Here is a 56685-nt window from a genome sequence, read left to right as displayed (position 1 = left end):
GACCACGGCGATCACGAGATTCTGTCCCGCCGAACTGGATACGCCCAGCAGCAGCGAGATCAGCACGCCCGCGCCCGCCATCTGGGCCAGCAGATAGAACAGACTCACCGCCAGCGTGGAGGTGGCCGCCGCCGCTCGCACCGGCCGCTGCCGCATCCGGAAGGCCAGCACGTCGCCCAGGGTGAATTTGCCGGTGTTGCGCAGCAATTCGGCGACCAGCAGCAAGGCCACCAGCCACGCCACCAGGAACCCGATGGAATAGAGGAAGCCGTCGTAGCCGTACACCGCGATGGCCCCGGCGATGCCCAGGAAGCTGGCCGCGGAGAGGTAGTCGCCGGAGATGGCGATGCCGTTCTGCGGTCCGGAGAACGCGCGCCCGGCGGCGTAATAGTCGGCGGCCGTGCGGTTGTCGCGGCTGGCCCACACCACGATGCCGAGGGTGATGACCACGAAGATGGCGAAGATGGTGATGTTGAGTCCGGGGCGGCTGCCCTCGACCCCGGCTGCCAGATAGAGGTTCACTGCGCCTCTCCTTCCAGTTCGGCGCGGATCGCCTCGGCGGCCGGATCGAGCTTGCGATCGGCGTACCAGACATAGAGGCCGGTGATGACGAAGGTCGAAAGGAACTGCAGCAGGCCGAAGATGAGGCCCACGGTGATGTTCCCGCCCACCTTGTGCGACATGAAGCCGTGCGCGTAGTCGGCCAGCAGCACGTAGAGCGCGTACCAGGCGAGGAACAGGGCGGTCATGGGGAAGACGAAGCGCCGGAAGCGCGAACGCAGACGCTGGAACTCGGGACTGTCGTAGACCTCGGACCAATCGGGAGACGGTCCACCGGTCTGGGTTTCAGTTGTCAACTGCGATACCTCCTGGTGATCCAGGTCACACTAGCAATCAATATCGTTGCGAGCGGGGCGAATAACCGCAGGTGAGATCGCAAATTCATGGATAAGTGAGCTGAAATTCATGGCCTCGGGTGGCCAGCTACCAACCGGTTGCCTTCCCGGAATCGGGGCCGCCGACGGATGCCCATCGGTTGCGGTGGCAGAGTTCCCAGTTATGCCGACGAACCAGACGACCACCTCGTCACTGCTCGCCGACCTCGCGCCCGACCTACGCGCGGCGCTGACCCGCGTCCGCTACGACGCGGACACCTTGCTCGAGGCGCTCGGCGACGACGCCCACGCCGCCCTCGGTCGCGGCGAACCCGTCCCCGTCCGCCGTGCCGCCGCCGATCTCGGCGAGCTCGGCACGCTCGTGCGTCTGCTGCTGCTCGGCGATCCCGTCACCGAAGCCGAAGCGGCAGCGGCCCTCTCACCCGTGAGCATCGACCGCGCCGTCGCCGCGGGCCTGCTGGAACACGACGGCAACGAGATTCGCGCGGCGTTGGACCTGCGGCCCCTCGATCTCGGTCACGGCACGCGCTGGGGGCTGTCCGACCTCGACGACTCCATGCGCCGCCGCGCCCTCGACACCGATCACGTGCTCGGCGTCGGTCAGGCGTCACTGTCGCTGCTGCGCGCCACCCCGACCCGCAAGACCGGCACCGTGCTGGATCTCGGCACCGGCTGCGGAGTTCAAGCCGTGCACGCCGCGTCCTACGGCAGCCGCATCACCGGCACCGACGTGAACCAGCGCGCGCTGTGGCTGGCCGAGGCCAGCGCGGCACTCAATGATCTGGATATCGAACTGCTGGAAGGCTCCTGGTTCGAACCGGTCGCCGGCCGCCGCTTCGACCAGATCGTGGCCAATCCCCCGTTCGTGGTCGGCCCGGCCCGCGTCGAGCACACCTACCGGGACTCCGGGCTGGCCCTCGACGGTGCGAGCGAACTCGTCATCTCCGGCATTCCGGAACTGCTGAACCCCGGCGGCACCGCCGCGCTGCTCGCCTCCTGGGTACACCTCGAGGGAGAGGACTGGCGCGCCCGCGTCGCGAGCTGGCTGCCCGACCACGGCATCGACGCCTGGATCGTGCAGCGCGACATCGCCGACCCCGCCCTCTATGTCGGAACCTGGTTGCGCGACGCCGGACTCGACCCGCGCGAAGGGGCCGCCCAGGCCCGCGCCGAACTCTGGCTCGACGCCTTCGACGAATCCGGGGTGGAGGGCATCGGATTCGGATTCGTCTATCTGCGCGCCATCGACGGCCCGACCGAACTGCTCGCCGAGGACCTGACGCACGGCTTCGACGACCCGCTGGGTCCCGAGGCGCTGGCCTACTTCGAGCGCTCGGCCTGGCTGCGCGCCGCGGCCGCCGATGCGGACCTCATCCTCGACGCCCGCTACGAGGTCGATCCGGCCACCGCGCTCGAGCGCGTCTCGCTTCCCGGCGCGGAAGGCTGGGAGCAGCGGGTGGTTCGGCTGCACCGCGGCGACGGCCCGCGCTGGCAGCACGAGGTCGACGACACCACCGCCGCGCTCCTGGCCGGGATGCGCCCGGACGGCCTGCCGCTGCGGGAGCTGGTGGAGCTGCTGGCCTTCGGCGAGACCGGCGATGCCGCCACCCCGGAGTTCGAGAGCGCTGTGATCGGCGTGGTGGCGGGACTGGTCCGCCACGGGCTCATCCATCCGCGCTGAGTCGAGGTTCCGCCGGAAATCCGGCGCTGACCGGCGGTGAGGTCCGTCACGATCACGTGTCGCCCGAGTATCGATGTGGCCCGGCCCGGGAATGCCCGGGCCGGGCCGATCGTTTTCATTCGTGCTCGAAGGAAGGCGTCCGGGCAAGGCCCATTCACCTACGAATGACACGTAATCGATTGGTACGTCGGCAAGTTGGACTCCGACGGTGGCAACTACCCGGACACCCAGGCCCGTCCGACGGCAGGCGCGAGTTCCACAGGATACGCGCTTCTCAGGAACTTCTCAGACGTGCGCCGTAAAAACCGCAGCTCAAGCGCGGTTTACCGGTTGTCGTCCGGGGAACTTTCCTGATGTCGGGTCCGTTGAACGGAACGAGACACCACCGACCAGGAGGCAAGTCATGACAAGCCCCGCCACCACTGACGTGCGCATCAGCGAACAAGACCTCGACGCCGCAAGCCCTGCCGCTGACCTGGTACGCGTGTACCTGAACGGGATCGGTAAGACGGCGCTGCTGACGGCGGCAGACGAGGTCGAGCTGGCCAAGCGCATCGAGGCGGGCCTCTACGCACAGCACCTGCTGGAGACGAGCAAACGACTGTCCGCCGCGAAGAAGAAGGATCTCGCGATCCTGGTTCGCGAGGGTCAGGCCGCTCGCCAGCACCTGCTGGAAGCCAACCTCCGCCTCGTGGTCTCCCTCGCCAAGCGCTACACCGGTCGCGGCATGCCGCTGCTGGATCTCATCCAGGAAGGCAACCTGGGTCTGATCCGTGCGATGGAGAAGTTCGATTACACCAAGGGCTTCAAGTTCTCGACCTACGCCACCTGGTGGATTCGCCAGGCGATCACCCGTGGCATGGCCGATCAGTCCCGCACCATTCGCCTCCCCGTCCATCTGGTCGAGCAGGTGAACAAGCTGGCCCGCATCAAGCGCGAACTGCACCAGCAGCTCGGGCGCGAGGCCACCGATGCGGAACTGTCCAACGAGTCCGGCATTCCGGTCGACAAGATCGCCGATCTGCTCGACCACAGCCGCGACCCGGTATCCCTGGACATGCCGGTCGGCAATGACGAAGAGGCTCCGCTGGGCGACTTCATCGAGGATTCCGAGGCCACCTCCGCCGAGTCCGCGGTCATCGCCGGACTGCTGCACCGCGATGTGCGTACCGTGCTGGCCACCCTCGACGAGCGTGAGCAGCAGGTCATCCGCCTGCGCTACGGCCTCGACGACGGCCAGCCGCGCACCCTCGACCAGATCGGCAAGCTCTTCGGCCTCTCGCGCGAGCGGGTCCGCCAGATCGAGCGCGAGGTCATGTCGAAGCTGCGCAAGGGCGAGCGCGCCGACCGCCTGCGGGCCTACGCCAGCTAGTTCGAACACCGCAAGCCAGTTCGCACCCGGGTGGAGCCGAAACCCCCTGCACGGCTCCACCCCCACTCTTCGGGCCATCTTCGAGGCGCTGGCCCGATCCACGCCGACCGACTCCTACCCGAACGTCCCCCTCCGGGTTTGCGAGTCGGTCGGCGTTTTCGTGCGCGGTATGTCCGACTTTCCGGGTCGCTGAACAGCACCGACACGCGGTAGCGAGTCAGGTTGCGGGCCAGTCGCTCTCAGGGGTGGGAGTCTGGCCGCTGTGACCGATTCGCTGACGATGATTGCCATCGACACCCTGTCGACGCTGGTGAACTCCTACGCCAGCGAGATCACCGGCGAACCGCTACCACCGGTGAGCTGGATGTGGGACTGCCGCGCACGCCTCGACGCCACCGGCACCGAAGCCGAATTCTGCGGCACCGTCCACCCCGATCTGGCCGCCGCCGAATCCAATACCCACCTGCTCGCCTGGGCCCGCGCCCTGCAGCTCACCGACGCCACCCAGGAGCGCGACGCCTCCGCGGGGCGCCGCGTCTTCACCGGCCGCCTCGGCGAATCCCGGATCCGGCTGACGGCCTTCATCGAATCCGTCTATCCCGCAAGCGAAACCCAGCCGCTCATCGCCCTGATGTGACCGCGGGGGTTGACCCTGACGCAGGGTCAACCGCGCACCATGCTCGGTATGTCAACGCACACCGAGCAATTCACGGTTCACTACGACGGCGTCAGCATCCCGGTATCGCGCGGCGGCGCGGGACGGCCGCTGGTCTTCTGTCCCGGTCTGACCTCGTCACAGGCCGAATTGCACGACCTGCTCGCCTTGCTGCGCGCCGACTTCGATGTGCTGAGCTTCGATCTGCGGGGACACGGGCTGTCCTCGGCGGGCGACCGGTACAGCTTCGCGGCGTTCCTCGGCGATCTCACCGCCGTGCTGGCGGAGGCGGACCGGCGCGGTCTGCGTGCCCCCATCCTCGCGGGCCACTCCTACGGTGCCGACCTGATCGTGCACTATGCGGCCGAAAATCCCGGCAGGGTCGGCGAACTCGTGGTCATCGACGGCGCGAACCCGATACCCGCGCCCTTCATCACCGCGACCGATCTGCCCGACTTCCGGGCTCTGTGGGAGAACCAGGCGACATTGCGGGAGTCCGTCGCGGGCACGCCGCGTCAGGTGCTCCTCGACGCGCGGCAAATCCTCGAACTCAATCTCGAACTCGATGTCCTGCGGTCCGGCCTCGAGCTTGATTTGGATGTGGCCGGGCCTGGAATCCTCGATTTGTACCGGCGGATCGACTGCCCGATCAGCATGATCATGGCGGCATCGATGGCCGGTGACAGCGGCGAAGGCCGTGTGCCACGGCACAATCGGCTCTGGCACGCGGGCATCGACCGGCTCACCCACGAGCGGCCGGATATCCCCGTGACCTGGCTCGACGCCACCCATGCACTGGTCGTCACCCACGCGCCGCAGGTCGCCGAGCTGGTGCGGCAGGCCACCGACCGATCTGTGAATCTCTCGAACCGCCTGCGGCTCTAGGAGACTGGTTCGATGCTCACCATCGGCGAACTGGCGGCGCACGCCGGAGTCACGGTGCGCGCGGTGCGGCACTACCACGCCAAAGGGCTGCTGCCGGAGCCCGACCGCGACCACGCCGGTTATCGGCGCTATGAGCCGAGCGCCGTGGTCGAGCTGATCAGGATCCGCACCCTCGCCGAGGCCGGGGTACCGCTCGCGCGCGTGCGCGACCTGCTGCGCGCCGACCCGGTGGAATTCGCCGCGGCGATCGCCGAGATCGATCAACGGTTGCGGGCCGAAATTCGGCAGCGGGAACGGCAGCGCGAGCGGATCGCCCGTCTCGCCGCGGGCGACAGCGTGGCCCTGCCCGCACCGGTGGTGGAGTTCCTCGACCGGCTGCGGGCGCTGGGCGTCGACGAGCGGATCGTCCAGGTCGAGCGCGACGGCTGGATTCCGCTGGCCGCCCACTCCCCCGACCGCATCCCGGAACTGATGGCGCGCAAGCGCGAACAGCTCGCCCACCCGCCGCTCATGAACTTCTACCTCGCCCTCGGCCGCGCCCTCGACCGCGGCGACAACGATCCAATGCTCACCGAACTCGTCGACGACATGGCCGACTACCTCACTCGGCTCGCCGAGGAGAACGGCGAGGAGTACGTCGGCGGTGACATCGAGCCGTCGCTGGCCGAACTGCTGGACACGCTCGCCTTCGCCAGCGCCCCGCCGGTTCGTCGGCTGAACGAGCTACTGCGCCAACGGGGTTGGACCGGTTGGACCAGGCTCGAGCGCGTGGACGGGAGCATCGGTCGCGCTCAGGCTCGCGAGCAGGCGTAGGCCGTCTGCGGCGGGGCTGCCGGGAGGGGCGGACAGGACGATCAGTTCGAGGCCGGAATCGTCGGGGAGAGCGAAGTTTTCCTGGTGGAGTTCCAGGAGGCCGACCAGCGGGTGGCGGTAGGCCTTGCGGCCGTGGGTGCGGGCACGGACATCCGCGCGGGCCCACAGACGGCGGAAACGGTCACTGCCCATGGACAATTCGCCGATGAGCGAGGCCAGGCGCGGGTCGTCGGGGTATTTTCCGGCGGCCAGGCGGAGATGGCCCACCACATCGAGGGTGCAGGCGTCCCAGCCCTCGTACAGCCCGCGGTCGGATTCCTCCAGGAAGATGTGGCGGGCAGTGTTGAGGCCCGCCGCCGGGCGGCCGTAGAGCAGGTCGGCGAGCTCGTTTCCGGCCAGGACGTCGAGGCGGTGGTCCATGATCAGCGCGGGTGCGCCGGCCACCAGGTCCAGGACTCGCAGTAGTTCCGGGCGGATCCGGCCGCCGGGGGTCTTCGTGCGGCGGCGGCGCTGGCGGGCGAGCCTGTCGAGGTGGTCGCGCTCGGTGTCGTCGAGGCCGAGGACGCGAGCCAGCGCGTCGAGAACTTGCTCGGAAGGCTGTGTCGCGCGGCCTTGTTCGAGGCGCACGTAATAGTCGACGCTAACCCCGGACAGGTGCGCGACCTCCTCGCGGCGCAAACCCTCGACCCGGCGGTAGCGGTCGACGGGGATGCCGACGGCGGCCGGGTCCACCCGGGAACGGCGGGTGCGCAGGAAGCCCGCGAGATCATCCATGACCCCAGTCTGCCGGGGACATAGACCACCAGGGTGGTCCTGTGATTACCAGGAACGCCGATCCGACGGAAACAGCGCCCCTGAACGGCGGCCGCCGCGCCGCCCAGGATCGAAGGCATCCGATCCGAAGGAGTTCCCATGAAGACGCTGATCGTCTACGCCCATCCCGAACCGCGGTCGCTAAACGGCTCTTTGAAGGACCTCGCCGTCGCCACCCTCGAGACCGCCGGGCACGAGGTGCGGGTGAGCGATCTGTACGCGATGGGCTGGAAGGCGACCGTGGACGCCGCGGACTACGGCCCCGACGCCTCCAGTCCGCTGCAGGTCGCGCGCGACTCGGGCCGGGCCTTCGATGCCGGGACGCTGTCGGCCGACGTGCGCGGCGAGCACGACAAGCTGTTGTGGGCCGACACCGTCATCTTCCAGTTCCCGCTGTGGTGGTACACGATGCCCGCCATCCTCAAGGGCTGGGTGGACCGGGTCTTCACCTACAACTTCGCCTACGGCGTCGGAGAGCACAACGACATGAAGTACGGCGAGCGCTTCGGCGAAGGCACCCTCGCGGGCCGTCGCGCCCTGCTGTCGGTGACCGTCGGCGGACCCGAATCGCATTACACCGCACGCGGAATCAACGGACCCATCGACGATCTGCTGTTCCCGATCCAGCACGGCATCCTCTACTACCCGGGCATCGAGGTGCTGCCGCCGTTCGTGCTCTACCGCACCGACCGGATGACGGCCGAGGACTTTCCCGATGTCGCCAAGGCTTGGGAGCAGCGCCTGCTCACCCTGGACTCGACCGAGCCGATCGCGTTCCGGCGGCAGAACTTCGGCGACTACGAGATCCCGTCACTACAGCTGAAGGACGGGCTCGAGCCCGTGGGCCGCACCGGATTCGGGCTCCACGTGCGCGGTTGACCTCGCCTCGGATCAGGACTCGAACGGCCGGGTGATCGTCTGGCAAGGGGTCGGGGCGGGCACCCGGCCCTTGAAGAAGCGGTCGGGCGTCACGCCCATCAGCGAACGAAAATCCGCCGTCATATGCGATTGGTCGTAATAGCCCGAGTCGGTGGCCAGGTGCGACCAGGGCGTGTTCCCGGCGGCCGCCAGCACCTGCCGGACCCGGGTGATGCGCGCATAGTGCTTGGGCGACACCCCGATTCCCGCGGTGAACAGGTTGCGCAATTGCCGTTCGCTCACGGCGAGGGAGCTGGCCAGCTCACCGACGGGCGTCGTGGACTCCATCGCGGCGACCGCATCGCTGACCAGGCGGCGGTGATCGCGGCGAGTCGAGTCCTCGAGGAGGCGTTGCGGGAGTTCGGCTTCCAGGAAGGCGGCCAGGTCCTCGGGATCGAGTTCGAGCAGCGCGTCGGCGAGGTCGGCGGCGGGGCCGGGCAGGTCCGACAGCAGGGCGACGCGGTCGGTGAGCGCGGCGGCGGGGAGACCCAGCAGAGCTTGGGAAGCGCCGGGGGCCAGGCGAATTCGGGTACAACCGGCCGGTTTGTTGGGGTTGGCGTAGGTGGCGCGGGTGCGTGGGCCCAGCACCAACGCGTCGCGGCGGCCCGATGCCTCGGTGCGCAGCACGATCGAGGTCACGGCCTGGGGAACATGGGTGAACGCCGTGGCTCTGGGCCGGACGGTCGGGATGTGTGCGATCTCGGTGATCCAGGGACGCAGCGCGTCCGGCCGTGGCAGGAGGCGCTCGAAATCCTCGGCGGTCACGACCAGCGCCGCGTCCGACCGCCGCGGCCCCGACGTGGTCGTGTGGGCACCGATGTGCACACGAGTCGACGCTGCATCGCCTGGAGCCGGGGCGGTCATGCCGCGAGTCGACGCGAACGGGGCCGGGATTTGCGCGGTGGTCACCACATCCACTCTAGGCAGTCGGGGCAGTCGCGGCTGTGCCGGTTTTTCCTATCGCCGCAGGCCGGTCGATCGGCAGGCTCATAGCCATGATCGTTATCACCGGTGCCACGGGCACCATCGGAAGTGAAATTGTCCGTCAGCTCGCCGAGCGCGGCGTGAAAGTACGTGCGGTGACCAGGAATCCGGAAGCCGCGCAGCTCCCCGACGGCGTGGAGGTGGTGCGGGGCGACTACCTCGACCCGGCGTCCATGGCCGCGGCCTTCGACGGCGCACAGGCGGCGTTCCTGAACGGACAGGTCTCGATCGAAGACGCCGACACCGATACCGCGCTGATCGCCGCCGCCCGCGCGGCGGGTGTCCCCCGCCTGGTGAAGCTCTCCGCTATCGGCACCGGCGACCCTCTGCTCGGGCCGTTCGCCACCTGGCACATGCCGGGTGAGAAGGCGATCAGCGAGAGCGGGGCGGCGTGGACGATCCTGCGCCCGAGCTCGTTCGCCTCGAACACGTTGAGCTGGGTCGGACCGGTCAAGGCCGGTCAACCGGTGCCCAACATGACCGGCACCGGAGTGCAGGGCGTCGTCGATCCGCGCGACATCGCGGCGGTGGCGGCCGCTGTGCTGCTCTCCGACGAGCACGCGGGCCGCATCTACACCCTCACCGGACCGCAGGCGCTGTCGGGGCCCGAACAGGCGGAGATCCTGGGCGCGGCGCTGGGCCGACAGCTCGAGGTCGCCGACATTCCGCTCGACCAGGTCAGTGCGGCAATGGTCGCGGCGGGCCGGACCGAGAAGTTCGCCGAGCGCGCGACAGCGGGCAACGCCTTCGTTCGCCGAGGCGGAAATTCCACCGTCACCCGCGATATCGAGCAGGTGACCGGCCGCGCACCGCGCACCTATGCCGACTGGGTGCGCGATCATGTGGACGCCTTCACGGCTTGAGGATTGTGCCCCAGCCGTTTTCGAGCAGCTCGAAGATGCGCGTGAGGTCGCCCGCCGGATCGTCGCCGCGGCGGGCGACATCGAGCGCGCCGAAGACGAAGTGCGCCAACGTGATCACGGCCACATCGTCGGGCGCGCGCCCCAGGTCCTCGGCGATGGCCTGGGCCAGCGCGCCCTCGTGGCGCTGCCACATCTTGCGGAAATAGCTCGACAGCGCGGGGGTTTCGTCGATCATCCGGGTGAAGGCCCGGAACTCCAGGCTCTCCGGCGGGCGCGGGAACGCCAGGAACGCGTCACGCAGGCCCTCGAGCACGGTCGATCCCGGCGCCCGGTCGCGGACCGCGGCCACGACCGCGGACTCGCGGTCGGCGTCCATATCGAAGACCAGCGATTCCTTCCCGTCCGGGAAGTGCGCGAAGAGGGTGGGCACCGAGACGTCGGCGGCCTCGGCCACCTCCTTGACACTGACCGCGTCGTAGCCGCGTTCCAGGAACAACCGCAGGGCCGCGTCGGCCAGGGCCTTGCGGGTCTGGACCTTCTTCCGTTCGCGCAGTCCGCTCATGGGAGACACCCTACCCACAGTAGCCTAAGTCATACAATTTTCTTACTGATTGAATTTCTTTAGTCGTTATGGTTTTCTGGGTTCATGACTTCGACAACCACAGCTCCCGCACCCCGCAACGTGCGCTGGATCCTGTTGGGCGTGATGCTGGCGATGCTGCTGGGCATGCTCGACAACATGATCGTGGGCACCGCCATGCCGACGATCGTGCGCGAACTCGGCGGCCTCGACCGGCTGTCCTGGGTGGTCTCCGCGTACACCCTCGCCACCGCCGCCTCCACCCCGATCTGGGCCAAACTCGGCGACCTGTTCGGCCGCAAACCCAACTTCCTGGCCTCGATCGCGATCTTCCTGCTCGGCTCCGGACTGTCCGGGGCGGCGCAGAACATGGATCAGCTCATCGGCTTCCGCGTGCTGCAGGGCATCGGCGCGGGCGGGCTGGCCGCGGGCGCGTTCGCCATCATCGGCGAACTCGTGCCGCCCCGGGAACGCGCCAAGTACATGGGCATGACCGCCTCGGTCATGGCACTGGCCACCATCGGCGGGCCGCTGGTCGGCGGCTTCGTCACCGATCACGCCGGGTGGCGGTGGGCGTTCTATCTGAACCTGCCGCTGGGACTGATCGCGCTGGTGTGGTGCCAGCTCGCACTGCATCTGACCGCGCGACGGCCCAACGCGAAGATCGACTATCTCGGTGCGGCGCTGCTGACCGTCACCATCTCCGCCATCGTGCTCGTCGCGACCTGGGGCGGCTCCCAATACGCTTGGGGCTCACCGCAGGTGCTCACCGTCATCGCCGTGGCACTGCTGGGCCTGCCCGCCTTCCTCTGGTCGCAGACCCGCGCGCCCGAGCCGATCATTCCGCTGAGTCTGTTCGGCAACCGCAACTTCGTACTCACTTCGGTGCTGTCGGTGGTGGTCGGTGTGGCCATGTTCGGCGCGGTCAGCTTCTTGCCGCTGTTCCAGCAGACCGTCCAGGGCGCCTCGGCGTCGAACTCCGGACTGTTGCTGCTGCCGATGATGGTGCCGATCATCGTGGTCTCGCAGATCGCGGGCAAGGTGATGAGCAAGACCGGCAAGTACAAGATGTTCCCGGTCGCGGGCGCCGCACTGCTCACGGCCGGCAGCATCGCGCTGGCCACCATGGGCACCGATACCAGCCGGTTCACCGCGGGCCTCTACATGGCGATGTTGGGCGCGGGCATGGGATTCCTCATGCAGATGACCGTGATGATCGCGCAGAACAGCGTGCAGATGAAGGACATCGGTGCGGCATCCGGGGTTTCGACCCTGTTCCGGACGCTGGGCGGTTCGTTCGGCGTGGCCCTGTTCGGCGCGCTGTTCAACCGGCAGGTCACCGGGCACGAGCATTTGGCCGGGGTGGCCGCGGGAATCGACAGCATCTTCACCTGGTCGGCGGTGCTGTGCGCGGTCGGGCTGATCGCGGCGCTGTTCATCGTGGAAGTGCCGCTGCGGCAGGCCGGGCCGCCCGCCGCGGCTCCGGCCCCCGCGAAAGAGCCGGTGTCGCAGACCTAATCGTTCCGATCGACCGGACCGGGCTGTGCCGCTTCCGCCAACGCCTTCAGGCGATACACGGAGCGGTACAGCCCGTCGAGCGCGAGATTGTCGCGCGGACGGCCGATCGGGCCCGACAGGCGCAGCAGGTGGAGAAGCGGTGCGCCATGGGACCATTCGCGATACTCGGTCACGGTCGTCCCGCCCTCGGCGGGCTCGAGCAGGTAACCCCAGCGGGTGCCGATGAGGTGCACCCGGAACTCGAAATGCCGGGCCGGTTCCACCACCGTCACCTCGCAGGGCGTGGCCCACGGCACCGGCCCGATCCGATTGAATCCGACGAACCAAGCGCCGACGACCGGCCGGGTGACGCGCCCCAGCCATTGCGCCCCAACGTTTTCCGGACTCCACCGCCCCATCTGGGTGACATCGGAGACCAGCGCCCACAGCGCCTCGGGCGGTGCCGCCACGAACAGCGACAGCTCGTCACGGATTCCGGTGTCGGTCCTCGTGTGCACGAGTTCGGCGGGACGTCGCGTCAGACGGGACAACATGGGACCACCTCGTTCGACAGGCTGTCTCAGACGATAACCCCGCCGAATGATCCGGTCAATCGGTCGCGAATTCCCTAGCCGGAGTTGCGCAGAGCAGTGGCCAGGCCGTTCATGGTGAGCAGGATGCCGCGCTCCACGAGCTCGGAGGTGTCACCCGCGCGGCGGCGGCGGAGTAGGTCGACCTGGAGCTGGTTGAGCGGTTCGAGGTAGGGGAACCGGTTGTGGATGGATTCGGCCAGGGCCGGGTTGTCGGCTAGCAGTTCGTCGGTGCCGGTGATGGCGGCGTGCATGCGGACGGTGCGGGAGAATTCGTCGCAGATCATGCCGAAGACCTTGTCGCGCAGGGCTTTGTCCGGGACCAGGTCGGCGTAGCTGGCGGCGATGTCCATGTCGGCCTTGGCCATCACCTGGGCCAGGTTGGACAGCACGGTCTGGAAGAACGGCCAGCGGCGGTAGAGATCCGACAGGGTGGCCAGCCGGGCCGGGTCGTCGCCGATCCACTGCTCGAAAGCCGTTCCGGTGCCGTACCACCCGGGCAGCATGACCCGGGATTGACTCCAGGCCATCACCCAGGGAATCGCACGCAGGTCGTAGACGGAGTTGGTGGGCTTGCGGGAGGCGGGACGACTGCCGAGGTTGAGGTCGGCGACCTCCGCGATCGGGGTCGAGGCCCGGAAGTAGTCGACGAAGCCGGGTGTCTCGTGCACCAGCCGGGCATACGCCGCACGCGCGGATTCGGCCAGCTCGTCGAGGATTTCGTAGGCCGGTTCGGCATCTGCGCCCAGGCCCTCCACGTCCAGCAGGGTGGATTCCAGCGTGCCCGCGACCAGCGCCTCCAGATTGCGGAAGGCGGTGCCGGAGTCGGCGTACTTGGTGGAGATGACCTCGCCCTGTTCGGTCAGCCGCAGCGCACCGCGCACCGCACCGGCGGGCTGGGCCAGGATGGCGTCGTAGCTGCGGCCACCGCCGCGGCCCACGGTGCCGCCGCGACCGTGGAAGAGCCGCAACCGGATTCCGGTCTTGCGGGCCACATCGACCAGGTTCAGCTCGGCGCGATACAACGCCCAGTTGGCCGCCAGGTAGCCGCCATCCTTGTTGGAGTCGGAGTAGCCGAGCATGACTTCCTGCCGCATGCCGCGCGCGGCCACCAGGCGCTGGTAGGCGGGCACTTCCAGGGCGGCGGAAAGGATCTCGGCACCGCTGCGGAGATCGTCGATGGTCTCGAACAGCGGCACCACCCCGGCCGGGCTGGACGGCGGGGTGTTCGCGTCGCCCGGATCGAGAATGCCCGCTTCCTTCAGCAGCAATGCCGCCTCGAGCATGTCGCTGACGGAGGTGCACATGCTGATGATGTAGTTGGGCACGGTATCCGGGCCCAGATCGTCGAGCGCGACCTTGGCGGCGCGGACCACCGCGAGCTCCTTGGTCGCCAGCTCACTGAGCTGGGCGGTGGGCCCGACCAGCGGGCGGCGGGTGGTCAATTCGGCCGACAGCAACTCCACCCGCGCGGCCTCGTCGAGCGAGGCGTAGTCGGAATGCACTCCGGCCCAGGCGAACAGCTCGGCCACCACCTGCTCGTGGGTTTCGGAGTTCTGGCGCATGTCCAGACCTTGCAGATGAAAACCGAAGGTCTCCACCGCTGCCCGCAGCGCGGCCAGTCCTTCGTCGGCCAGCAGCCCGTCGCCCGAGGCCCGCATGGAGCCGTCCACGACGTTCAGATCGGCCAGCAGCTCTTCGGGACCGGCGTACGGGTGCGCGTCGACATCGATTCCGTCCGCGGGGATCTCCCCCAGCGACCGCCGTGCCGTGGCGCTGAGCCGGGCTCGGATGCCGCGAATGGCACGCCGATACGGTTCGTCGGCCCGCTGCGGTGAATCGTCGTAGCCCGCATCGGCGAGCGCCGCGAGTTCCGGTGTCACCGGCACCAGCCGCGCCGACTGCGACAGCGTTTTCTCCAACTCCACCAGCGAGCTCAGGTAGCGCTCGAAGGCGACCGCGCCCGCCCGGTGCGTGGCGCGGTGCACCACCTCGGCGGTGACGAACGGATTGCCGTCCCGGTCACCACCGATCCAGGAACCGGGCCGCAGGATCGGCCGTGCCAGCAGATCGTGTCCCGGCCAGCGTTCCCGCAGCGCGGTCCGCACCTGATCGTTGATGCGCGGAATGACGTCGAACAGGGTCAGGTCGTAATAGCGCAGTCCGACCTCGATCTCGTCCTGAATCCGCAAGCGCGCCAGGCGGATCAGCGCCGCTCGCCACAGCTGCAACACCTGCCGCCGGATATCGACCTCGAGCTCGGCGAACTCCGGCTCGTATTTGTTGTAGCGCTGCCGCTGTCGCATCAGCTCGGTGATGTGGCCCTGCACGTCGAAGATGGTGCGCCGCCGCGTCTCGGTCGGATGCGCGGTGATGACCGGGGACACCAGGGCGTCGGCCAGCAGATCGGCGACCGCGTCACCGTCCGGGCCGGCGGCGTCGAGCTTGCGGTAGGTGGCGGCCAGGCTGGAGTCCTGGGGCGGCTCCCCCGCCGCGAGGTGCACCGCGCGGCGGCGATCGCGCTGCAGGTCTTCGGAGAGATTGGCCAGCAGCAGGAAATGACTGAAGGCGCGGATCACCGGAATGGCGGTGTGGATGTCGACATCGCGGAGCATGTCGGCCACCGCGCTGCGCTCCACCTCGGAGCGGCGGATCTTGAAGGCCTCCACTCGGACCCGCTCGATCAGGTCGAAGATCTCCGCGCCCTCGTGGTCGCGAATGGTGTCACCGAGGATCCCGCCGAGGAACCGGATGTCGTCGCGCAGTGGCGCGGTCGCTGTCTCGATCTGGTTTACCTGCACTACGTTCACCTCTCCGAAGCAGTGGCTTCTTTGTCCCGGGCCGCTTATGGCAGCCCGCTCAACCTGTGCTCTTGGCTTGGCTCAACCCATTCGGCGCGGACCGATGTCGAACCTGTTGGGTTCCGGTCCGATCCGCACTCGCCCGTACAGCACGGCCGCGCCCTCCGGCGAGGCCAGCACCGGTTCGCACTGCAACTCCCGCACCTCCGGCAGGTCGTCGCACAGCGCCGAGATCCGTTGCGCCAGCTCGGCCAGCGCACCCTTGTCCACCGGCTTGCCGATATCGCGGCCACCGACCGTGCCCGACAGCAGCGGGGCGGCGCGGGGCGCGTCGATGAGCTCGGCCGATTCCGCCTCGGTCAGCGGCAGCGCCCGGTACACGCGGTCGCCCAGCAGGTCGATGATGGTGCCCGACAGGCCGAAACTGATGACCGAGCCGAACGACGGGTCGTCCTGCACCCGGAACATACAGCCCACGCCCTTGGTGGCCATGCGCTGAATGTGCACCGGATTGCCGGAGATCTCGGTCAGATCGATGAAGGCGCGCCGCACCTCGTCGCCCCGCCACAGATCCAGCCGCACCCCCGTGAGATCCGGGCGGTTGCGCCACATTTCACCGGTGGCCTTGGCCGCCACCGGGAAACCCAGCTCCTCGGCGGCCACCAGGGCGGCGTCGGCGTCGCGGACCTCCCGGAACTCGACCACGCGAATCCCATAGCAGCCCAGCAGTTCCGCCGCCTGCAGATCGGTCAGCCAGTGCCCGGTGTCGTCGGACATCCACTCGGTCACCAGTTCTCGCGCCCGCGCGGTGTCGACCCCGTCGGGGCGCACGATCGGCGAGAGCGGCCGGGTGCGCCAGTCGGCATAGCGGCGCACCCGCGCCAGTGCCCGCGCCGCCCGCTCCGGATCGCCGTAGGAGGGGATCGAGCCGCGCTCGAGGATGCCGCCCAGCCCGCGGGTGGCGAGCAGGTTCGACATGCCCTGATCGGCCACGAAGGTGGTGAGAACCGGTGTCTCCGGATCGGATTGGGCACCCGAGCGGATAGCCTCGGCGAAGGAAGCGACGGCGGCGGGCACCGGCGGCGAATAGATGACGATGACCGCGTCCACCGCGGGATCGCTGACCGCCGCAGCCACCGCGGTCAGGTAGTCGGCCGGACCGGCCTGCGGGCCCAGGTCGATCGGCTCCCCCGCCTCGAGGCCCTCACCGCTGGCAGCGTCGACCGCCAGCCAGCTGAGTGCGGCGCTGTTGCCGATCACCGCCAGCCGCGGTCCGGCCGGCAGGGGCTGATAGGCCAGCAGCATGGCGCAGTCGAAAAGCTCGGTGATGGAATCGACCTGGATGATCCCGGCCTGCGCGAACAGATTGCGCACCAGCGAGCGGTCCAGGTCCCGATCCCGGTCCACCCGCGCGACATTGCGGCCACTGTTCACGGCCACAATGGGTTTGGTGTGCGCCACCCGCCGCGCGATGCGGGAGAACTTGCGCGGATTGCCGAAGGTCTCCAGATACAGCAGCACCACATCGGTGTCCGGGTCGCCGTCCCAGTACTGCAGCAGGTCGTTCCCGGACACGTCGGCGCGGTTACCGGCCGAGACGAAGGTGGACAGCCCGAGCTGCCGCGCGGCCGCCTCACCGAGAATGGCCGCGCCCAAAGGACCGGACTGGCAGAAGAATCCGATCCGCCCGCGCCCGGGCAGTATCGGGGCGAGGGTGGCATTGAGCCCGATCGCCGGATCGGTATTGGCGATGCCGAGCGCGCTGGGGCCGACCACCCGCATGCCGTGCGCGCGGGCCGCGTCGACCAGGTCGCGTTCGGCCTGGTAGCCGTGCGGCCCGGTCTCGGAGAACCCGGCGGTCAGCACCACCAGGCCCTTGACGCCCTTGGCCATGCAGTCGTCGAGCACCGACCCGATCTCGGTGGCGGGCACCGCGATCACCGCCAGATCGACCTCGTCGGGGATATCGCGCACCGTCGGATACGCACGCACCCCGCGCACCGCGGTGCGCCGCCGGTTCACCGGGAACACCGGGCCCTGGTAGGCACCCGACAGCAGGTTGGCCAGCACCACGCCGCCCACCCGGCTGGTCGAGGGCGTGGCCCCGATCACCGCGATCGACTTGGGCGACAACAGATTCCCGACGCTGCGCGCCTCCGAGGCGCGTTCGCGCGAATCCCGCACCGACTGCAGCGCCTCAGTGGGGTCGATGGCGAACTCCAGGTGCAGCACCGAGCCGTCGCGGCTGCGCTGCACCTGATATCCGGCATCCCGGAACACCTGCACCATGGCGTTGTTCTCGGCCAGCACCTCGGCCACGAAGGTCTCGATATCGTTCTCGGCCGCCGCGCCCGCCAGATGCTCGAGCAGGATCGAGCCCAGCCCGCGGCCCTGATGCGCATCGGACACCACGAACGCCACCTCCGCCGAACGCGGCCCGGGACGGTCGGCGAGGAACTCGTAGCGGCCGACGCCGATGATGGCCTCGCCCAGCTCGATCACCAGCCCGACCCGATCCCGGTAGTCCACGTGCGTGGTCCGGTACAGGTCCTTGGGCGTCATGCGCGGGTACGGCCCGAAGTACCGCAGGTACCGGGTTCGGTCGGAGAGCGCCTCGTGGAAGCGCTCCAGCTCCGGCGCGTCGGCGGGCGTGATCGGGCGCAGCCGCACCACGCCGCCGTCGGAGGCCAGCACATCGGCGAACCAATGTTCCGGTGGCGGCGGCGGATTCACCGGCGTACCCGGGGTGTCCGGCGGCAGCGGCGGAGCGGGGACGGCGGGGTCAGTCACGGGGATCCTCCGGATCCAGGCCGAGCAGGCCGAAACTCGCCCGGCGCGTTGCCAATACGGATGTGTCCAGGGCCCGGCGGGCGCGGTCGACGCGCTCGTCACCGGTATCGCGGCCGCCACCGGGGCCGTCCCAGCGGGCGAAGGCGAGGTCCGCGCCGTCACCCATGGTCTCGGGCGCGGCCACGGTGGGCGCGTACTGCCCGACCTGTTCACGCCAGGCCGCCGGGGTCGGGGTGGCCGGATCGATGTCGCGGTCCAGTGCCGTGGCCAGCAGATGTGTCCAGGCGCGCGGCACCACCCGGATCAGCCCGTAGCCACCGCCGCCGACGGCGAGCCAGCGGCCCTCGGCGTAGGTGTCAGCCAGGTCGCGCATGGCCAGGAAGGCCGCGCGCTGACCGTCGATGCTGAGGTCCAGATCCGCCAGCGGATCCTCACGATGGGTGTCCACACCGCACTGGCTGATGATGATCTGCGGCCGGAACGCCGCCACCGCGCCCGGCACCACGGCGTGAAAACCGCGCAGCCACAGCGGGTCCCGGGTGCCCGGCATGATCGGCAGGTTGACGGCGGTGCCCTCGGCGGCGCCCGCGCCGGTCTCCTCCGGCCAGCCGGTGTTGGGCCACAGGGTCGCCGGGTGCTGGTGGATCGAGACGGTCAGCACGCGCGGGTCGCCGTAGAACATGCGCTGCACACCGTCGCCGTGGTGCACGTCCACGTCGATATAGGCGATCCGGTCGAATCCGTTGTCCAGCAACCACGAAATGGCCACCGCTACATCGTTGTACACACAGAACCCCGCTGCCGAGGCCGGCATGGCGTGATGCATGCCACCACCGATGCTCACCGCCCGCCGGGTGCGCCCGGCCGCGATCTCCTGCGCCGCGGCCAGGGTGCCGCCCACGATCACCGACGCCGCCTCGTGCATGTGCGGGAAGACCGGGTTGTCGGCCGAGCCCAGGCCGTAGGGCGGGGCGGCCGGGAGCGGGCCGGGCGGTTGCTGAGCGTGCTTGACCGCCTCGACGTACTCGTGGGTGTGCACGCGCAGCAGATCCGATTCACCGGCCGCCTCGGGTGTGAGCCGTTCCACCCCGTCGAGCAGTCCGAGTCCCTCCGCGAGCGCCATGGTGAAGCGCAGCCGCGCGGGGCGCATGGGATGTTCCGGCGTCCAGGCGTAGTCGAGGAACCGATCGGTCCAGACGACGGTTCCGTCACCGCGTGCGAGGCCAGGCATACCTGCCACGCTAGTGCGTCGGGCGAGTTCGTAGGCTTTGGAGGCTTTCGACACCGCAAGGCTGTCGTACCGGGATGGCAAGCTGGGCCGCGAAGCCGGGCCACACCGGAAACCCGCAGGGAACACGCTGTCTGTCCTTGGTGTTGACTCTGCGTTCGCAAAATAAGCTGACGCCCGGTGATGCCGCCGTGCATGGGTAGAATTCGTGCCGACGAAGGGGTTTAACAGGTGAAGGATCTGGTCGACACCACGGAGATGTACCTCCGTACCATTTACGACCTCGAGGAGGAGGGTGTCACGCCGCTGCGCGCCCGCATTGCGGAGCGCCTCGAGCAGAGCGGCCCCACGGTGAGCCAGACGGTCGCGCGGATGGAGCGCGACGGCCTGCTGACCGTCGCCGGTGATCGCCACCTCGAACTGACCGACAAGGGCCGCGGCATGGCCGTGGCCGTGATGCGCAAGCACCGGCTGGCCGAGCGGTTGCTGGTCGACATCATCGGGCTCGCGTGGGAGGACGTGCACGCCGAGGCCTGCCGCTGGGAGCACGTGATGAGCGAGGAGGTGGAGCGCCGCCTGGTCGAGGTGCTCAACCACCCCACCACTTCCCCCTACGGCAATCCCATTCCGGGCCTGGACGAACTGGGCGTCAAGCCCGGCGCCGGCGGCGACGAGAAGCTGGTCCGGCTCAGCGATCTGCCGACCGGGCAGGCGCAGGCCGTCGTGGTGCGTCGGCTCTCGGAGCACATCCAGACCGATCCGGAGACGATCAATCAGCTCCGCGAGGCGGGCGTGGTGCCGGATGCCCGCGTCACCGTGGAGACCAAGCCGGGCGCGGTCATCATCTCGGTGCCCGGTCATGAGGGATTCGAACTGTCCGACGAGATGGCGCATGCCGTCCAGGTGAAGTTGGTCTGACACGTGAAGCTTCTGGTTACCGGAGGCGCGGGCTACGTCGGTGGCGTCTGCGCGCAGGTTCTGCTCGAAGACGGCCACGAGGTGGTCGTCGTCGATGATCTGTCCACCGGCAATGCCGACGGCGTCCCGGCGGGCGCGAAATTCGTCGAGGGCGATATCGCCACGGCGGGTGTCGAGCTCATCGCGGCCGAATCCTTCGACGGGGTGCTGCATTTCGCGGCCCAATCGCTGGTCGGCGAGTCGGTGGTGGCGCCGGAGAAGTACTGGCACGGCAATGTGGTGAAGACCTTCGCGCTGCTCGAGGCGATGCGCGCCGCGGGCACCCCGCGGCTGGTGTTCTCCTCCACGGCCGCGGTGTACGGCGAGCCCGAGCAGGTGCCGATCGTCGAGGACGCGGCCAAGCTGCCGACCAACCCGTACGGGGCGTCGAAGCTCTCGATCGACTACGCCATCACCTCGTACGCCGCCGCGCACGGGTTGGCGGCGACCAGCCTGCGGTACTTCAATGTGGCCGGCGCGTACGCCGGGCTCGGCGAGAACCGTGTGGTGGAAACCCATCTCATCCCCCTGGTGTTGCAGACCGCGCTGGGTCAGCGCGAGTCCATCTCGGTGTTCGGCACCGACTACCCGACGCCGGACGGCACCGCGGTGCGCGACTACATCCACATTCGCGATCTGGCGCAGGCGCATCTGCAGGCGCTGGCGCAGTCGCAGCCGGGTGTGCACCGCATCTTCAATCTGGGCAGCGGCACCGGTTTCTCGGTGCGCGAGGTCATCTCCGCGTGCGAGCGGGTGACCGGGCTGCCGATCAACCAGAGCGACGCACCGCGTCGTGCCGGTGATCCGGCCGTGCTGGTGGCTTCCAGCGCCAAGGCCGTCGCCGAGCTCGGCTGGCAGCCGGAGCACACCGATCTCGACGAGATCGTCTCCGACGCCTGGGATTTCCTGCGCTCCCTGGGTGACCGCGCGCACTCCGCGCGCCGCTGATCGTCCCTCACGAGTTCGGCCCGAGGTCGACGCCCAGCGCGGCGGCGGCCTCGCGGCCGGACTCGGCGAGCTCACTCAAACGCTCCGGCCGCATGCCGGTGCGCAGCCCGCACTCCAGCAGATTCGCCATCCGATGCTGTGGGTCCGCGCTCAGCGCGGCATCCAGCGCCACCCCCGCCAGCGGTCCGTCACCGCGCACATAGGCGCAATAGCCCAGCAGCGCGGCCGCTTCGGCACGATCGGGATCCGGCAGCGCCCGGGCCAACTGCAGCCACAACGCCTCGGCCCCCGGTGCGTGCGGGCCGATGACGAACGCGAACGTCATGTCGCGCAATTCCTTGTCGCGCAAGGCCACCGACACGTCGGCCACCTGCCCGGACGTGAGCCGCGCACCGGCCTCGACGAGTTCCAGATACCGCAGCACCCGGCACATCTGGCGCCGCAGCTCGAGTGCCGTGTCACCGTGCTCCGCCAGGCGAGCCGACCGGCGCGCCGAGGCCGCGAGGGCGATGGGTATGGCAGCGGCGGTCGCCTCGCGCATGACCGGATCCACGGCGAGCACCTCGGTCAGCTCACGGCGCGAGCCACGCAGTGGCCGCCCCTCCAGCACATGGCGCAGCGTCACCAGCGAGGTCGCCGGATCGGGTTGCAACCCCTGCGAGCCCGAGTCCGACAGACTCCACCAGGGCAGCTCCGCACCGATGGCCCGCACCGCCCACGCCCCGGTGAGCGGCACCTCGACGGCATCCAGCCGATGTTCCAGCGCCGCAACGAGATCGCGATGCTTGCGCCCGCGCACGCCCGGATGCCGACTCTCCGGCGGCGTCGCGCGGTCGTCCACGATGAGCGCCAACGCCGCCGTGGCCTGGTGCCGCACACAGACATTCGCGACCTCGTCGACCAGGACCCCGGTCGCCGCCCGCCCCGGATTGTCCACATCCATCCGCGTCACCACCTCGACCACGGCCAACTGCGGCGACTGCGGATCGGCTCCCAGCACGGTCACCACCAGCGACCGCTCCGGCATGAACCCGAGCATCGCCGGAACCGCCGCGATCAGATCACCGGGCGCACGCAGGCGCGGCTCCGGCTCGGGCAGCTCGACGAGATGCGGCGGTCCCAGCGGTGGCAGGGGTTCGAAGGGTGGGGTGGGTTCGGTGGGCGTTGTCATGTGGTCGAGCGTGCGCCGGGCCACGGACCGGGATGGGTCGGCGACCACGGGATTTGCTGGGGCTGTGGATGTTCGGAGCAGATCCGCGCGAGCCGTGGAGTACTCGGCGCGCCCCGGGGAAATGCAAGCCCCGAATGTCGGTGGGGGCTGTTATGGTGCGCCGCGGTGACCGGGCCCACAGATGAAATGGATTCATTTCATTTCGCCCGAATCGAGCGGTTCACGCTGTTACAGTCCGGCTCGGCACTCGTCATCCGAAGTGCCGGAAGGAGTATCGCGTGCAATGAAGAGCACGACATTCACCGCCGCGGCGGCCGCGCTGACCGCGGTAGCCGTGCCCGCGCTGCTGGCCCCGACCGCCTCGGCCGATACCAACCAGGTCCGAGTCGACAATGTCTCCGACAGCCAGCAGTGCGCGCCCAACAAGCCGTGCTACGTGCGGGTCCGGGTGTCCGGCGACAATCGCCTCGACCAGGTCTCGATCTCGGTGAACGGCAATGTGGTCGGCTATGCCGTCCCGGTCCAGGACCAGTGGGATGCCAATTCCGCGACCGCGCAGGTCACCTGGGTGCCGACGGACTACGGCAACTACACCGTCAGCGCCGCGCAGGACAGCTCGACCGCCTCGATCGGCTACGCCCTCAACGCTCCGCCCACCACCGGTGGCGGCGGCTCCTTCGGCGGCCTGCTGCCGACCGGTTCCGCCGGTTCCGCGGGCTGATCGGCGGCCCCGGGCTGGGCAGAGCCCGGGTTCACCGATCCGCCAGGGCTATTCGTCCCCGGTCCCGGCCAGGATCGCCAAGTAGTGCGGATTGGTCATGATGCCCAGGACATTGCCGAACGGGTCCACCACCGACGCCGTCACGAATCCGGTCCCCTCGCCGCGTTCGATGATCGGCTCGTACACGGTGGCCCCGAGTTCGAGCAGGCGTGCGAAGGTGGCGGCGACATCGTCGACGTGCCAGTTCACGATCTGACCGCCCGGCCGATCCGGATGGGCGGGCGCGAACTTCTTGTTGATGATCCCGAGCTCGGCCTGGTAGTCACCGATCCGGAACTCGTAGTACCCGCCCGGCACGGTGAAATACGGTGCAACACCGAGCAATTCGCTGTACCAGTCCTTGGCCGCCTCCAGATCGTCGGCGTAGTAGTTGACGGTCGCCATTCCGCGCAGCATCTCGGTCGTCTCCTTCATCAGGGGGTGGTGATCGGTATGTATTCATCATCGCGCTCAAAGTGCTCACCGAATGAGCACTTTTACGACGAAAATTCCGGGTATGCGCGCGGATCGATTGGTGGCCACCCTGTTGTTCATGCAGACCCGGGGCCGGGTCACCGCGGCCGCGGTCGCCGCCGAGCTCGAGGTGTCGGTGGCGACCGCGCGCCGGGACCTGGAAGCCCTGTCGGCGGCCGGGATTCCGGTCTATCCGCAACCGGGACGCGGCGGCGGCTGGGCACTGGTCGGCGGTGCGCGCACGGATCTGAGCGGCCTCACCGCCGACGAGGCCCAGGCACTGTTCCTGCTGCTGGGACCGGTGGCCACCGCCACCGGAGCCACCAAGTCGGCGTTGCGGAAGCTGTTGCGCGCCTTGCCACAGCCCTTCCGCAGCGAGGCCGAGGCGGCGGCGGGCGCGATCGTGGTGGACCCGGCACGCTGGGGCGAAGCCGAGGCCGAAGCACCGGAACGGGTGACCGAGCTGCAACGAGCGGTGGTGCGCCGCCGCCGGATCCGGCTCGACTACGACCGGGCCGGGCAGCGCACCTCGCGCCTGGTGGACCCCTGGGGTCTGGTGGACAAGGACGGCATCTGGTACCTGGTGGCGGGCACCGAGCGGGGACAGCGGACCTTCCGGGTGGATCGGATCGCGGCGATCGAGACGACCGACGAGATCGCCGACCGGCCCGAGGATTTCGACCTGTCGACGGCCTGGTCGGAGGTGGTGGAGGAGGTCGAACGGCATCGATCCACGCTCTCGGCGACCGTGCTGGTCCCGGAGTCGCTCGCGCCGGTGCTGCGCCACCAGCAAGGGCGGCACTGCGTCCTGGAGGGTCCGGCCGGAGACGGCCGGGTACGGGCCCGCATCACCGCGCCGACGGCGTTGATGATCGCGCAGCAGCTGGCCGGTTGGGGCGCGGCCGTGGAAGTGGTCGAGCCGGAGTCGGTGCGGGCCGAACTCGCCCGGCTCGGCGCGGAGCTCCTGCGGCGCTACGCGATTACCGGGCAGTAACCGCTGCCCGGTTATGCGATAACCGAATCATGTTGCAGCACTGGCGATTTCGCGAAAATCAGCGGTCCGTCACTGTTACAGTCCGCCCGGCGCGACCCCTTCAACGCGCCGAGAGGATTCCCGATGAGTAACCCGAACTATCGAATGCTTCGACGGCCCGCCGTCGGCGCCGGTGCGGCCGCCGCACTCGCCGTGCTGGCCGGACCGATGCTGGCCGGTCCGGCCGCCGCATCCATCGCCGGTGTCAGCGTCGCCGGCCTCACCAGCGACAAGGTCTGCTCGGTCGCCGACGGCTGCACCATCCAGGCCCAGCTCAGCGGCGCCGACCAGCTGAACCCGGTCGATTTCCTGGTCAACGGCACCGTGATCGGCACGCTCACCCCGACCTCCTTCGGGAACGGCGCCGCCGCGAATCTGCCGTGGCACCCGGACGCCGACGGCACATACACCGTGGGTGTCCGGCAGGGTCTCTCCTCGAGCTCCATCGTCTACGTGGTCGGCAAGGGCGGCGCGTGCCCGCCGATCTCCTCGCTGTTCCCGGGTTCGTCGAGCGGCGGCTCGTCGAACAGTGGCTCGGCAGGCAGTGGCTCCGCGGGCAGTGGTTCCGCCGGAAGCGGTTCCGCGGGCAGTGGTTCGGCCAGCGGTTCGGGCAACGGTTCGTCCTCGGGTTCGAATACCCCGCTGCCGGTCTGCTGATCGGGCCCGGGAGCCGAAAACATGGGCAGGGGTCGGCTCCCCTCCCCCGGGTCTAGCCCTTGCGGACCTTGCGCAGCGCGGTGGTGAACAGGGTGTCGAGGCCCTCACCGTCGGAGGTGGACCCGGATGTCATGTAGGTCACGTTGATTCGTACATCGCCGATCTGGCCGATCAGGCTCTGCAGCTTGCGGGTCAGCCCGGTCTGACCGTTCTCGGTGCCGATCGTGCGGGTGAGCGCGAGCGTGTCGTCGGCATTCGACGGCGGTGCCGGATCGGACTTGGTGGTCACCACCGTGGTCACCCCGGAGTGCCCCAGGCGCACGGTCCCGCACTGCTGCAACTGATCTCGCAGCGTGGACAGCGGCTTGTCGGATCGAGTGAGCACCACCGTCAGCGTCGCGCGCGCCTCGTCGTCGCTGCCGACCGCAACGGCCGGTCCGGCGCTCGGTGTCGCGGGCACACAGCCGCTCGGATCCACCTGCGCCCCCGGCAGATAGCCGTTCGTATCATCGGCCGCCTGCTTGGCGGTGTCCGCGGGTAGTGCCATCGCGGTGTAGCGCGACGGGAATTGCGAAGGGTCCGGGAGCAGTGTGGCCAGTCCGCCATCGGCACTCGCCAGGGGTGTGACGGGATTGCGCGCGGCGATCGGATGACCCGACACGGAGCTGGAGCATCCGGCCAGCAGGCCGCCCACTAACAAGAACCCCACGGCCGGTGCGGACCTGCGTTGCCAGCTGCGCATGGGGATTCGGTAGGGCGCGGTCACTCTGTCCACTATGCCGAAAATCGGCTGTTCACACCGATTGCCACGCCGCTCGGGGCCGGGTCGGGAATGCGTGTCCCGCTTCGGCGTGTTGCACCCCGAGTGCGGGTGGTGCACACCTGTCATGCCCATGAGGGACAATGAGAGTTGGTCGCGCAAGTGGGCCACGCAGGAAGGAGCACGCGATGGACTACGAGTCGCGAATGTACGAGCTGGAATTCCCGGCTCCGCAGTTGTCGTCCGACGACGGCTCGGGTCCCGTGCTGGTGCACGGCCTCGAGGGCTTCACCGATGCCGGACACGCGGTGCGCCTGGCCACCACGCACCTGAAGGAAAGCCTCGAGCACGAACTGGTCGCCTCGTTCGATATGGACGAGTTGCTCGACTACCGCTCGCGGCGGCCACTCATGACCTTCAAGACCGACCACTTCTCCGATTACACCGAGCCGGAACTGAGCCTGTGGGCGCTCAAGGACACCGCCGGTACCCCGTTCCTGCTGCTGGCCGGGCTCGAACCCGACCTGCGCTGGGAGAAGTTCGTCACCGCGGTGCGCCTGCTGTCCGAACAGCTGGGCGTGCGCCGGACCATCGGACTTTCCGCGATTCCCATGGCGATTCCGCACACCCGACCCCTCGGCGTCACCGCGCACGCCTCGGACTCGGATCTGATCGGTGACCATCAGCGCTGGCCGGGCGAGCTGCAGGTACCGGGCAGCGCGTCCTCGTTGCTCGAGTACCGGATGGCCCAGCACGGGCACGAGTCGGTCGGGTTCTCGGTGCACGTGCCGCACTACCTGACCCAAACCGCCTACCCCGAGGCCGCGCAGACGCTGCTGGAGAACGTGGCCGAGAACGCGGGCCTCGAACTACCGTTGGCCGCGCTCACCGACGCCGCCGCGCGGGTGCGCGAACAGGTCAACGAGCAGATCGCCGGCAACTCCGAGGTGGAGACCGTGGTGCAGGCGCTGGAACGCCAGTACGACAGCTTCGTCACCGCGCAGGAACGCCAGTCCAGCCTGCTGGCGAGCGAGACCGATCTGCCCACCGGCGACGAGCTGGGCGCGGAGTTCGAGCGCTTCCTGGCCGAGCAGTCGGGGTTCAGCGAGGGGCCGGCCGGGTTCACCGAGGGCGACGGGCCGGAGAACCCGCCGCTGCGGTAGAGGTCGTTAGCGGGTTTCGCGGCAACGCCCGGTAACGTGGGGCGACGTGCAGCTGTCCGAATTGGTTCCCGACCGTGCCGTATCCGACGTGGACCCGGATTGGTTGTACGAGACCTTCGCCGACTGGGCGAGTTCGCAGGGCCTGAACCTGTACCCGGCGCAGGAAGAAGCGCTGCTGGAACTGGTGACCGGGTCCAACGTCATCCTCAACACCCCGACCGGGTCCGGTAAGTCGCTGGTCGCCTTGGGCGCGCACTTCGCGGCGCTGAACAAGGGCGAGCGCAGCTACTACACCGCACCGATCAAGGCACTGGTGAGCGAGAAGTTCTTCGCGCTGTGCGAGGTCTTCGGGGCGGACCGGGTCGGCATGGTGACCGGTGACGCGGCGGTGAACCCGGACGCGCCCATCATCTGCGCGACCGCGGAGATCCTGGCCAATCTGGCGCTGCGCGAGGGCGCTTCGGCCAAGGTCGGCCAGGTCATCATGGACGAGTTCCACTACTACGCCGATCCGGATCGCGGCTGGGCGTGGCAGGTGCCGCTGATCGAGTTGCCCGGGGCGCAATTCCTGCTCATGTCGGCGACGCTCGGTGAGGTCGACTTCTTCGCCGAGGACCTGACCCGTCGAACGGGCCGCGAGACGGCCGTGGTGTCCGGCTCGGAACGGCCGGTGCCGCTGAGCTTCTCGTATGTGCGCACCCCCATCACCGAGACGCTCGAGGATCTGGTGACCACCAGCCTCGCGCCGGTGTACGTCGTGCACTTCACCCAGGCCGCCGCCATGGAGCGCGCGCAGGCGCTGATGAGCGTGAACATGTCGTCCAAGGCCGAGAAGGACGCCATCGCCACGGCCATCGGCGAATTCCGTTTCGCCACCGGCTTCGGCAAGACGCTGTCGCGATTCATCCGCCACGGCATCGGCGTGCACCACGCGGGCATGCTGCCCAAGTACCGGCGGCTGGTGGAGAAGCTCGCGCAGGACGGACTGCTGAAGGTGGTGTGCGGCACCGACACTCTCGGCGTCGGCATCAACGTGCCGATCCGCACCGTGCTGCTGACGGGCCTCACCAAATACGACGGCGTGCGCACGCGGCGACTCAATGCCCGTGAGTTCCACCAGATCTCGGGGCGGGCCGGGCGCGCGGGCTACGACACCCTGGGCACCGTCGTGGTGCAGGCGCCCGAGCACGAGGTGGAGAACGCGCGGCTGATCGCCAAGGCCGGTGACGATCCCAAGAAGCTCAAGAAGGTCGTCAAGCGCAAGCCGCCCGAGGGGTTCGTGTCCTGGTCGGAGGAGACCTTCGACCGGCTGGTCGGCGCGGCGCCCGAGCCGATGATGTCGCGGTTCAACGTCACCAACTCGATGCTGCTGAATGTGATCGCACGCAAGGGCAATTGCTTCTACGCCATGCGGCATCTGCTCGAGGAGAACCACGAGCCGCGCGCGGCGCAGCGCAAGCACATCCTCAAGGCGATCCGGCTGTATCGCGCGCTGCGGGACGCGGGCGTGGTGCAGCAGCTCGACGAGCCCGATCAGTACGGCCGCCACGCCCGGCTGATGGTCGATCTGCAGCGGGATTTCGCACTGGATCAACCGCTCTCGCCGTTCGCGCTGGCGGCGCTGGAGCTGCTGGACAAGGAGTCGCTGACCTACACCCTCGATGTGATCTCGCTCATAGAGTCCACTTTGGAGGATCCGCGCCAGTTGCTCATGGCGCAGCAGCACAAGGCGCGCGGCGAGGCGGTCGCGGAGATGAAGGCCGACGGCATCGAATACGAGGAGCGAATGGAGCTGCTCGAGGAGGTCACCTGGCCCAAGCCGCTGGCCGTCGAGCTGATCGAGCCCGCGTTCGAGACCTACAAGGCCGGGCATCCGTGGGTGTCGGAGTTCGAGCCGTCGCCGAAATCGGTGGTGCGCGAAATGGTCGAAAGGTCCATGACGTTCGCCGAATTGGTGTCCGGTTACGAGCTGGCCCGCTCCGAGGGCGTGGTGCTGCGCTATCTGGCCGACGCCTACCGGGCGCTGCGACGCACGGTGCCCGAGCAGGCGCGCACCGAGGAACTCGACGACATCACCGAGTGGCTCGGCGAGCTCATCCGGCAGGTCGACTCCAGCCTGCTCGACGAGTGGGAACAGCTCACCAATCCGGGCGCGGAAGCCGATGACCAGCAGGTTGCCTTCGGCGCGGAGACCGTGCGGCCGATTTCTGCCAACGAACGCGCGTTCCGAGTACTGGTGCGCAACGCCATGTTCCGACGTGTGGACCTGGTCTCGCTGCATCGCTGGGAGGCCCTCGCGGAACTCGGCGACGAGCTGGATTGGGAGGCCGAGATGAGCCCCTATTTCGACGAGTACGCCACGATCGGGACCGGTCCGAATGCTCGGGGCCCGAAGCTCTTCCAGGTGGAACAGCGGCCCGGCTTCTGGCATGTACGCCAGGTTCTCGACGATCCGAACGGCGACCACGGCTGGTCGATCGACGGTGTGGTCGATCTGTCCGAGTCCGATGCCGCGGGTGAAGTGGTGTTCGACGAGGTCTCGGTCCACGCGGGCTGAGCGCGGGCCGTCAAGGGCCGATTCACAGTCTGTTAAGGACTCGTTCACATACCTGCCGGGCGGCTGTCCGCGGCGTCTCGGCGTCATACTCTCGTAAGGCGTCGTGCGCCGCCGCCATGACCAGGCGGCTATAGCGTGATGTAGTCGACCCAGCACCGGTTCGTTTTCCGAGGCCCAACGCTGATACTCTCGCGCACTGTTGCCGAATTCCGGCTCGCCCACCGAACCACGGAGAGTTCCCTTAGATTGACCGATCGAAACCTGCCCGAGTCGCCCCGTCTGGTCATCGACCTGAACCGGGTCCGCGCGAACTACCGCGCACTGCATGCCGCGCTACCCACAGCGCGAATTCGGTTCGCCGTCAAGGCGAGTCCGTTGCCGGAGATCATCCGGCTACTGAATGACGAGGGCGCGGAGTTCGACGTCGCCAGCGTGGGCGAGATCGAGCTCTGCCTGGAGCAGGGCGTCGATCCGGCCGTCATGTGCTACGGCAATCCGATCAAGAAGGCCTCGCAGATCGCCACCGCCTACGCGGCGGGCGTGCGCCGCTACGCCTTCGACACCGAGGACGACCTCGAGCGCATTGCCGAGCACGCGCCGGGCTCCGAGGTGGAGTGCCGGTTCCTGTCCTCGGCCCCGCAGTCGCAGACGCCGTTCGGCACCAAGTTCGGCTGTGCGCCCGGTGAGGCCACCCGCCTGCTGGTGCGCGCCCGGGATCTGGGCCTGCAGGTCGTCGGCCCCTACTTCCATGTCGGCTCGCAGCAGTTGGACCCGAAGGCCTGGGGCATCGGGATCGAGCAGGCCGGAGCCATCGCGGAAGCGCTGGCGGTCAAGGACATTCCGGTCACCGCGGTGAATATCGGTGGGGGACTGCCGATTTCGTACGTCGACCCGGCTCCCGGACTCGCGGAGCTGGGCGCGGCCATCGCCGAATCGGCGAGCCGCTATCTCCCGGAACACACCGCTCTCGTCGTGGAACCCGGTCGCGCCCTGGTGGGCAACACCGGCGTGATCCATGCCGAAGTGGTGAATGTTCGCGTAGCGCCGGACGGGCGGCGCTGGGTATACCTCGACATCGGCCGCTACAACGGCATGGCCGAAACCGAGAACGAGTACATCGCCTACCGATTCCAAACCGATCGGGACACGGATCCGAAGGACGAAGCTGTCGTAGCCGGTCCTACGTGTGACGGCGACGATGTACTCTATCAACGCACGCGTGTCCTCCTTCCGACCACGTTGCGAGCCGGCGATTCGATTCGAATCCTCGAGACCGGCGCCTATACGGCGAGCTATTCGTCGGTGTCCTTCAACGGTTTTCCGCCTTTGACTGTTCATGTCACTGGCGCTGAGCGAGAGTGAGTTTTAGCCAATGATCACGGCAGAATTCACCGGCTGGCACGTGCTGGCCGAGTTCGGTGGTGTCGACGCCAACCTCTGCGACGACCTGGAACGACTCGAAACCGCGCTTCGAAAATCGTTGGTCGCCGCGGGGGTGACCATCTGCGATGTCGTGCGCAAGAAGTTCGAGCCGCAGGGTGTCACCATCCTGGCTCTGCTGGCAGAGTCGCACGCCTCGATCCACACCTACCCTGAGTCCGGCGACATCTTCGTCGACGTATTCACTTGCGGCAGCATCGGTTCCGGCGCCACCAAGGCCGTCGAGCTGCTGCAGCAGGAGCTGTCCCCGGGTTCGGTGAACATCGAGGTCATCCAACGCGGGCACTCCGCGCGCCGGATCCACGAGCCGGTCGGCGAGGGTCTGACCCGGGTGTGGAACACGACGGAAACCATCGTCGACACCAACACCCCCTACCAGCACATGGTGATCGCCAAGACCGAGCAGGGCATCTCCCTGTTCTCCGACGACGATCGCCAGTCCACCGAGTTCTCGCAGCTCACCTACCACGAGGCCATGCTGGTCCCGGGGTACGCGCTGGCCGAGAAGCTGGAGAAGGTGCTCATCATCGGTTCCGGTGAGGGCGTCGCCTCGCAGATGTCGGTGGCCGCGGGCGCTTCGCTCGTCGACCACGTCGACATCGACCAGCTGGAGGTGGAGCTGTGCGCCGAGCACCTCCCCTACGGCTACACCCAGGCCGATCTGGCCGAGGCGGTCGCGCAGAACGGCCCGATCAAGATGCACTACGCCGACGGCTGGGACTTCCTGGCCAAGGCCGAGGCCGCGGGCGTGCGCTACGACATGATCTGTATCGACCTGCCCGATGAGCGGGTCGAGGACGCGCAGCACAACCGGCTCTACGAGGATGACTTCCTCAACCGGTGCAAGGCGCTGCTGGCCGAGGGCGGCGTGCTCGCCGCGCAGGCCGGCTGTCAGACCATGTGGCGCAACGAGACCCTGAAGCGCTCGTGGACGCGATTCCACAACCTGTTCGAGACCGTCGTTCCGTACGTCAGCGACGAGCACGAGTGGACCTTCATCTTCGGTACCCCGAAGGCGATCGCCGACCCGGTCGCGAAGATGACCGACACGCTCTCGACCCTGCCGTACAAGGCCGAGACCATCGACGAGCGGGCCCTGGTCCGCGGCGCGATCGAGCCGCACGCACTGCGTGTCGGCGTCAGCGTCTAGTCGAACCCAGCAGTACCGAAGCGCCCCGCACACTTCTGTGTGCGGGGCGCTTCGTATTTCGTTGTAAGAGACGACGGATTTCGTTGTCCCGGCCGTCTGAAGATCAGGAAATGGCAGGCAGCCGGACTACCTGTCCGGCGTAGGCCAGGCCCGCACCGAAGCCGAGCAGCAGCGCGGTGTCCCCGGCCTTCGCCTCACCCGAGCGCAGCAGCTGCTCCATCGCCATCGGGATCGAGGCCGCGGAGGTATTGCCGGTCTGGGCGATATCCCTTGCGACAGCGACACTTTCGGGCATGTGCAGGGCGCGCAGCAGCGCGTCGGTGATGCGGCCGTTGGCCTGGTGCGGGACGAAGGCGTCGAGGTCCTCGACCGTCACGCCCGCCTGGTCCAGGGCGTCGCGGCAGGCCTTCTCCAAGAACGTGACGGCCCAACGGAATACCGCCGCGCCGTTCATCCGAATGTAGGGCCGCACCGTGCTGCCGCCGGTCGCCTCCGCCTCGGCCACCTCGGCGAAGTACTGCTGAAAGTCCTTGTCCTGCTTGATCGCCGCGGTCTGGCTGCCGTCCGAGCCCCAGGCCACCGGGCCGATGCCCTCGGCGTCCGAGGGTCCCACCACGACCGCGCCCGCGCCGTCGGCGAAGATGAACGCGCAGGTGCGGTCCTCCTGGTCGAGCAGGTCCGAGAGGCGTTCGACGCCGATCACCAGCACGTGGCGGGCCTGTCCGGAGCGAACCAGGTTGGCGGCGTTGGCCAGCGCGTAGCAGAAGCCCGCGCACCCGGCGGAGACGTCGAAGGCGGCCGTGTCGTGCATGCCGAGTTCGGTGGCGACCACCGCGCCGGCCGACGGGCCGAGCACCATCTGCGACGAGGTGGCCAGGATGACCGTGTCGATCTGGGCGGCGGTGACGCCCGCGGCGTCGAGCGCGTCCTTGGCGGCCGCGGTGCTCATGCTGACGATGGTCTCGTCGGCTTCGGCCCAGTGGCGGGCCTCGATTCCCGAGCGGGTCCGGATCCATTCGTCCGAGGAGTTGATGCGGTCGACGATCTCGGCGTTGGGGACCACTCGGCGGGGGCGGTAGGCACCCAGGCCCAGCAACGCAGCGTGGGCGACCGGGGTAGCGGTGGCGATCTGGGCAGGCATTCGCGAAGGTTCCTTTGTTCCCATGTGTACCGATCGGTTCACTAGGGTAAGGTTTAACATGGACCGATCGGTTCACACAAGCGCTGGAGGAAGTTGCATGACTGCGGGACCCCGCGCCCGATTGATCGCGAGCACCATCACCACCGTCCAGGAGCACGGGGTGCACGCGGCCGGTCTGAACGAGCTGCTCAAACGCAGCAACTCCTCCAGAAACTCGCTCTACCAGCACTTCCCTTCCGGCAAGGGCGAATTGGTGGCGACGGCGGCCCGGTTGGTCTCCCGCATGGTCTACTCGCACGTGAGCCGGATGGCCGACACCCTCCCCACCGCGCCCTCACTGGCCGCCTGGGTTGACGAACTACTCGGCTTCTGGCGCGGCCAACTCGAAACCAGCGACTTCCGCGCGGGCTCGTTCATGATGGCCGCCGCCCTCGACGAACTCGACCCGACTCTCCAGTCCGCCGCCGGTCAAGCCTTCTCCGAATGGACCGCCCGCCTCGCCGACGGCATGGTCGCCGCCGGCATCGAACGCGCCACCGCCTGCTCCCTCTCCGGCTTCACCCTCTCGATCATCGAAGGCGCCATAGTCCAGAGCCGAGCCCTGAAATCCGTCCTCCCCTTCACCGACGGCGGCACCCAACTCACCGTCCTCCTCCGCCACCACCTCCCGAACCGCCATTGAAGCGGTTGACTTGGAGCACACTCCAAGTCGTAGCGTCATAGGAATGATCGCGACCAGGAAACTCGGCGAACTGACCGTCGGCATGCAGGGCCTCGGCTGCATGGGCATGAGCAGCGCCTACGGCGTCCACGACAATGACGCCGAATCCATCGCCACCATCCACCGCGCCCTCGACCTCGGCGTCACCCTGCTCGACACCGCCAACGTCTACGGCCCCGAAACCAACGAGCGCCTCGTCGGCCGCGCCATCGCCGACCGTCGCGACAAGGTCGTCCTCGCCACCAAGTTCGGCATCGTCTGGGGCGACAAGGGCGCAATGGGCGCCCGCGGCGATGCCGCCTTCGTCAAACAGTCCTGCGACGAATCCCTGTCCCGCCTCGGCGTCGATCACATCGACCTCTACTACCAGCATCGCGTCGACCCCAAGACCCCCATCGAGGAAACCTGGGGCGCTCTCGCGGAATTGGTGCAAGCGGGCAAGGTCCGCTACCTCGGCATTTCCGAGGCGTCGGTGGACAGCATCCGCCGCGCCCACGCCGTCCACCCGGTGACCGCACTCCAATCCGAATGGTCCCTCTGGACCCGGGACATCGAACCCGAAATCCTCCCCGCCTGCCGCGAACTCGGCATCGGCATCGTCCCCTTCTCCCCCTTGGGCCGAGGCTTCCTCACCGGCACCATCACCTCCCCCACCGACCTCCCGGCCAACGACCTCCGCCGCCGCCTCCCCCGCTTCTCCGACACCAACCTCGACCGCAACCTGTCGATCGTGGAGACCCTCCGCACGCTTGCCGACGAAAAGGGCGTCACCCCCGGCCAATTGGCCCTGGCCTGGGTGCAGTCCCGAGGCGACGACGTGGTCCCGATCCCGGGCACCAAGCGCCGCACCTATCTGGAACAGAATGTGGCCGCCGCCGAACTCACCCTCTCCGCCGAAGATCGGGCCCGCATCGAAGCGGCCGCGCCCGCCGAGGCCATCGCCGGGGCCCGCTACCCCGAAGAGTTGGCCCGCGCCGCCAACCGCTGAGTCGCCACCGCGAGCGAGCTCAGCGCCGATACTGCATCCATGAGGATTTCGGTAGCCGCCGACGAGGACACGGGGGTGGCGTCGGCCGTGGTGGAGGAATTGCGGGCGCGCGGGCACGAGGTACGTGTGCACGGTGCGCTCGAGCCGCAGGAGCGGGACGACTGGGCTTGGGCCAGTGAGGCTGCCGCTCGGGATGTGGCCGAGGGGCGGGCGGAGCAGGCGGTGGTGTGCTGCTGGACCGGGACCGGGGCGTCGATTGCGGCGAACAAGGTTGCGGGGGTGCGGGCGGCATTGTGTGTGGACGCGTATTCCGCTGAGGGGGCGCGCAAGTGGAATGACGCGAATGTGCTGGCGCTGAGTTTGCGGCTGACGTCGCGGGCGCAGCTCGGCGAGATTCTCGATGCCTGGTTCGCCGGGGTCCCGAGCGGGGATCCCGGCGATCGCGCGAATATCGCGCACGTGGATCGGATCGAGTGATCAGGCTTCGGTGGCGAGATGTGCGTGCTGGGTACGCAACTCGCGTTTGAGGATCTTGCCGCTGGGGTTCTTGGGGAGGGACTCGACGAAGGTGATGTACTTGGGCACCTTGTAGCCCGCGAGGCGTTGTTTGCAGTGGGCGATGACGGCGGCGTGATCGGGATCGGTTCCGGTGCGGGCCACCACGATCGCGGTGACGGCCTCGATCCAGTGCGGGTGGGGGATGCCGACTACGGCTGCCTCGGAGATGTCGTGGTGTTCGTAGAGGACCTCTTCGACTTCGCGGCTGGCTACGTTCTCGCCACCGGTTTTGATCATGTCCTTCTTGCGGTCGACGACGGAGAGGTAGCCGTCGGCATCGAGGATGCCGAGGTCGCCGCTGTGGAACCAGCCGCCGCGGAAGGCTTCCGCGGTTTTGGCGGGGTCGTTCCAGTAGCCGAGCATGGCTTGCGGGGAGCGGTGGACGATTTCGCCGATGACGCCGACTCCGACGGGGACATCGTCGTCGTCGACCACGCGGGTTTCGACGTTCAGCGCCGGGCGGCCCGCGGACCCGGGTTTGGTGAGTTGGTCCTCGGGGGCGAGAACGGTTGCCAGGGGCGCGAGTTCGGTTTGGCCGTAGAAGTTGGTCAGGCCGACGCCGGGTAGTCGCTCCGAGAGTTCGTGCAGGACTTCGACGGGCATGATGCTCGCGCCGTAGTAGCCCTTGCGCAGCGAGGACAGGTCGTAGTTGTCGAAGTCGGGGTGGCGGAGCAGGGAGACCCACACCGTGGGCGGGCAGAAGAGTTTGGTGGCGCGCTCGGTTTCGATGGTGCGCAGCACGGTGGCGGGGTCGGGGCCGGGTAGCAGGATGCTGGTGGCGCCGAGCCACAGGTCGGGGGTGAGGAAGCAGTGCAGCTGGGCGCAGTGATACAGCGGCAGGGCGTGGACTTCGATGTCGTCGGCGCTCATTCGGCCGTCCACCACGACGCTGGTGTACTGGGCGATCAAAGCGCGGCTCGACAGCACGGCGCCCTTGGGGCGGGATTCCGTGCCGGAGGTGTACATGATCTGGATCGGGTCGTCATCGCCGACGAACACCTCGGGCGCACCGGTGTCGGAGTGGCCTTCCCAGTCGCGGACGTCCTCCCAGCCTGCGGCGACGGGCAGCCCGGCCAGATCGATCCAGCCGAACAGCCGGATCTCGCTGTCGCCCAGCTGTTTCACCGCGGCCTCGGCGGTGTGCGCCAGGCCGTCCTCGGTGATCAGGGCGACGGCCCCGCTGTGCTCGAGGATGAACGCGACCTCGTCGGCGGTGAGCATGAAGTTGATGGGCACCGAGATCGCGCCCAGCCGCGCCAACGCGAAGTACACCAGCACGAACTCACGGCAGTTGTGCGCGAAGATCGCGACCCGATCCCCCTGCGCCACACCGCGATCGGCCAGACTGTGCGCGACCCGGTTCACGGCCGTGTCGAGCTGGGCGTAGGTCTCGCGGCGCTCGTGCCACACCAGCGCGACCTTGTCGGGGACCCGGGCGGCGCTGCGCCGCAGCAGATCTCCGAGCGCCTGTGAGCGCGCACCCGCCACCGTGAGATCACTACCGTGTACATCCATGCGTCCAACTTCTACCGCATGAGTGTGGCGCGCGTCATACAGTCTCGCTGAACAGGACCGGATTCCGCCGCCACGCAGCGCATTTGCCGACGTAGCGGGGCAGCTGCTCGGCCTCGAACGCCGCCGCCGACCAGTCGTGGTCCGCCACTTCGGCCCGCCAGGCATACGTCCACGCGTACCCGACCCGGTGTCCCGCCGTGACGGACACCGGCACCAGGTTGTATTCGTCGTCCTCGAACTCGTCGAGCACCCGCCATTCGTCGGCGGTGAGCCCGGTGAGCAGGAATCCGTCGGTCACGCTGTCCGGCGCGGTCACCAGTCCCGGATAGACGCGCCCCGGCAGGGCGGCCGCGCGCCGCCCGAACAGCCGGGCCGACTCCATTTCCGGTACGCGCCCGATCAATTCGGTGAGTACGGCACCGAACCGCAAGGTCCCGTAGACGAACAGCGGATCACTCGCGAACGGAATTTTCCGTGCCCACCGGTCGGTCATCGGCCGACTGTACGCGCGACGCGGGAGAAGATCCCCGCGTCGTGGGAATTGATGACCGTCACCTGATCGCCGTGGCGCTTGCGCAGCTCCCGCAGTCGCCGCTGATTGGCCCGGTACGCCTCACCCACGATGGCCCCGGTCTCGTACATCTTCCAGCCGAAGGGCGTGAACGACTCCTCGGGATGAACGCTGGACTCGGTGACGAAGGCGTCACCGGCGTGCAGCAGCCAACCGTTGCCGTGATCGATGGCCACCCCGGCGTGCCCGCGGGTGTGCCCGGCCAGTGGCACCACCAGGATCTCCGGCGGCAGCCCCGGCAGATCGCGGACGGCGGTGAAGCCGAACCATTCCTCGGCCCCCTCCACCTCGTTGACCATCCACTTCGGCCCGTGCGACCACTGCGCCGCCCGATAGCGCAGCTTCTCCGACAGCGTGGGTTTGGCGGTGGCGGCCCGGAATTCGGGTCCGTGCACGTGCACGGTCGCCTCGGGGAAGTCCGAGAGTCCGCCGGAATGGTCGAGGTCGAGGTGGGTCAGGATGATGTGGCGGACATCGCGCGGGTCGTAGCCGAGCGACCGGATCTGATACACCGCCGTCTCGGCCTCCCGCAACTGCGGTCCCAGCGCGAACCGGGCGGCACCCAGCATCTTTCCGGGCTGCCGCACCGTGGCCACCCCGAACCCGGTGTCGACGAGGACGAGCGCGTCCCGCGTCTCGACGAGCAGACAATGGTCGACCAGGCCGAATCCCATGGTGCCGCAGTTCAGATGGTGAATCCGCATGGCCCGAGCGTTTCAGACGGTCTGGGGTGACGCAACCGCGCAGGTGCCGGTTATGTCCGGACGCCGGTCATCGCGGCAACCAGACAATTCAGTCGGGTCGACACTCGCGAATGATCTCCGCCAACAGGTCGTAGTCCTCGCCCCGCGCGGTGGACGAACGAAACGCCAGCCCGACGGTGCGCCCCGGCGCGGGCGCGGCGAAGGTGGCGATATCCAAGGTGCCGCGGGCGGTTTCCGCGCCGACTGCCATGGCCGGGATCAGGGTCACCCCGAGACCGCCTGCCACGCACTGCACCACGGTGCCCAGCGACGCCGCCCGAGTATCGCCGACCGCGCCCGGGTGCGCCTCCGCGGCCCGGCACAGGTCCAGGGTCTGATCGCGCAAGCAGTGCCCCTCGTCGAGGAGCAGCAGCGGAAGCGCGTCCAGTTCGGCGGGTTTCAGATCGGAGCGCCCGGCGAGCTGGTGCCCGCGCGGCAGCACCAACACGAACGTCTCGGTATAGAGCGGTATCTCGACCAGCCCCGTGGCGTCGGCGGGAAGTGCGAGCAAGGCCACGTCGAGCACGCCCGAGCGCAGGCCGGACAGCAGCCGCGCGGTCTGATCCTCGATGATGTGCGGCACCAAAGTGGGCATTCGCCTGCGCAATTCGGGCAGCAGGGTGGGCAGCACGTAAGGCGCGACGGTCGGGATGATGCCCAGCCGGAGCGCGACTCCGATCCCCTCACCTGCCGCGGATGCGACAAATCGGTCAGCGGCTTCGAGGGTGGCAATGGCTTGCGGCAGTAGCCGTTTCCCGTCCACGGTGACCAGCACCCGCCGGGTGCTGCGCTCGATCAATTGGAGCCCCAGTCCGTTTTCCAGTGATGCCAGGGCCTGCGATAGCGTGGGTTGGCTCACGCCCAGCCGGGTCGCCGCGGTGCCGAAGTGCCGGTATTCCGCGATGGCCACGAACGCACGCAGCTGTGACAGGGTGGGCTGATAAGACTGATCAGTCACGCCTATGAGTGTAGTGCGACCGATCACGTTTACCTGTCACAGCAGTTCGGCCAGGATCAAGAATCGTATATAGGTCTCGACACAATCGGTACGACTACATATGAGGAGCAAGCATGGCCCTGCTGACCATCGGCGACCAGTTCCCCGCCTACAACCTGACGGCAGTCATCGGCGGTGATCTCTCGAAGGTGAACGCTCAGCAGCCCGACGACTACTTCACCCAGATCTCGAGCGACGACTACGTGGGCAAGTGGCGCATCGTCTTCTTCTGGCCCAAGGACTTCACCTTCGTGTGCCCGACCGAGATCGCCGCGTTCGGCAAGCTGAACGACGAGTTCGCCGACCGCGACGCGCAGGTGCTCGGCGCTTCGGTCGACAACGAGTTCGTGCACTTCCAGTGGCGTGCCCAGCACGAGGAGCTCAAGACCCTGCCGTTCCCCATGCTGAGCGACCTCAAGCGCGAATTGGCCGCCGCCACCGGTGTTCTCAATGCCGACGGCGTCGCCGACCGGGCCACCTTCATCGTCGACCCGAACAACGAGATCCAGTTCGTGTCGGTGACGGCGGGCTCGGTGGGCCGCAATGTGGACGAGGTGCTGCGCGTGCTCGACGCCCTGCAGTCCGACGAATTGTGCGCGTGCAACTGGAAGAAGGGCGACCCGACCATCAAGGCCGGCGAGCTCATGACCGCCTCGGTGTAAGACCCGAGCCTTTTTCCAACCGCCAGCACTCGCAAGGGAATTCGTCGTGACCATCGAAAATCTGAAGAACTCGCTACCCGAGTACGCCAAGGATCTGAAGCTCAACCTGTCCTCGCTGTCGCGCACCACCGTGCTCAACGAACAGCAGTTGTGGGGCACCCTGCTGGCGTCGGCGGCGGCCACCCGCTCGGCCACCACGCTGCGGGAGATCGCCGAGGAGGCGGCCGGGGTGCTCTCGGCCGAGGCGTACAACGCCGCGCTCGGTGCCGCGTCGATCATGGGCATGAACAATGTGTTCTACCGCGGCAAGGCGTTCCTCGAGGGCCGCTACGACGATCTGCGGGCGGGCCTGCGCATGCAGATCATCGGCAATCCGGGTGTGGACAAGGCGGATTTCGAACTCTGGTCGTTCGCGGTGTCCTCGATCAACGGCTGCGGGCACTGCCTGGAGGCGCACGAGGGCACGCTGCGTGAGGCGGGCGTGTCGCGCGAGGTGATCTTCGAGGCGTTGCGGGCGGCGGCAATCGTGGCCGGTGTCGGCCAGGCTGTCGCCTCCACCGAGGCGCTGGCTCCGGCCACCGTCTGATTCGAGCACGACCCCGGAAGGGGCTGTACGCCTGCGGGTGTACAGCCCCTTTCTTATTTGCCAATAGATTGCTGCAATCGGGTCACTGGTCGGCAACAATGCCGGGTCGGCCCGGAATGCCGACCTAGACTCCCCCGCATGCCCCCGCGCTCCCGGACCCCTGCCCGGCGTCGCAGTCGCACCTTCCTGGCCTCCTCGGTCATCCTGCTCGTAGTCGCGGCGGGCGCGACGGCGCTGTGGCTGGACCGGCACGACAACCCGGACTCCAGCGCCGCCCCGATCGGCGGCAGCACCGGCACGCCACTGCTGGACACCGCCCAGGCGCGCACCGGACTCGACCGCCTCACCGTTGCCTGGAACCGCAATTGGGAGTCCTACCAGCGCAATGCCTTCGGCCCCGGCTGGTCGGGCCGCGGCGGCGAACCGGTACTGCCCGACGGCTGCACCGCCCGCGAGGCGGTGATGAAGCGCGACCTCACGGAAGAACGTGTGGGAGACAGTAATTCGTGTCTGGTGCTGTCGGGCACGCTGATCGACCCGTACAGCGGGGAGCGACTGCCCTACGACCGGTTCCGCGCCTCGGACATCGAGATCGATCACGTGGTGGCGCTCGGGGACGCCTGGCGTTCGGGCGCGTCCGGCTGGCAGGCCGATCAGCGCGAGCGATTCGCCAACGATGTGGGCAATCTGCTGGCGGTGCAGAAACAGGCCAATCAGGACAAGGGCTCCAAGACCCCCGACCAGTGGAAGCCGCGGCAGGCGTACTGGTGCGATTACGCGCGCCGCTGGATCAGCGTGAAGGCGCGCTGGGGTCTGACCGTGCAACCCACCGAGAAGAGCGCCCTGGCGGACATGCTCGACAGTTGTACGGCTCCCGCGAATCGATAACTGTCGGTAAGCTCGCGTGGCATGACCGTTCCGGAAAGCGATGGCGCTCAAATCGAAGTCGTGCGCGTGTTCACCGACCCGGCCGGACGCTTCGGCAATCACCTCGGCATCGTGCGCCGCGCGGCCGTCGAGAATGTCGATCACCAGGCGCTCGCGGCCCGGGTCGGCTTCAGCGAGACGGTGGTGGTGGACGATCCGGCGGAAGGGCGGGCGCGGATGCGCATCTACACCCCGGCCGTCGAACTCCCCTTCGCCGGGCATCCGAGTGTCGGCACCGCGTGGTGGCTCAATGACCAGCAGCAGCCGGTCAAGATCCTCGACGTCCCCGCCGGGCCGGTCGAGGTCTCCCTCACCGACGGGCTGACCTGGGCCCGCGCCCGCGCCGAATGGGCGCCCAATTTCGAGTTCCACCAGTTCGAGGACACCGCCGAGATCGGCACCCTGGACCCGGCGGACTTCCCCGAGGGCCAGCACTACTGCTGGGGCTGGACCAATGAGGCGCGCGGGGCGGCGCGCGCCCGAATGTTCGCCCCCGCCATGGGAGTTCCCGAGGACGAGGCCACCGGCGCGGCCGCCATCCGCCTCACCGCGCTGCTCACCCGGGGGTTGAACATCACCCAGGGCGCGGGTTCACAGATCTTCACCGAATGGGATTCCGACGGCTGGGCCCGCGTCGGCGGGCGCGTGGTCGCCGATCACCCGATCGTCATCTAGATCCGCTGACCGAAGGCGAGACGGTGCCCGCCGGGAATGCGGAGCACGAAATCGCGCAGGCCCCAGGGATGTTCGGTCAGGCCCGTAACGATATCGGCGTTGTGTAACACGCAGTGTGCATGCAGAGCATCCACATCGGCCACGCCGACGTACCCGGCGGTGGTCTCGTTGACGGCGGGGTTCGGGGTGGCGACGATGCCGAGACCGACCTCCTCCCGCCGCAGCAGCGCCAGACCCATCGTGGGTTCGTGCACCTCCACGGTGAAACCGAGGACATCGCGCAGGAATTCGACGGTGGGGGTGAGATCAGCCACCTCGAGGTTGGCCCGGTAACTCTCGAATTCGACCATTCCCGCAGCGTACCGCTGGTACTGCCGGGAAATTCGGTTGCGAACGTGTCGGTGGGCGATGAGAAGGTGGAGTCTCGGCCGTCTTCATCGGCAGCAGCTCACCCTCGATCGGAAGGACCATTCGCCGTGGACACCGGCATGCCCTCGACCGCGCTCGCCGGATCCGAGCGGGCGGATTCGATCGGGCAGCCCAAGGCTGGACGACGCGAATGGATCGGCCTCGCGGTGCTGGCGCTGGCCTGCCTGGTCTACGCGATGGACCTGACCGTGCTGCACCTGGCCGTGCCGCAGATCAGCGAGACACTGCATCCCAGCAGCACCGAACTGCTGTGGATCATCGACGTTTACGGGTTCATGCTGGCCGGTCTGCTGATCACCATGGGCACGCTCGGTGATCGCATCGGTCGGCGACGGCTGTTGCTGTTGGGCGCGGCGTTCTTCGGCGTGGTCTCGATCGTCGCGGCGTTCTCCCCCAGCGCCGAATTCCTGATCGTGTGCCGGGCGCTGCTCGGCATCGCCGGGGCCACCATCGCGCCCTCGACGCTCTCGTTGATCTTCAACATGTTCCGCGATACCCGACAACGCTCGCTGGCGGTCGGCACCTGGGTGAGCGCGTTCTCCGCCGGCGGCGTGGTGGGCCCGCTGCTGGGTGGCGTACTGCTGGAGCACTTCTGGTGGGGTTCGGTGTTCTTCCTGGCCGTCCCGGTGATGGCGCTGCTGCTGATACTCGGGCCGCGGGTGCTGCCGGAGTTCCGCGATGCCGAGGCCGGGCGGCTCGATCTGGTCAGTGCCGCGTTGAGCGTGGTCGCCATGATCTCGCTGGTGCTGGCCATGAAGAAGGTTGCGGAAGACGGATTCGGCACGATACCGCTGGTGGCGGTCGTGGTGGGAGTCGCGGCGGGCGTCCTGTTCGTGCGCCGTCAGCGCACCCGGCCGGATCCCATGCTGGATCTGAGCCTGTTCCGGCTGGGCGCGTTCCGAACCGCCTTGGGCATCAATGTGATCGCCATCTTCGTGGCCTTCGGCTATTTCCTGTTCGTGGCCCAGTACTTCCAGCTGGTCCTGGGTATGACCCCGCTCGCCGCCGGTCTGGCAATGGCCCCGTCCAATATCGGCTTCATCGTCGGCTCGCAGGCGGCCCCGCGCATCGTGCGGGTGCTCCGCCCGGCCTATCTGATCGGCGCCGGAATGGTGCTGGCCGCAATCGGATTGGTCATGCTGACGCAGCTGTCGGTAACCGGCGGCCCAGCCTTGGCGGTGATCGCCTCCCTGCTCATCGCCCTGGGCCTGGCCCCGGTCTTCGGCATCACCACCGAACTGATCGTCGGCTCGGCTCCCCCGGAACAGGCCGGCGCCGCCTCCGGCGTCTCCGAAACCGGCGCGGAACTCGGTGGCGCCCTGGGCATCTCGATCCTGGGCAGCATCAGCCTGGCCATCTACCGCAGCGACCTGGCCGACACCCTGCCGCACAACGTGCCGGGGGCGGACGCCGTGCGCGAGACACTGGGCGAGGCGGTCCAGGTGGCGGGCACGCTCCCCGCCGAGCTGGGCGACACGGTGCTGTCGGCCGCTCGCGCGGCCTTCATCCACGGCGTCCACATCACCGGCGGTGTCGCGGCCATCGGCGCGATCGCGGTGGCCGTGCTGGCGGTGGCTCGACTACGGCACGTGCCCGCCGGTGAACTCTCCGGCGGGCACTGAGCCTCAACCGTCATTCCGGCGTGCTTTTGGCCGGAATCCACCCCGTAGGTGTGGATCCCAGCCAAAAGCACGCTGGGATGACGGGGTGATCAGCCGAGGGCGGCGGCGAAGCGGGCGGCCATCTCGGCGACCTGGGCCTCGGTGATGACGAAGGTCGGGGAGATCTGGAGGGCTCCCTGGCCGGCGGCGCGGGTCGAGACGCCGTGGGCGCGGAGGGTTTTCACCATGGGCAGGGCTTCGGCCGGGTCGGCGAGCTGGACGGCGGCGACCGCGCCCAGGCCGCTGCGTACCTCGGCGACGCGGGGGTGGTCAGCCAGCGGCGAGAAGTGCTCGTGCAGCAGCGATTCCAGGTTCTTGCTGGCATCGAGGAGGTTCTCGCGCTCGAAGATGTCGAGGTTGGCCATCGCCGCGGCGGCCGCTCCGGCGTGGCCGCCGTAGGTGTAGCCGTGCCGCCACCACACGCCGCCGGAGAAGAACGGCTCGGCGATGCGGGGGGCGATGAAGACCGCGCCCATCGGGACGTACCCGGAGGTGAGGCCCTTGGCGGTGGTCATGATGTCGGGTTCGAGGCCGAAACGCGAAGAGGCGAACCAGGATCCGCCGATGCGACCGAAGCCGGTGACGACCTCGTCGGCGACGAAGAGGATGTCGTTGTCGCGGCAGATCTTGCGGACCTCGGTGAGGTAGCCCTCCGGCGGCAGGTAGACGCCGCCCGCGCCGATGATGGGTTCGGCGAAGAAGGCCGCGATGCGGTCGGCTCCGACCTCTTCGATGAGCGCGGTCAGGCCCTTGGCCTGATCCCATTCGATGGTGCGGGTGTCGGGCATGAACACGCCCGTGTAGCCCTCGCCGTTGACCGGAATACCGGCCAGCGAGGTGCCGCCGACGTGCATGCCGTGGTACGCCTTCTGGCGGCCGACCAGGATGGTCTTCTCGGGGCGGCCCATCTCCTGCCAGTAGCGGCGGGCCAGCTTGGCGGCGGTGTCGATGCCGTCGGAGCCGCCGGAGGTGAAGAAGATCTTGCTGCCGGGGACGGGCGCGAGCGCGGAGAGCCGTTCGGCCAGATCACGGGTCACCGGGGCGGCGAAGTCACCGAAGTTGGAGTAGTGCGCGACCTGGGTCAGCTGCGCGGCCACCGCGTCGCCGATCTCGCGACGGCCGTGACCGATATTGGCGAACCAGAGTCCGCCGGTGGCGTCGAGGTACTGCGTGCCACCCTCGTCCCAGATGTACGCACCCTCGCCGCGCGTCACCACGAACGCACCGTCACGCTCGACCGCGCCCATATCGGCGAAGCCATGCCACAGCGAACCCATCAAGCACCTCCATCACCCGGCACCGGCCACACCCAATCGGGCGAACCGACTCAACCTCTCTATCTCACCATTTCGACGGTGATCAGGTCGAACGGCCCCCGGGTCAGGCGGCCGCGGCGGCCACCAGCATGTAGGCGGTACCGAGATCCATCACCAGGTGCGGGATGACGGTCAGTGATCCGGGCGTCCCCATGGGGTGCGGGAATACCCGTGGCAATCGGGCGCGCAGGGCGGGCACGGCCATGACGAGCGCGTCCACCGCGAACAGGGCCGCCAGGGCGTACATCGGTGCGGGCGCGGGCCCCCCGTGCCCACGCATCACCATCTGCCCGTGCGACCCGTGCCCGCTCATCGCGTACAGCATCGCCGCGGCCGTCACCACGTGATACGCGAACGCGCCGACCTTGCCCCCGCTGTCGACCGCCGCGATCCCGCTGCGCCACCGCAGCATTCGATCTCCCAGCACCAGGGTGTACACCACCACCATGGCCGTCAGCACCCCGCGCACCGCGCCCGGGTCGACGGCCGCCGGAAACACCAGCATTCCCAGCATGACCAGGCACATCAGCAAGTGCGCGGCATCCGAGCTCTGATCCGCACTCGCACGGGCCCACTCCCGGCCCTGCCCCAGCCTGACGACCACGATGACGGCCGCCGTACAGAAGGAGATCACCGCAATCCAGCGCAGTACCCCGTACTGCTCCACGAATTCCACCGCATCCCACCACCTCTCACCGCGGCGATCGGCTTCCACTTCCATGGTGACACCGGCGGGGCGGAACGCGTCCGCCCTTGCGCTGCCGAATCCGCCGCCCCCGCACCGCCACTGGGTGACCGATTCCCCGGCCGATTCACTCGGTGCCCTCACCCTGCAACGGTTGCTCCGCTGACGAATAAACAGAGGAGTACCCAATGCGGCCGCGCCCGAACGCCGAAGAGATCGACCCCATCGCCGACTTACGAGCGAACCTGAACCTGCTGCGCTACTCGGTCGAGCAGATGACCGAGGCGATGAAGGGCATTCTGCAGGAGATGCGCGGCTTCGATGCGCGGTTGAGCGCATTGGAGGCGAGCATGGGCCAGGGCAAATCCCGGAAGTGAGCGGAATCCGCTGGGGGTCAGCGGATTCGGAACACCGGCCCGTGCGGGCGGAACGGCAGGGACGCCCCGGCTGGAATGAGGAAGGCGTGCTCGTGGCGGATGCGCAACACATCGATCATGCCGTCGGTGATCACCAGGATCGGCCCGTCGGGCGGGAAGTCGTCGGCGCGTTCGAGCAGGCGGATGCCCGGTTGCAACACCGTGCCGCCGCGCCCGCGCACCCGGACACCTGCGGCGATCTCGTCCACCGGCAGGTATCCGGCGTCGTGGGCGGCCGCGTCGCAGTAGACCACGCGGGCACGCGGCACGTCCCGGGCGGTGGCATAGGAGGCGATCGCGCCGAGACCCTTGCCCATGAGCGCGGCCGACATCGACCCCGAGGTGTCCAGCACGACACCGAAGGTGGGCAGCCGCACCGCTTCCTCCGGCCGCACCCACGCCGGCCGCGGAATATCGGGCGTCGAGGACTGCCGCCGCGAGGCGCGCGCGTAGCTGCGGCGCTTCTCCACGGCCGGGATGTGCTCGTCGAACCACTGCGCCAGCTGGGCGTCCCAGGGCAGCGGCGGCTGATCGAGGGCGCGGATCTCCTGTTCGAGTCCGGCGGGCAGCAGGCCGCGGCCACTGGACTGGTGATACGCCAGCCCGGTGCACATCGCATTGCGGTAGTACTCGTCCAGGTCGAGGTAGCGGCCGGGAGTGTGGCTGTGCGGCAGCGGTTCTCCGAAGATGTCGCCCTTGCCGCGCCCGCGCAGGGTGGCGATCTTGCGTAGCCGCCGCAGGTCGGTGGCGATGCGGTCGTAGATCTGTTCGGCGGACAGGCCCTTCAGTTCCGGGTCGTAGAGCAGTCCTTCGGGCAGTTGCCCCACACCCATCTCGACGAGCCAGCCGTTGACCACGTAGTCGCAGGCGACATTGAACAGGTAGTGGTCGCGCCAGCCCGCGCGTTCACCGTGGCGTAGTGCCGCGTGCAGCATCTCGTGGGCGAGCACGAACTTCCACTCCTCGTCGGAGAGCCCGGCGAGCGGATTGATGTAGATCTCGGCCGCTTCGGCATTGACCGCGGCGATCGAAATGTCCCAGCCGCGCGCCACATCCGCGTCGGCGACGATCTTCATTCCGGCGGCCAGCGCGCCCAGCAACGGATACGAGGAGACGAACCAGTTCAGCGCGCGGTCCCACACCCGCATCTGCGCGGCCCGGCCGCGGGTGACGTCGTGACCGGCCTCGGCGAGCGCGTTGCGGGCCGCCTCGCCGATACCGATCGCGAAATGGGTTTGATGGTCGTGACTTTTCGCCAGCTCGGCGGTGCCGATGAAGAAGTCCGGGAACTCGGGGCGGCGATAGGGCTCCGGCACGCTGGTCTGCCACCAGCGTTCGGCCAGCGCCGATTCGTCGGAGCCGCCGGGCGGGGGCGGCAGCGGTTCGGGCGGCTGGCCGATCTTGAGGGTCAGCAGGTAGTGATCGACGATCGTGCAGCAGGCGGCACGGTAGACCGGATGCGGTTCGTGGGGTGCGTCGATCCAGGTGCGCGCGTAGGTATTCGCCGTCAGCGCCCGCTCGGGGGCATCCCGCGGATCGACATGGCCGAAGCCCAGGTGCAGCAGCAGGTGTGCGAACACCCACGCCCATTCGTCGGCGGTACCGCGCTGTTTCGGGTTGCAGCGCACCGCACCGTGCGGTGAGACGACCGCCCACACGTCCTGGGGCAGGCGGGCTTCGTCCTCGTAGAGGTGGCAGCTCATCCGCCCGAAGACGGCGAGCCCGTTGACCTGCCGCCACCCGGCCTCGCGGTTCTCGCGCCACGGGTCGATCACCTTGCCGCGCTTGCGATTCGAGCGTCCGGACATGGTTACCGCCGCGCGGCCAGGCGGGGCAGGTCGCGGGTGACCTCCACCAAGAACCAGGACGGCAGCACGGGCAGGCCGTCGTCATCGGAGGCGATCACCAATTGCGCGCACTCCACCGAGATCTCGGCCAGTTCGGTGAGCATGGTCTTGGCGCGCAACACGAATCGCTTCAAACCCGCCGACACATGCTCGCGGGAATCGGGCAGTTCCTTGATCAGCCGGGCACGGAAGGCCTCCGACAGGAAGTACAACAGGTCGCGGTCGGCCGGATTGCGCGGCCAACCCGCGTCACCCTTGATGACCGCCTCCAGGTCGTACGCGTGGCGCACGGTCTTGACGAAGGCGCGGAAACCGGAAGCGTGTGCGGTGGTGAGGATTCCGGACGCCAGCACCCACAGCACGGTGTCGTCGATCTCGGTGCCGTAGGAGTGCAGGGCGTCCGAGAGCATGTGCCAGCCGCGCGGCGTGGAGAAGGGCTGTTCGGTCTTGGGCGGCTGCGACCACAGGTGATCGGGCCGCTGCATGACGTATTCGACGATCCACGGGTGAATGTCGTTGCCCGCGGCCCACTTCAGCCAGTCGTCGACCTCGGCGCGCAGGTGCACGTGCACCATGCGGTTGACCAGCGCCGAGGCCATGGGGCGGGCGAGCGCGTTGTCGGTGGCGCGGTTACCGGCCCCGATCACCACCGAACCGGCGGGCAGTTCGTAGCTGCCGATGCGCCGATCCAGGATCAGCGAGTAGAAGGACTTCTGCACCTCGGCGGGTGCGGCATTGAGTTCATCGAGAAACAGGCAGTAGGGCTGTTCGCGCGCGATCATCTCCGGCGGCGCGAAACGGCTGCGGTCCCCCACGATCTGCGGCACGCCGATGAGATCCTCGGGCGCGAGCTGGGTGCCCAGCAGGGTGACGCACTCCACGCCGAGCTCGTCGGCGAAAGCCCGCACCAGCGAACTCTTTCCGATTCCGGGCGCTCCCCACAGAAAGACCGGACGCACCACCGCGATGTGCAGCAGCAGCTCCGGCAACTGATCCGGAGTCACCGTGACAGTCGCTTCCAAGTGGTCCTTTCAGGTCGAATGAGAACCCCAGGGTAGAAGCGCTCCCCTGCCCCAAGCCACCGAATTTCCCGACGCCGGGCCCTGATCCGCCATCTGTGCGGCGGCTACGACCTCAGTACAACAGCGGGGCGAGACCGGCGGCACAGTCGCGGGCCGGGTCGCGATGCGTCTCGAGCGCGGGCAGGCGATTGCTCGGACCGGTCAGGCACAGCGCGCCCGCGAGGGTGCCCAGGGCGTTGTAGATGGGCAGTGCCAGACACGCGATCCCGGCGACGAGTTCGTCGGCAGCGCGGGCGTATCCGCTGTCACGGACGGCCTGCAGATCACTGGCCAGCGCCGGATGATCGATCTTGGTGCGCGGGGCGATGCGCGGCGGATTCGCCACCAGCGTGCGCCATTCGGTGTGCGAGGCCAGTAGCAGTTTGCCCGCCGCGGAGGCGTGCAGGTGCCGGGAGAGTTCGCGTTCACCCGGGATCGGATGGTCGGGGTCCTCGCTCACCACCTGGACGGCGGCGGGGCGGAAGTTCATCAGGTGCACCGCGAATCGGGTGGAGGCGCGGAACTCGTCGAGCAGGGTGCGCGCGGCGGTGGACAGCACCGGCACGTTGACGGCGGCGGCAAAACCACGCAGCCGCGCACCCAGGGCGAAGCCGCGCAGATCGGCGGTGCGGACCAGATATTCATCCGCGACAAGGGAATTGAGCAGCCGGTAGGTGGTGGCGGGGGCGATGCCGAGATGCGCGGCGATCTCCTTGGCGGTGACGCCCGCGCCCCGATCGGCGACCGCCTCGAGGATCGCGATCGAATTGGAGACGGTATTGGTGCGGCCGGAATCCTTCATCGCCACTACCGGAAGGTGACGTTCTCGAGCAGGTCGCCACGCTGGGGTTCATCGTAGATTCCAATGCCCCGCAATCGATCCGGCGCACGCAGGCGCAGCAGCAGGGTGAAGACCCCGGCGGCCGCCATGATCGCGGCGTAGGCGATCACTACCGTCACGTTCTCGTTGCGGGCCGAGACGGCGGCGGCCACCATGAGCACCCCCAGCACGACGGCGGTCACCGTGCCGAGGATCGTGATCGGGCGGGAGGACTCCCCGATGCGGCGCAGCAGCGCAGGTGTGGCCAGGCACGCGGGCAGATACGAGCCGAGATAGCCGAGCGCGCTGAGCGTGAGGAAGCTGCGGATGCCGTCCTGCGGTTCGGCTCCCGACACCAGGTAGGCGACCGTGCAGGCGGCGATCGCGGCCATCGCCACCACGATCGCGGGCGCGGGCGTGCGGAAACGCGGATGCGCCCGACCCACCGCGGCCGGGGCGATGCCCTCGCGCCCCATCGTGAACAGCACCCGCACCAGCGCGTTGACCGAGGCCACCGTGCACGCGAAGAACGAGGCCGCCACTCCGAGATCCAGGATCGAGGTCAGCGCTCGCGAATTGTCCTGCAGCAGCAGATCGGTGACGGGTGTCGAACTCGCGGCGATGCCCGGCGACGCGGACGCCAGCGCGACCGCCTGCGCGGCGACCGCGATCAGATAGATGACCGCCGCGGCCACCGGCGTCCAGGCCAGAGTGCGCGGCACCGACCGGAACGGCCGATACGCCTCCGCCGACAGCGTGGTGGCGCTTTCGAATCCGACGAACGCGCTGATCGCCACGACTGCGCTCATGGCCAGTGTGCCGGTGCCGCCGTGCCATTCGAAGGCGCGGGTGGTGGTGGCTCCGTGCCGGGTCAGCAGGTAGCCCATGAGCGCCAGCACCGTCACCACCGATACGCATTCCACGAGCAGCGTGGTGGACGCGGACAGCCGGATGCCGCGCACCATCAGCACCGCCGCCACCACGGCCGCGGCCAGTAGCAGCGCAATGATCGTGGGGGTGCCGCCGAATCCGGTGATCCCCGCGGTGACCGCGATCTGATCCAGATAGGTGCCGACCGAGATCAGGCCCGACACACTGACGGCCGCGTACCCGACGATCGCCGACCAGCCGACCGGTACCGCCACCGCGGGCCCGAGGCCCTTCGCGACGTAGGTGTACAGCCCGCCGGTCACCGCCAGCCGTTGTGCCATCGGCCGAATCACCAGCGCCACACCCCAGGCCAGCACGGCGGCGGCCAGGAACGCGACCATGCTCATGCCACCGCCGCCCGCGCCGATCACGAACGCCGGGGTGACCACCGCGGTCCCGGAGGGTGCGATGGCCGCCACCGATTGCGCGAACACCGGCACGAAAGGCAGTTCGCGCCGGGTCAATCCGCGCAGGGGCGACCGTTCGGCCACCGGGGGCGGGCTCGGCGGAGCCGTCGTCATGCGCGTGGTTCCCTTCTCACAACGGGTTGCCACAGCGTCGCCGACTCGTATTGCACGGACGTAAACGCCGGTAACGTCGGTTTGTCGCGAGGTGGGAGAAAACTCTCGCCGCTTTCTCGCCGACGGTCACCGTCGTACGCCCGCCGCTGTTACAGACCGCCTATAGCGTTCCGCCCCATCGAGAAACGACCCGCCACCCGGAGTTTCGGGGGCGGGAGCAGCAGAGAGACGGAGCCATGACGCAGCAGATAGATCGCGCCACCGCCGCGCCACCGGGTGCCGAACCCGCCGAGGCAGTGCATCGGCTGAAAGCCAATGCCATCGGTTTGCTCGGCGTGGTGTTCATGGCCATCGCGACCGCCGCCCCGATCACCGCCATGACCGGCAATGTGCCGTTCATGATCTCGGCGGGCACTGGCAAGGGCACGCCCGCGGCGTTCCTGATCGCCATGGTGGTGCTGGCGGTGTTCTCGGTGGGCTTCACCGCCATGAGCAAGCACATCACCGCGACCGGCGCCTTCTACGGCTTCATCTCCTTCGGCCTGGGCCGCTCCGCGGGGCTGGCGTCGGGGATGCTGGCCACCTTCGCGTACATGGTGTTCGAGGGCTCGCTGGTCGGCATCTTCTCCAGCTTCGGCACCAATACCGTTGCGGCACAGTTCGGCTGGCATGTGCCGTGGTGGGTGTTCGCGATCATCATGCTGTCGATCAACGCCCTGGGCACCTGGTTCGGGGTGGCCGTGGCGGAGAAGTTCCTGGTCGTCCTGCTCGGCACCGAGTGCCTGGTGCTGGCCATCATGGGTATCGCGGTGGCGTTGCACGGCGGTGGGCCGCACGGCTTCCAGTTCGCGCCGCTGAATCCGGTCAACGCCTTCACCGGACCGTCGGCCGGACTGGGATTGTTCTTCGCGTTCTGGTCGTGGGTCGGGTTCGAGTCGACAGCCATGTACGGCGAGGAATCACGCGACCCCAAGCGGATCATCCCCAAGGCCACCATGATCGCGGTCATCGGTGTGGGCATCTTCTACGTGCTGGTGTCGTGGATGGCCATGTCCGGCAACGGCATCGAGGAATCGGCCACCCTGGCGGGCGGCGACAATCCGATGGACGTGTTCTTCCACCCGACTCAGACCTATGTCGGGCACTGGGCGGTCAGCGCCATGCAGTGGCTGATGATGACCGGTTCGCTGGCCTGCGGCATGGCCTTCCACAACTGCGCGGCGCGCTACCTGTACGCGCTCGGTCGTGAGGGGGTGTTCCCGGTGCTCAAGCGCACGGTCGGCCGCACGCATGCCAAGCACGGTTCGCCGCACATCGCAGGTCTGGTGCAGTCGGTCGTCGCGGTCCTGCTGGTCGCCGGGTTCGGGATCGCGGGCAAGGATCCCTACAACGGCACCTACACGCTGCTCGCGATTCTCGGCACCATGGCGATCCTGGTCGTGCAGGCAGTCTGCTCGTTCGCGGTGCTGCGCTACTTCCGCCACCACCATCCCGAATCGCGGCACTGGTTCCGTACCTTCGCGGCCCCGCTGATCGGCGGTCTGGCGATGGTCGGCGTGGTGCTGCTGCTGGTGACCAATATGGGGACCGCCGCGGGCAGCGAATCCGGCTCGCTGGTGCTCAAGGCGACGCCGTGGCTGGTCGCCGCGATCGCGCTCGGCGGCTTCGGTTTCGCGGAATACCTGAAGCGTCGCTCCCCCGACCGCTACGCCCTGGTGGGCCGGACCGTATTGGAGGAGACCCACGAACGCTGACCCTCTCCGGCCTGGCTGAGCCCCTCCTCACTCGGCCATGGCAACGGCCCGGCGCCTCTCGGCCGCCGGGCCGTCTTTATTTGCTTCGCAACACCGTGCACGTATCCGACGCCCCGCGGTGGCACCCTCGGAAAGTGCACGTTGCGGTTCGCCCCACGATGTCCCGAACAACCGGATCTGGCTCCCGAGATCACGAATCCGGTCCGGCCACAACGAGTGTCACCGCTGACCACCGGTAGCGCGAGCGCTGCGGCGCGGACGGCACGGTAGGTCGGCCGGTTGGCGCGGGAGGTCAGTCGCTAGCGTGGCCGCATGCGCATCATGATCGACGACCTGACCAGCCCTGATGTCATCGGACTCTTGGAAGAACACGTCGCCGAGATGCTCGCGAATTCACCCGAGGACAGCATGCACGCGCTCGATGTCACCGCGCTGAGGAAACCGGAGTTGACGTTCTTCTCGGCCTGGGAGGGCGACGAGCTGGCGGGATGCGGGGCGATCAAGGAGCTCGATCCGACGCACGGGGAGATCAAGTCGATGCGCTCCACAGCCGCGTTCCGGGGGCGAGGGGTGGGATCGCTGGTGCTGCGGCACCTGCTCGAGGTGGCGCGCGAACGCGGCTACCTGCAGGTGAGTCTCGAGACCGGCTCGTCGGAGTTCTATCTGCCCGCCGTCCGGCTCTACGAGCGGTACGGGTTCGCGCCCTGCGGGCCGTTCGCCGATTACGTCGAGGATCCGCACAGCGTGTTCATGACGCTGTCGCTAGCCTGACGCTGCCGCGCGCCGGTCGCGGAAGCGGCCCGCCATCTCGCCGAGCGACGTCACCGCGATCGCGAGGATCACGAATCCGATGACCAGGAACACCAACCCGATCGCCATCGGGCCGTAGCCCTGATCGCGCGGATCGATGAACGGGTACGGATACCAGTCGACGATCGGGCCGCGGATCAGCGTGTAGACGCCGTACACGACCGGATAGGCGAGCAGCCATCCGATCAATCGGACGCTGACACCCAGCGCGGCCGGGACCAGTAACCAGTCCGCGAGCGCGACCAGCGGGGTCACCCGGTGCAGCACATCGTTGGTCCACGGGTAGGCGATGCCGACACTGATCTTCTGCAGCAGCACCGCGTACACGATGCCGGTGATGGTGATGTACAGCGTCGACGCGCACCGCACCAGCTGCCAGCTCCGGCCCTGCGGATCGACCAGCGCGACGGCGATCCACACCGCCAGCACGATCAGATTGGATTGGATCGTGAAGTAACTGAAGAAGTTTCCGACCGTCCCGGCCGCAGGTCCCAGATGCGTGGCGCTCCAGACGATGGCGGCGATGTCGAGCGCCGCGACCGCGAGTAGAAGCAACCGACCCCACAGCGGATGTACCGCAACGCCGTTCATCCCCCGATATTCGCACGCCGGACCGGGTAAATGCGGACAATACGCCGATACCAGCTTCCGGTGGGCAACCACTGTTTCCGATCACCTGCCGCACCGCGCCGACCGGCCCGGATCAACTCTTCGCTATCGTTGACGGTGCAATGACCAGGACCGCCGCCACCTCTCGCGAGCTTCGTACCCGCCTGGCCGATCTCTCGATCCGCGACGAGCACCGCTTGCGTCGTCGGCTCGACAAGGCCCGCGGCAACGATCTCACCGATCTCGAAGCCGATATCGACGCCGCCCAGCGCCGGGTGGATGCCCGCCGGGCCGCCGTGCCCGCCATCGCGTACCCGGAGCAGCTACCCGTCTCCGCGCGCCGCGACGATATCGCGAAAGCCATCGCCGACAACCAGGTCGTGATCGTGGCCGGTGAGACCGGCTCCGGCAAGACCACCCAGATACCGAAGATCTGCCTGGAACTCGGGCGCGGGATTCGCGGGACCATCGGGCACACCCAGCCGCGGCGACTGGCCGCGCGCACGGTGGCCGAGCGCATTGCCGAGGAACTGGGCACCGAACTCGGTGACGTGGTCGGCTATACGGTCCGCTTCACCGATCAGGCGTCGGACCGGACACTGGTCAAGCTGATGACCGACGGCATCCTGCTCGCCGAGATCCAGCGCGACCGGCTGCTGCGCCGCTACGACACGATCATCATCGACGAGGCGCACGAGCGCAGCCTCAATATCGACTTCCTGCTGGGGTATCTGAAGCAGCTGCTGCCCAAGCGGCCGGATCTGAAGATCATCATCACTTCGGCCACCATCGACCCGGAGTTGTTCGCGCGGCACTTCTGCGACGAGAAGGGCGCGCCCGCACCGATTGTCGAGGTGTCGGGGCGGTCGTACCCGGTGGAGGTGCGGTATCGCCCACTGTCGCTGGAACTTCCGGTCACCTCCGAGGATCCCGACGACGAGGACACCGAGATCGTCGACCGCGACCCGACCGACGCCATCGGCGACGCCGTGCGGGAACTGCAGGCCGAGGGCGACGGCGACATCCTGGTGTTCCTGTCCGGTGAACGCGAGATCCGCGACACCGCCGACTCGCTGCGCGATATGCGGCTGCGGCACACCGAGATCCTGCCGTTGTACGCGCGGCTCTCGGCGGCCGAACAGCATCGGGTGTTCGAATCGCATACAGGGCGGCGCGTGGTGCTGGCCACCAACGTCGCCGAGACCTCGCTGACCGTGCCGGGCATTCGGTACGTGATCGACCCGGGTACCGCGCGTATCTCGCGATACTCCATGCGCACCAAGGTGCAGCGGCTGCCCATCGAATC

General features: G+C 68.3%; 54 protein-coding genes (2 of these 54 running past the window's edge). 29 read left to right on the top strand and 25 right to left on the bottom strand.

The genetic code is table 11. The features are described 5' to 3' along the window. Both ACYVN4_RS35015 and ACYVN4_RS35010 read right to left on the bottom strand, forming a co-directional pair. Positions 1-522, bottom strand: the 5' portion of a protein-coding gene (locus ACYVN4_RS35015) for a solute symporter family protein (protein ID WP_460726581.1). The gene continues 1089 nt to the left of window position 1, outside the view; only the first 522 of its 1611 coding nucleotides appear in the window; the start codon lies at positions 520-522; its stop codon lies beyond the left edge, outside the window. Continuing rightward, positions 519-857, bottom strand: a complete 339-nt coding sequence (locus ACYVN4_RS35010; RefSeq protein ID WP_460726579.1) for a DUF485 domain-containing protein — start codon at positions 855-857, stop codon at positions 519-521. The genes ACYVN4_RS35015 and ACYVN4_RS35010 overlap by 4 nt, the downstream gene beginning before the upstream one ends. Positions 858-1059: 202 nt before the next feature. Between ACYVN4_RS35010 and ACYVN4_RS35005 the strand changes: the two genes are divergently transcribed. The 5 genes from ACYVN4_RS35005 (at position 1060) to ACYVN4_RS34985 (ending at position 6302) form a co-directional block, all read left to right on the top strand. Further along, complete coding sequence (locus ACYVN4_RS35005) at positions 1060-2577, top strand: DUF7782 domain-containing protein (protein ID WP_460726577.1); 1518 nt, start codon at positions 1060-1062, stop codon at positions 2575-2577. 403 nt (positions 2578-2980) lie between these two features. Next, entirely contained in the window at positions 2981-3949 is a 969-nt protein-coding gene (locus tag ACYVN4_RS35000; protein ID WP_379355426.1) for a sigma-70 family RNA polymerase sigma factor, read from the top strand. Positions 3950-4211: 262 nt separating this feature from the next. Beyond that, positions 4212-4586 (top strand): hypothetical protein, encoded by a 375-nt coding sequence (locus ACYVN4_RS34995; protein WP_460726575.1) that lies wholly within the window; start codon positions 4212-4214, stop codon positions 4584-4586. 48 nt (positions 4587-4634) lie between these two features. Continuing rightward, complete coding sequence (locus ACYVN4_RS34990; protein ID WP_460726573.1) at positions 4635-5489, top strand: alpha/beta fold hydrolase; 855 nt, start codon at positions 4635-4637, stop codon at positions 5487-5489. A 12-nt stretch (positions 5490-5501) separates the two neighbouring features. Next, positions 5502-6302: a MerR family transcriptional regulator gene (locus ACYVN4_RS34985; protein WP_460726571.1), complete on the top strand. Its 801-nt coding sequence runs from the start codon at positions 5502-5504 to the stop codon at positions 6300-6302. Here the strand turns inward: ACYVN4_RS34985 and ACYVN4_RS34980 are convergent. Next, positions 6213-7076 (bottom strand): helix-turn-helix transcriptional regulator, encoded by an 864-nt coding sequence (locus ACYVN4_RS34980; protein WP_460726569.1) that lies wholly within the window; start codon positions 7074-7076, stop codon positions 6213-6215. The genes ACYVN4_RS34985 and ACYVN4_RS34980 overlap by 90 nt on opposite strands. Before the next feature lie 138 nt (positions 7077-7214). Here ACYVN4_RS34980 and ACYVN4_RS34975 point away from each other — a divergent pair, with 138 nt between their 5' ends. Continuing rightward, positions 7215-7994: an NAD(P)H-dependent oxidoreductase gene (locus ACYVN4_RS34975; RefSeq protein WP_460726567.1), complete on the top strand. Its 780-nt coding sequence runs from the start codon at positions 7215-7217 to the stop codon at positions 7992-7994. 12 nt (positions 7995-8006) lie between these two features. On the opposite strand, the gene ACYVN4_RS34970 is transcribed toward ACYVN4_RS34975, so the two are convergent. Continuing rightward, on the bottom strand, positions 8007-8942 hold the full coding sequence (locus ACYVN4_RS34970) for a helix-turn-helix domain-containing protein (RefSeq protein ID WP_460726565.1): 936 nt from the start codon (positions 8940-8942) through the stop codon (positions 8007-8009). A gap of 86 nt (positions 8943-9028) precedes the next feature. On the opposite strand from ACYVN4_RS34970, the gene ACYVN4_RS34965 reads away from it, so the two are divergent. Then, complete coding sequence (locus tag ACYVN4_RS34965) at positions 9029-9880, top strand: SDR family NAD(P)-dependent oxidoreductase (protein WP_460726563.1); 852 nt, start codon at positions 9029-9031, stop codon at positions 9878-9880. Here the strand turns inward: ACYVN4_RS34965 and ACYVN4_RS34960 are convergent. Continuing rightward, the gene (locus ACYVN4_RS34960; protein ID WP_460726561.1) at positions 9870-10442 is read right to left on the bottom strand and encodes a TetR/AcrR family transcriptional regulator; all 573 of its coding nucleotides are present in this window, start codon (positions 10440-10442) and stop codon (positions 9870-9872) included. The genes ACYVN4_RS34965 and ACYVN4_RS34960 overlap by 11 nt on opposite strands. A gap of 84 nt (positions 10443-10526) precedes the next feature. Between ACYVN4_RS34960 and ACYVN4_RS34955 the strand changes: the two genes are divergently transcribed. Then, complete coding sequence (locus ACYVN4_RS34955; protein ID WP_460726559.1) at positions 10527-11978, top strand: MDR family MFS transporter; 1452 nt, start codon at positions 10527-10529, stop codon at positions 11976-11978. On the opposite strand, the gene ACYVN4_RS34950 is transcribed toward ACYVN4_RS34955, so the two are convergent. The 4 genes from ACYVN4_RS34950 to ACYVN4_RS34935 all read right to left on the bottom strand — a co-directional run bounded on the left by ACYVN4_RS34950 (position 11975) and on the right by ACYVN4_RS34935 (position 19369). Then, on the bottom strand, positions 11975-12511 hold the full coding sequence (locus ACYVN4_RS34950; protein ID WP_460726557.1) for an SRPBCC family protein: 537 nt from the start codon (positions 12509-12511) through the stop codon (positions 11975-11977). The two genes, ACYVN4_RS34955 and ACYVN4_RS34950, sit on opposite strands and share 4 nt — an antisense overlap. A gap of 74 nt (positions 12512-12585) precedes the next feature. Then, positions 12586-15348, bottom strand: coding sequence for a phosphoenolpyruvate carboxylase (ppc, locus tag ACYVN4_RS34945; protein ID WP_460726555.1), 2763 nt, complete (start codon positions 15346-15348; stop codon positions 12586-12588). 81 nt (positions 15349-15429) lie between these two features. Continuing rightward, a complete protein-coding gene (locus ACYVN4_RS34940; RefSeq protein ID WP_460726855.1) occupies positions 15430-18081 on the bottom strand; it encodes a bifunctional acetate--CoA ligase family protein/GNAT family N-acetyltransferase in 2652 nt (883 codons plus the stop codon). 49 nt (positions 18082-18130) lie between these two features. After that, a complete protein-coding gene (locus ACYVN4_RS34935; RefSeq protein WP_460726553.1) occupies positions 18131-19369 on the bottom strand; it encodes an acetoin utilization protein AcuC in 1239 nt (412 codons plus the stop codon). A gap of 228 nt (positions 19370-19597) precedes the next feature. Here ACYVN4_RS34935 and ACYVN4_RS34930 point away from each other — a divergent pair, with 228 nt between their 5' ends. Both ACYVN4_RS34930 and galE read left to right on the top strand, forming a co-directional pair. Further along, complete coding sequence (locus ACYVN4_RS34930) at positions 19598-20284, top strand: metal-dependent transcriptional regulator (RefSeq protein WP_460726551.1); 687 nt, start codon at positions 19598-19600, stop codon at positions 20282-20284. Between the two features lie 3 nt (positions 20285-20287). Next, positions 20288-21271, top strand: a complete 984-nt coding sequence (galE, locus tag ACYVN4_RS34925; protein WP_460726549.1) for a UDP-glucose 4-epimerase GalE — start codon at positions 20288-20290, stop codon at positions 21269-21271. A 7-nt stretch (positions 21272-21278) separates the two neighbouring features. Here galE and ACYVN4_RS34920 read toward each other — a convergent pair whose 3' ends face one another. After that, positions 21279-22442 (bottom strand): DUF4192 domain-containing protein, encoded by a 1164-nt coding sequence (locus tag ACYVN4_RS34920; protein WP_460726547.1) that lies wholly within the window; start codon positions 22440-22442, stop codon positions 21279-21281. 283 nt (positions 22443-22725) lie between these two features. On the opposite strand from ACYVN4_RS34920, the gene ACYVN4_RS34915 reads away from it, so the two are divergent. Further along, complete coding sequence (locus ACYVN4_RS34915) at positions 22726-23163, top strand: hypothetical protein (protein WP_460726545.1); 438 nt, start codon at positions 22726-22728, stop codon at positions 23161-23163. Positions 23164-23211: 48 nt separating this feature from the next. Here the strand turns inward: ACYVN4_RS34915 and ACYVN4_RS34910 are convergent, their stop codons facing one another. Beyond that, positions 23212-23619: a VOC family protein gene (locus ACYVN4_RS34910; RefSeq protein WP_460726853.1), complete on the bottom strand. Its 408-nt coding sequence runs from the start codon at positions 23617-23619 to the stop codon at positions 23212-23214. 100 nt (positions 23620-23719) lie between these two features. Here ACYVN4_RS34910 and ACYVN4_RS34905 point away from each other — a divergent pair, with 100 nt between their 5' ends. Further along, entirely contained in the window at positions 23720-24670 is a 951-nt protein-coding gene (locus tag ACYVN4_RS34905) for a helix-turn-helix transcriptional regulator (protein ID WP_460726543.1), read from the top strand. Positions 24671-24793: 123 nt separating this feature from the next. After that, positions 24794-25366, top strand: a complete 573-nt coding sequence (locus ACYVN4_RS34900) for a hypothetical protein (protein ID WP_460726541.1) — start codon at positions 24794-24796, stop codon at positions 25364-25366. A 52-nt stretch (positions 25367-25418) separates the two neighbouring features. Here ACYVN4_RS34900 and ACYVN4_RS34895 read toward each other — a convergent pair whose 3' ends face one another. Next, positions 25419-26132: a sensor domain-containing protein gene (locus ACYVN4_RS34895; protein ID WP_460726539.1), complete on the bottom strand. Its 714-nt coding sequence runs from the start codon at positions 26130-26132 to the stop codon at positions 25419-25421. A gap of 182 nt (positions 26133-26314) precedes the next feature. Between ACYVN4_RS34895 and ACYVN4_RS34890 the strand changes: the two genes are divergently transcribed. The 4 genes from ACYVN4_RS34890 (at position 26315) to speD (ending at position 32436) form a co-directional block, all read left to right on the top strand. Next, the gene (locus ACYVN4_RS34890) at positions 26315-27289 is read left to right on the top strand and encodes a proteasome assembly chaperone family protein (protein ID WP_460726537.1); all 975 of its coding nucleotides are present in this window, start codon (positions 26315-26317) and stop codon (positions 27287-27289) included. Positions 27290-27377: 88 nt separating this feature from the next. Then, positions 27378-29846 (top strand): DEAD/DEAH box helicase, encoded by a 2469-nt coding sequence (locus tag ACYVN4_RS34885; RefSeq protein ID WP_460726851.1) that lies wholly within the window; start codon positions 27378-27380, stop codon positions 29844-29846. A gap of 261 nt (positions 29847-30107) precedes the next feature. Beyond that, a complete protein-coding gene (locus tag ACYVN4_RS34880) occupies positions 30108-31208 on the top strand; it encodes a type III PLP-dependent enzyme (RefSeq protein ID WP_460726849.1) in 1101 nt (366 codons plus the stop codon). 13 nt (positions 31209-31221) lie between these two features. Beyond that, entirely contained in the window at positions 31222-32436 is a 1215-nt protein-coding gene (speD, locus tag ACYVN4_RS34875; protein ID WP_460726847.1) for an adenosylmethionine decarboxylase, read from the top strand. Positions 32437-32539: 103 nt separating this feature from the next. Here speD and ACYVN4_RS34870 read toward each other — a convergent pair whose 3' ends face one another. After that, positions 32540-33577: a beta-ketoacyl-ACP synthase III gene (locus tag ACYVN4_RS34870; RefSeq protein ID WP_460726535.1), complete on the bottom strand. Its 1038-nt coding sequence runs from the start codon at positions 33575-33577 to the stop codon at positions 32540-32542. Between the two features lie 97 nt (positions 33578-33674). Between ACYVN4_RS34870 and ACYVN4_RS34865 the strand changes: the two genes are divergently transcribed. The 3 genes from ACYVN4_RS34865 to ACYVN4_RS34855 are packed head-to-tail and all read left to right on the top strand — an operon-like array spanning position 33675 to position 35763. Beyond that, positions 33675-34259, top strand: a complete 585-nt coding sequence (locus ACYVN4_RS34865; RefSeq protein WP_460726533.1) for a TetR/AcrR family transcriptional regulator — start codon at positions 33675-33677, stop codon at positions 34257-34259. A 43-nt stretch (positions 34260-34302) separates the two neighbouring features. After that, entirely contained in the window at positions 34303-35286 is a 984-nt protein-coding gene (locus ACYVN4_RS34860) for an aldo/keto reductase (protein WP_460726531.1), read from the top strand. Positions 35287-35325: 39 nt separating this feature from the next. Next, positions 35326-35763 (top strand): RpiB/LacA/LacB family sugar-phosphate isomerase, encoded by a 438-nt coding sequence (locus tag ACYVN4_RS34855; protein ID WP_460726529.1) that lies wholly within the window; start codon positions 35326-35328, stop codon positions 35761-35763. Here the strand turns inward: ACYVN4_RS34855 and ACYVN4_RS34850 are convergent, their stop codons facing one another. From ACYVN4_RS34850 to ACYVN4_RS34835, 4 genes are all read right to left on the bottom strand, one after another. Beyond that, on the bottom strand, positions 35764-37359 hold the full coding sequence (locus ACYVN4_RS34850) for an acyl-CoA synthetase (protein WP_460726526.1): 1596 nt from the start codon (positions 37357-37359) through the stop codon (positions 35764-35766). Between the two features lie 34 nt (positions 37360-37393). Beyond that, positions 37394-37852, bottom strand: a complete 459-nt coding sequence (locus ACYVN4_RS34845; protein WP_460726524.1) for a gamma-glutamylcyclotransferase family protein — start codon at positions 37850-37852, stop codon at positions 37394-37396. Further along, positions 37849-38634, bottom strand: coding sequence for an MBL fold metallo-hydrolase (locus ACYVN4_RS34840; RefSeq protein ID WP_460726522.1), 786 nt, complete (start codon positions 38632-38634; stop codon positions 37849-37851). The genes ACYVN4_RS34845 and ACYVN4_RS34840 overlap by 4 nt, the downstream gene beginning before the upstream one ends. Before the next feature lie 88 nt (positions 38635-38722). Beyond that, a complete protein-coding gene (locus ACYVN4_RS34835) occupies positions 38723-39631 on the bottom strand; it encodes a LysR substrate-binding domain-containing protein (RefSeq protein WP_460726520.1) in 909 nt (302 codons plus the stop codon). Between the two features lie 113 nt (positions 39632-39744). Here ACYVN4_RS34835 and ACYVN4_RS34830 point away from each other — a divergent pair, with 113 nt between their 5' ends. From ACYVN4_RS34830 to ACYVN4_RS34815, 4 genes are all read left to right on the top strand, one after another. After that, the gene (locus ACYVN4_RS34830) at positions 39745-40332 is read left to right on the top strand and encodes a peroxiredoxin (protein ID WP_379355482.1); all 588 of its coding nucleotides are present in this window, start codon (positions 39745-39747) and stop codon (positions 40330-40332) included. A gap of 46 nt (positions 40333-40378) precedes the next feature. Continuing rightward, positions 40379-40918, top strand: a complete 540-nt coding sequence (locus ACYVN4_RS34825; protein WP_460726518.1) for a carboxymuconolactone decarboxylase family protein — start codon at positions 40379-40381, stop codon at positions 40916-40918. A 138-nt stretch (positions 40919-41056) separates the two neighbouring features. Then, positions 41057-41806 (top strand): HNH endonuclease family protein, encoded by a 750-nt coding sequence (locus ACYVN4_RS34820; RefSeq protein ID WP_460726515.1) that lies wholly within the window; start codon positions 41057-41059, stop codon positions 41804-41806. 21 nt (positions 41807-41827) lie between these two features. Beyond that, the gene (locus ACYVN4_RS34815; RefSeq protein WP_460726513.1) at positions 41828-42520 is read left to right on the top strand and encodes a PhzF family phenazine biosynthesis protein; all 693 of its coding nucleotides are present in this window, start codon (positions 41828-41830) and stop codon (positions 42518-42520) included. On the opposite strand, the gene ACYVN4_RS34810 is transcribed toward ACYVN4_RS34815, so the two are convergent. Continuing rightward, on the bottom strand, positions 42517-42870 hold the full coding sequence (locus tag ACYVN4_RS34810) for a VOC family protein (protein ID WP_460726511.1): 354 nt from the start codon (positions 42868-42870) through the stop codon (positions 42517-42519). The two genes, ACYVN4_RS34815 and ACYVN4_RS34810, sit on opposite strands and share 4 nt — an antisense overlap. Positions 42871-43008: 138 nt before the next feature. Here ACYVN4_RS34810 and ACYVN4_RS34805 point away from each other — a divergent pair, with 138 nt between their 5' ends. Beyond that, a complete protein-coding gene (locus ACYVN4_RS34805) occupies positions 43009-44571 on the top strand; it encodes an MFS transporter (RefSeq protein WP_460726845.1) in 1563 nt (520 codons plus the stop codon). A gap of 89 nt (positions 44572-44660) precedes the next feature. Here ACYVN4_RS34805 and ACYVN4_RS34800 read toward each other — a convergent pair whose 3' ends face one another. Then, positions 44661-45887: an aminotransferase family protein gene (locus tag ACYVN4_RS34800; RefSeq protein ID WP_460726509.1), complete on the bottom strand. Its 1227-nt coding sequence runs from the start codon at positions 45885-45887 to the stop codon at positions 44661-44663. 103 nt (positions 45888-45990) lie between these two features. Then, complete coding sequence (locus ACYVN4_RS34795) at positions 45991-46755, bottom strand: DUF5134 domain-containing protein (protein WP_460726507.1); 765 nt, start codon at positions 46753-46755, stop codon at positions 45991-45993. Positions 46756-46799: 44 nt separating this feature from the next. Between ACYVN4_RS34795 and ACYVN4_RS34790 the strand changes: the two genes are divergently transcribed. Beyond that, complete coding sequence (locus ACYVN4_RS34790; RefSeq protein ID WP_460726505.1) at positions 46800-46988, top strand: hypothetical protein; 189 nt, start codon at positions 46800-46802, stop codon at positions 46986-46988. A gap of 17 nt (positions 46989-47005) precedes the next feature. On the opposite strand, the gene ACYVN4_RS34785 is transcribed toward ACYVN4_RS34790, so the two are convergent. The 4 genes from ACYVN4_RS34785 to ACYVN4_RS34770 all read right to left on the bottom strand — a co-directional run bounded on the left by ACYVN4_RS34785 (position 47006) and on the right by ACYVN4_RS34770 (position 52206). Beyond that, positions 47006-48835 carry a vWA domain-containing protein gene (locus ACYVN4_RS34785; RefSeq protein ID WP_460726503.1) on the bottom strand — a complete coding sequence of 610 codons (1830 nt, stop codon included), beginning with the start codon at positions 48833-48835 and terminating at the stop codon, positions 47006-47008. 2 nt (positions 48836-48837) lie between these two features. After that, a complete protein-coding gene (locus ACYVN4_RS34780; protein WP_460726501.1) occupies positions 48838-49878 on the bottom strand; it encodes an ATP-binding protein in 1041 nt (346 codons plus the stop codon). Positions 49879-50008: 130 nt separating this feature from the next. Further along, positions 50009-50737, bottom strand: coding sequence for an IclR family transcriptional regulator (locus tag ACYVN4_RS34775; protein WP_460726843.1), 729 nt, complete (start codon positions 50735-50737; stop codon positions 50009-50011). 5 nt (positions 50738-50742) lie between these two features. Continuing rightward, positions 50743-52206, bottom strand: a complete 1464-nt coding sequence (locus tag ACYVN4_RS34770) for an APC family permease (protein WP_460726499.1) — start codon at positions 52204-52206, stop codon at positions 50743-50745. A 236-nt stretch (positions 52207-52442) separates the two neighbouring features. On the opposite strand from ACYVN4_RS34770, the gene ACYVN4_RS34765 reads away from it, so the two are divergent. After that, complete coding sequence (locus ACYVN4_RS34765) at positions 52443-53960, top strand: APC family permease (RefSeq protein ID WP_460726497.1); 1518 nt, start codon at positions 52443-52445, stop codon at positions 53958-53960. 312 nt (positions 53961-54272) lie between these two features. After that, positions 54273-54731, top strand: a complete 459-nt coding sequence (locus tag ACYVN4_RS34760) for a GNAT family N-acetyltransferase (protein ID WP_460726495.1) — start codon at positions 54273-54275, stop codon at positions 54729-54731. Here the strand turns inward: ACYVN4_RS34760 and ACYVN4_RS34755 are convergent. Continuing rightward, positions 54723-55361: a Pr6Pr family membrane protein gene (locus ACYVN4_RS34755; RefSeq protein ID WP_460726493.1), complete on the bottom strand. Its 639-nt coding sequence runs from the start codon at positions 55359-55361 to the stop codon at positions 54723-54725. The two genes, ACYVN4_RS34760 and ACYVN4_RS34755, sit on opposite strands and share 9 nt — an antisense overlap. Before the next feature lie 140 nt (positions 55362-55501). Here ACYVN4_RS34755 and hrpA point away from each other — a divergent pair, with 140 nt between their 5' ends. Continuing rightward, on the top strand, positions 55502-56685 hold the 5' end (the start) of the coding sequence (hrpA, locus tag ACYVN4_RS34750) for an ATP-dependent RNA helicase HrpA (protein ID WP_460726491.1). The gene runs 2980 nt beyond the window's last position; only the first 1184 of its 4164 coding nucleotides appear in the window; the start codon lies at positions 55502-55504; the stop codon falls past the right edge of the window.

Source organism: Nocardia heshunensis (assembly GCF_054782115.1).
The sequence above is the reverse complement of the archived record's forward strand: the minus strand, read 5'-3'. Positions and strand labels throughout refer to the sequence as shown.

Bases quoted from the DNA above. Each gene is read 5' to 3' on its own strand.
- ACYVN4_RS35005 (WP_460726577.1), top strand. From the start codon at position 1,060: ATGCCGACGAACCAGACGACCACCTCGTCACTGCTCGCCGACCTCGCG.
- ACYVN4_RS35000 (WP_379355426.1), top strand. From the start codon at position 2,981: ATGACAAGCCCCGCCACCACTGACGTGCGCATCAGCGAACAAGACCTC.
- ACYVN4_RS34990 (WP_460726573.1), top strand. From the start codon at position 4,635: ATGTCAACGCACACCGAGCAATTCACGGTTCACTACGACGGCGTCAGC.
- ACYVN4_RS34985 (WP_460726571.1), top strand. From the start codon at position 5,502: ATGCTCACCATCGGCGAACTGGCGGCGCACGCCGGAGTCACGGTGCGC.
- ACYVN4_RS34980 (WP_460726569.1), bottom strand. From the start codon at position 7,076: ATGGATGATCTCGCGGGCTTCCTGCGCACCCGCCGTTCCCGGGTGGAC.
- ACYVN4_RS34975 (WP_460726567.1), top strand. From the start codon at position 7,215: ATGAAGACGCTGATCGTCTACGCCCATCCCGAACCGCGGTCGCTAAAC.
- ACYVN4_RS34965 (WP_460726563.1), top strand. From the start codon at position 9,029: ATGATCGTTATCACCGGTGCCACGGGCACCATCGGAAGTGAAATTGTC.
- ACYVN4_RS34960 (WP_460726561.1), bottom strand. From the start codon at position 10,442: ATGAGCGGACTGCGCGAACGGAAGAAGGTCCAGACCCGCAAGGCCCTG.
- ACYVN4_RS34955 (WP_460726559.1), top strand. From the start codon at position 10,527: ATGACTTCGACAACCACAGCTCCCGCACCCCGCAACGTGCGCTGGATC.
- ACYVN4_RS34950 (WP_460726557.1), bottom strand. From the start codon at position 12,511: ATGTTGTCCCGTCTGACGCGACGTCCCGCCGAACTCGTGCACACGAGG.
- ACYVN4_RS34935 (WP_460726553.1), bottom strand. From the start codon at position 19,369: ATGCCTGGCCTCGCACGCGGTGACGGAACCGTCGTCTGGACCGATCGG.
- ACYVN4_RS34920 (WP_460726547.1), bottom strand. From the start codon at position 22,442: ATGACAACGCCCACCGAACCCACCCCACCCTTCGAACCCCTGCCACCG.
- ACYVN4_RS34915 (WP_460726545.1), top strand. From the start codon at position 22,726: ATGAAGAGCACGACATTCACCGCCGCGGCGGCCGCGCTGACCGCGGTA.
- ACYVN4_RS34910 (WP_460726853.1), bottom strand. From the start codon at position 23,619: ATGCTGCGCGGAATGGCGACCGTCAACTACTACGCCGACGATCTGGAG.
- ACYVN4_RS34905 (WP_460726543.1), top strand. From the start codon at position 23,720: ATGCGCGCGGATCGATTGGTGGCCACCCTGTTGTTCATGCAGACCCGG.
- ACYVN4_RS34900 (WP_460726541.1), top strand. From the start codon at position 24,794: ATGAGTAACCCGAACTATCGAATGCTTCGACGGCCCGCCGTCGGCGCC.
- ACYVN4_RS34890 (WP_460726537.1), top strand. From the start codon at position 26,315: ATGGACTACGAGTCGCGAATGTACGAGCTGGAATTCCCGGCTCCGCAG.
- ACYVN4_RS34870 (WP_460726535.1), bottom strand. From the start codon at position 33,577: ATGCCTGCCCAGATCGCCACCGCTACCCCGGTCGCCCACGCTGCGTTG.
- ACYVN4_RS34865 (WP_460726533.1), top strand. From the start codon at position 33,675: ATGACTGCGGGACCCCGCGCCCGATTGATCGCGAGCACCATCACCACC.
- ACYVN4_RS34860 (WP_460726531.1), top strand. From the start codon at position 34,303: ATGATCGCGACCAGGAAACTCGGCGAACTGACCGTCGGCATGCAGGGC.
- ACYVN4_RS34855 (WP_460726529.1), top strand. From the start codon at position 35,326: ATGAGGATTTCGGTAGCCGCCGACGAGGACACGGGGGTGGCGTCGGCC.
- ACYVN4_RS34850 (WP_460726526.1), bottom strand. From the start codon at position 37,359: ATGGATGTACACGGTAGTGATCTCACGGTGGCGGGTGCGCGCTCACAG.
- ACYVN4_RS34845 (WP_460726524.1), bottom strand. From the start codon at position 37,852: ATGACCGACCGGTGGGCACGGAAAATTCCGTTCGCGAGTGATCCGCTG.
- ACYVN4_RS34840 (WP_460726522.1), bottom strand. From the start codon at position 38,634: ATGCGGATTCACCATCTGAACTGCGGCACCATGGGATTCGGCCTGGTC.
- ACYVN4_RS34830 (WP_379355482.1), top strand. From the start codon at position 39,745: ATGGCCCTGCTGACCATCGGCGACCAGTTCCCCGCCTACAACCTGACG.
- ACYVN4_RS34820 (WP_460726515.1), top strand. From the start codon at position 41,057: ATGCCCCCGCGCTCCCGGACCCCTGCCCGGCGTCGCAGTCGCACCTTC.
- ACYVN4_RS34815 (WP_460726513.1), top strand. From the start codon at position 41,828: ATGACCGTTCCGGAAAGCGATGGCGCTCAAATCGAAGTCGTGCGCGTG.
- ACYVN4_RS34810 (WP_460726511.1), bottom strand. From the start codon at position 42,870: ATGGTCGAATTCGAGAGTTACCGGGCCAACCTCGAGGTGGCTGATCTC.
- ACYVN4_RS34805 (WP_460726845.1), top strand. From the start codon at position 43,009: ATGCCCTCGACCGCGCTCGCCGGATCCGAGCGGGCGGATTCGATCGGG.
- ACYVN4_RS34800 (WP_460726509.1), bottom strand. From the start codon at position 45,887: ATGGGTTCGCTGTGGCATGGCTTCGCCGATATGGGCGCGGTCGAGCGT.
- ACYVN4_RS34790 (WP_460726505.1), top strand. From the start codon at position 46,800: ATGCGGCCGCGCCCGAACGCCGAAGAGATCGACCCCATCGCCGACTTA.
- ACYVN4_RS34785 (WP_460726503.1), bottom strand. From the start codon at position 48,835: ATGTCCGGACGCTCGAATCGCAAGCGCGGCAAGGTGATCGACCCGTGG.
- ACYVN4_RS34775 (WP_460726843.1), bottom strand. From the start codon at position 50,737: ATGAAGGATTCCGGCCGCACCAATACCGTCTCCAATTCGATCGCGATC.
- ACYVN4_RS34770 (WP_460726499.1), bottom strand. From the start codon at position 52,206: ATGACGACGGCTCCGCCGAGCCCGCCCCCGGTGGCCGAACGGTCGCCC.
- ACYVN4_RS34765 (WP_460726497.1), top strand. From the start codon at position 52,443: ATGACGCAGCAGATAGATCGCGCCACCGCCGCGCCACCGGGTGCCGAA.
- ACYVN4_RS34760 (WP_460726495.1), top strand. From the start codon at position 54,273: ATGCGCATCATGATCGACGACCTGACCAGCCCTGATGTCATCGGACTC.
- ACYVN4_RS34755 (WP_460726493.1), bottom strand. From the start codon at position 55,361: ATGAACGGCGTTGCGGTACATCCGCTGTGGGGTCGGTTGCTTCTACTC.